The 57,442-nt window shown below is 42.0% G+C and carries 56 protein-coding genes and 1 pseudogene (1 of these 57 cut by a window edge); 37 read left to right on the forward strand and 20 right to left on the reverse strand.

The window, feature by feature from the left end; all coding sequences use genetic code 11:
• Positions 1-98: 98 nt before the first annotated feature.
• The 4 genes and pseudogenes from pilM to H6G40_RS07205 form a co-directional block, all read left to right on the forward strand.
• Positions 99-893, forward strand: a pseudogene (gene pilM / locus H6G40_RS07190) (type IV pilus assembly protein PilM); the annotation flags it as partial.
• Positions 894-1,343: 450 nt separating this feature from the next.
• Entirely contained in the window at positions 1,344-2,123 is a 780-nt protein-coding gene (locus H6G40_RS07195) for an ABC transporter permease (protein ID WP_002733502.1), read from the forward strand.
• Between the two features lie 52 nt (positions 2,124-2,175).
• Complete coding sequence (locus tag H6G40_RS07200; protein WP_002733632.1) at positions 2,176-2,640, forward strand: hypothetical protein; 465 nt, start codon at positions 2,176-2,178, stop codon at positions 2,638-2,640.
• A gap of 64 nt (positions 2,641-2,704) precedes the next feature.
• A complete protein-coding gene (locus tag H6G40_RS07205) occupies positions 2,705-3,199 on the forward strand; it encodes a hypothetical protein (protein ID WP_002731919.1) in 495 nt (164 codons plus the stop codon).
• A gap of 110 nt (positions 3,200-3,309) precedes the next feature.
• On the opposite strand, the gene cimA is transcribed toward H6G40_RS07205, so the two are convergent.
• A complete protein-coding gene (gene cimA, locus H6G40_RS07210) occupies positions 3,310-4,950 on the reverse strand; it encodes a citramalate synthase (protein WP_069474610.1) in 1,641 nt (546 codons plus the stop codon).
• Positions 4,951-5,012: 62 nt separating this feature from the next.
• Between cimA and H6G40_RS07215 the strand changes: the two genes are divergently transcribed.
• Together H6G40_RS07215 and H6G40_RS07220 are read left to right on the forward strand one after the other, a co-directional pair.
• Positions 5,013-5,345 (forward strand): 2Fe-2S iron-sulfur cluster-binding protein, encoded by a 333-nt coding sequence (locus H6G40_RS07215; RefSeq protein ID WP_002731735.1) that lies wholly within the window; start codon positions 5,013-5,015, stop codon positions 5,343-5,345.
• A gap of 118 nt (positions 5,346-5,463) precedes the next feature.
• Entirely contained in the window at positions 5,464-6,009 is a 546-nt protein-coding gene (locus H6G40_RS07220) for a hypothetical protein (RefSeq protein WP_002732796.1), read from the forward strand.
• Here H6G40_RS07220 and sds read toward each other — a convergent pair.
• The gene (sds, locus tag H6G40_RS07225) at positions 6,006-6,977 is read right to left on the reverse strand and encodes a solanesyl diphosphate synthase (RefSeq protein ID WP_002775476.1); all 972 of its coding nucleotides are present in this window, start codon (positions 6,975-6,977) and stop codon (positions 6,006-6,008) included. The genes H6G40_RS07220 and sds overlap by 4 nt on opposite strands.
• A gap of 427 nt (positions 6,978-7,404) precedes the next feature.
• Here sds and H6G40_RS07230 point away from each other — a divergent pair, with 427 nt between their 5' ends.
• Positions 7,405-8,100 carry an HAD family hydrolase gene (locus H6G40_RS07230; RefSeq protein ID WP_002775478.1) on the forward strand — a complete coding sequence of 232 codons (696 nt, stop codon included), beginning with the start codon at positions 7,405-7,407 and terminating at the stop codon, positions 8,098-8,100.
• On the opposite strand, the gene H6G40_RS07235 is transcribed toward H6G40_RS07230, so the two are convergent.
• On the reverse strand, positions 8,097-8,717 hold the full coding sequence (locus H6G40_RS07235; RefSeq protein WP_002732774.1) for a CPP1-like family protein: 621 nt from the start codon (positions 8,715-8,717) through the stop codon (positions 8,097-8,099). The genes H6G40_RS07230 and H6G40_RS07235 overlap by 4 nt on opposite strands.
• A gap of 86 nt (positions 8,718-8,803) precedes the next feature.
• Complete coding sequence (locus H6G40_RS07240) at positions 8,804-9,865, reverse strand: CIA30 family protein (RefSeq protein ID WP_002732100.1); 1,062 nt, start codon at positions 9,863-9,865, stop codon at positions 8,804-8,806.
• Positions 9,866-10,470: 605 nt separating this feature from the next.
• Here H6G40_RS07240 and H6G40_RS07245 point away from each other — a divergent pair.
• Complete coding sequence (locus H6G40_RS07245; RefSeq protein WP_190537470.1) at positions 10,471-12,798, forward strand: tetratricopeptide repeat protein; 2,328 nt, start codon at positions 10,471-10,473, stop codon at positions 12,796-12,798.
• A gap of 384 nt (positions 12,799-13,182) precedes the next feature.
• Positions 13,183-13,398: a hypothetical protein gene (locus H6G40_RS07250; protein WP_002733358.1), complete on the forward strand. Its 216-nt coding sequence runs from the start codon at positions 13,183-13,185 to the stop codon at positions 13,396-13,398.
• Positions 13,399-13,403: 5 nt separating this feature from the next.
• On the opposite strand, the gene H6G40_RS07255 is transcribed toward H6G40_RS07250, so the two are convergent.
• A complete protein-coding gene (locus H6G40_RS07255; protein ID WP_223211047.1) occupies positions 13,404-13,574 on the reverse strand; it encodes a hypothetical protein in 171 nt (56 codons plus the stop codon).
• Positions 13,575-13,900: 326 nt separating this feature from the next.
• Here H6G40_RS07255 and lepB point away from each other — a divergent pair, with 326 nt between their 5' ends.
• A complete protein-coding gene (lepB, locus tag H6G40_RS07260; protein WP_016517311.1) occupies positions 13,901-14,503 on the forward strand; it encodes a signal peptidase I in 603 nt (200 codons plus the stop codon).
• Positions 14,504-14,556: 53 nt separating this feature from the next.
• Here lepB and H6G40_RS07265 read toward each other — a convergent pair whose 3' ends face one another.
• The 3 genes from H6G40_RS07265 to H6G40_RS07275 form a co-directional block, all read right to left on the reverse strand.
• Positions 14,557-15,528 carry a ribose-phosphate pyrophosphokinase gene (locus H6G40_RS07265; protein ID WP_043998328.1) on the reverse strand — a complete coding sequence of 324 codons (972 nt, stop codon included), beginning with the start codon at positions 15,526-15,528 and terminating at the stop codon, positions 14,557-14,559.
• A 204-nt stretch (positions 15,529-15,732) separates the two neighbouring features.
• Positions 15,733-17,526, reverse strand: a complete 1,794-nt coding sequence (gene typA / locus H6G40_RS07270) for a translational GTPase TypA (protein ID WP_002740401.1) — start codon at positions 17,524-17,526, stop codon at positions 15,733-15,735.
• A 151-nt stretch (positions 17,527-17,677) separates the two neighbouring features.
• Positions 17,678-18,382 (reverse strand): DUF1997 domain-containing protein, encoded by a 705-nt coding sequence (locus H6G40_RS07275; RefSeq protein WP_069474612.1) that lies wholly within the window; start codon positions 18,380-18,382, stop codon positions 17,678-17,680.
• A gap of 124 nt (positions 18,383-18,506) precedes the next feature.
• On the opposite strand from H6G40_RS07275, the gene H6G40_RS07280 reads away from it, so the two are divergent.
• Positions 18,507-19,166: an SDR family oxidoreductase gene (locus H6G40_RS07280; RefSeq protein WP_069474613.1), complete on the forward strand. Its 660-nt coding sequence runs from the start codon at positions 18,507-18,509 to the stop codon at positions 19,164-19,166.
• Positions 19,167-19,311: 145 nt separating this feature from the next.
• Here the strand turns inward: H6G40_RS07280 and H6G40_RS07285 are convergent, their stop codons facing one another.
• A complete protein-coding gene (locus tag H6G40_RS07285) occupies positions 19,312-19,875 on the reverse strand; it encodes a Uma2 family endonuclease (RefSeq protein WP_002734743.1) in 564 nt (187 codons plus the stop codon).
• A 119-nt stretch (positions 19,876-19,994) separates the two neighbouring features.
• Here H6G40_RS07285 and H6G40_RS07290 point away from each other — a divergent pair, with 119 nt between their 5' ends.
• Positions 19,995-20,096, forward strand: coding sequence for a hypothetical protein (locus tag H6G40_RS07290; protein WP_230458588.1), 102 nt, complete (start codon positions 19,995-19,997; stop codon positions 20,094-20,096).
• A 59-nt stretch (positions 20,097-20,155) separates the two neighbouring features.
• Here H6G40_RS07290 and H6G40_RS07295 read toward each other — a convergent pair whose 3' ends face one another.
• From H6G40_RS07295 to H6G40_RS07305, 3 genes are all read right to left on the reverse strand, one after another.
• Complete coding sequence (locus H6G40_RS07295; protein ID WP_069474614.1) at positions 20,156-20,458, reverse strand: hypothetical protein; 303 nt, start codon at positions 20,456-20,458, stop codon at positions 20,156-20,158.
• 170 nt (positions 20,459-20,628) lie between these two features.
• Positions 20,629-21,321, reverse strand: coding sequence for a response regulator transcription factor (locus H6G40_RS07300; protein ID WP_190537472.1), 693 nt, complete (start codon positions 21,319-21,321; stop codon positions 20,629-20,631).
• Positions 21,322-21,345: 24 nt separating this feature from the next.
• Entirely contained in the window at positions 21,346-22,554 is a 1,209-nt protein-coding gene (locus H6G40_RS07305; RefSeq protein ID WP_190537474.1) for an RNA-guided endonuclease InsQ/TnpB family protein, read from the reverse strand.
• Between the two features lie 243 nt (positions 22,555-22,797).
• Between H6G40_RS07305 and H6G40_RS07310 the strand changes: the two genes are divergently transcribed.
• From H6G40_RS07310 to H6G40_RS07320, 3 genes are all read left to right on the forward strand, one after another.
• Positions 22,798-24,162 (forward strand): sensor histidine kinase, encoded by a 1,365-nt coding sequence (locus tag H6G40_RS07310; RefSeq protein WP_190537475.1) that lies wholly within the window; start codon positions 22,798-22,800, stop codon positions 24,160-24,162.
• 583 nt (positions 24,163-24,745) lie between these two features.
• Complete coding sequence (gene psb27, locus H6G40_RS07315; RefSeq protein WP_108935662.1) at positions 24,746-25,147, forward strand: photosystem II protein Psb27; 402 nt, start codon at positions 24,746-24,748, stop codon at positions 25,145-25,147.
• A gap of 281 nt (positions 25,148-25,428) precedes the next feature.
• On the forward strand, positions 25,429-27,798 hold the full coding sequence (locus H6G40_RS07320; protein WP_190537477.1) for an endonuclease MutS2: 2,370 nt from the start codon (positions 25,429-25,431) through the stop codon (positions 27,796-27,798).
• A 142-nt stretch (positions 27,799-27,940) separates the two neighbouring features.
• On the opposite strand, the gene pyrC is transcribed toward H6G40_RS07320, so the two are convergent.
• Complete coding sequence (gene pyrC, locus H6G40_RS07325) at positions 27,941-28,975, reverse strand: dihydroorotase (RefSeq protein ID WP_002792237.1); 1,035 nt, start codon at positions 28,973-28,975, stop codon at positions 27,941-27,943.
• A gap of 578 nt (positions 28,976-29,553) precedes the next feature.
• On the opposite strand from pyrC, the gene H6G40_RS07330 reads away from it, so the two are divergent.
• The 7 genes from H6G40_RS07330 to H6G40_RS07360 all read left to right on the forward strand — a co-directional run bounded on the left by H6G40_RS07330 (position 29,554) and on the right by H6G40_RS07360 (position 37,356).
• On the forward strand, positions 29,554-30,063 hold the full coding sequence (locus tag H6G40_RS07330) for a hypothetical protein (RefSeq protein ID WP_002732892.1): 510 nt from the start codon (positions 29,554-29,556) through the stop codon (positions 30,061-30,063).
• 71 nt (positions 30,064-30,134) lie between these two features.
• Complete coding sequence (locus H6G40_RS07335; protein WP_002775520.1) at positions 30,135-30,914, forward strand: photosystem II electron transport protein, Sll1252 family; 780 nt, start codon at positions 30,135-30,137, stop codon at positions 30,912-30,914.
• Positions 30,915-30,957: 43 nt separating this feature from the next.
• Positions 30,958-33,006 carry a DNA phosphorothioation-associated putative methyltransferase gene (locus H6G40_RS07340; RefSeq protein ID WP_069474617.1) on the forward strand — a complete coding sequence of 683 codons (2,049 nt, stop codon included), beginning with the start codon at positions 30,958-30,960 and terminating at the stop codon, positions 33,004-33,006.
• Positions 33,007-33,040: 34 nt separating this feature from the next.
• Positions 33,041-33,670 carry a Uma2 family endonuclease gene (locus H6G40_RS07345; protein ID WP_016517300.1) on the forward strand — a complete coding sequence of 210 codons (630 nt, stop codon included), beginning with the start codon at positions 33,041-33,043 and terminating at the stop codon, positions 33,668-33,670.
• 13 nt (positions 33,671-33,683) lie between these two features.
• Positions 33,684-34,997: a dolichyl-phosphate-mannose--protein mannosyltransferase gene (locus H6G40_RS07350; RefSeq protein WP_069474618.1), complete on the forward strand. Its 1,314-nt coding sequence runs from the start codon at positions 33,684-33,686 to the stop codon at positions 34,995-34,997.
• A gap of 61 nt (positions 34,998-35,058) precedes the next feature.
• Complete coding sequence (gene trpS, locus H6G40_RS07355; RefSeq protein WP_069474619.1) at positions 35,059-36,069, forward strand: tryptophan--tRNA ligase; 1,011 nt, start codon at positions 35,059-35,061, stop codon at positions 36,067-36,069.
• Between the two features lie 237 nt (positions 36,070-36,306).
• Positions 36,307-37,356: a DNA-methyltransferase gene (locus H6G40_RS07360; protein WP_069474620.1), complete on the forward strand. Its 1,050-nt coding sequence runs from the start codon at positions 36,307-36,309 to the stop codon at positions 37,354-37,356.
• On the opposite strand, the gene H6G40_RS07365 is transcribed toward H6G40_RS07360, so the two are convergent.
• A complete protein-coding gene (locus H6G40_RS07365) occupies positions 37,353-37,943 on the reverse strand; it encodes a ScaI family restriction endonuclease (protein ID WP_002733807.1) in 591 nt (196 codons plus the stop codon). The genes H6G40_RS07360 and H6G40_RS07365 overlap by 4 nt on opposite strands.
• A gap of 396 nt (positions 37,944-38,339) precedes the next feature.
• On the opposite strand from H6G40_RS07365, the gene psb34 reads away from it, so the two are divergent.
• On the forward strand, positions 38,340-38,519 hold the full coding sequence (gene psb34, locus H6G40_RS07370; protein ID WP_002732326.1) for a photosystem II assembly protein Psb34: 180 nt from the start codon (positions 38,340-38,342) through the stop codon (positions 38,517-38,519).
• 74 nt (positions 38,520-38,593) lie between these two features.
• Here the strand turns inward: psb34 and H6G40_RS07375 are convergent, their stop codons facing one another.
• A complete protein-coding gene (locus tag H6G40_RS07375) occupies positions 38,594-39,376 on the reverse strand; it encodes a tetratricopeptide repeat protein (RefSeq protein WP_069474621.1) in 783 nt (260 codons plus the stop codon).
• Positions 39,377-39,438: 62 nt separating this feature from the next.
• On the opposite strand from H6G40_RS07375, the gene psbP reads away from it, so the two are divergent.
• The 4 genes from psbP (at position 39,439) to ureG (ending at position 42,141) form a co-directional block, all read left to right on the forward strand.
• Positions 39,439-39,987, forward strand: a complete 549-nt coding sequence (psbP, locus tag H6G40_RS07380; protein ID WP_002731843.1) for a photosystem II reaction center PsbP — start codon at positions 39,439-39,441, stop codon at positions 39,985-39,987.
• Positions 39,988-40,240: 253 nt separating this feature from the next.
• Positions 40,241-40,651 (forward strand): hypothetical protein, encoded by a 411-nt coding sequence (locus H6G40_RS07385; protein ID WP_002731575.1) that lies wholly within the window; start codon positions 40,241-40,243, stop codon positions 40,649-40,651.
• A 133-nt stretch (positions 40,652-40,784) separates the two neighbouring features.
• Positions 40,785-41,372: a Maf family protein gene (locus tag H6G40_RS07390; RefSeq protein WP_002731779.1), complete on the forward strand. Its 588-nt coding sequence runs from the start codon at positions 40,785-40,787 to the stop codon at positions 41,370-41,372.
• Positions 41,373-41,547: 175 nt separating this feature from the next.
• Positions 41,548-42,141: an urease accessory protein UreG gene (ureG, locus tag H6G40_RS07395; protein WP_002792251.1), complete on the forward strand. Its 594-nt coding sequence runs from the start codon at positions 41,548-41,550 to the stop codon at positions 42,139-42,141.
• Positions 42,142-42,150: 9 nt separating this feature from the next.
• On the opposite strand, the gene H6G40_RS07400 is transcribed toward ureG, so the two are convergent.
• The 3 genes from H6G40_RS07400 to H6G40_RS07410 form a co-directional block, all read right to left on the reverse strand.
• On the reverse strand, positions 42,151-42,876 hold the full coding sequence (locus H6G40_RS07400) for a WecB/TagA/CpsF family glycosyltransferase (RefSeq protein WP_002733785.1): 726 nt from the start codon (positions 42,874-42,876) through the stop codon (positions 42,151-42,153).
• A gap of 121 nt (positions 42,877-42,997) precedes the next feature.
• Positions 42,998-44,413: an ABC transporter substrate-binding protein gene (locus H6G40_RS07405; RefSeq protein WP_004158172.1), complete on the reverse strand. Its 1,416-nt coding sequence runs from the start codon at positions 44,411-44,413 to the stop codon at positions 42,998-43,000.
• 169 nt (positions 44,414-44,582) lie between these two features.
• Positions 44,583-46,184 (reverse strand): B12-binding domain-containing radical SAM protein, encoded by a 1,602-nt coding sequence (locus tag H6G40_RS07410; protein ID WP_069474622.1) that lies wholly within the window; start codon positions 46,182-46,184, stop codon positions 44,583-44,585.
• Between the two features lie 522 nt (positions 46,185-46,706).
• Here H6G40_RS07410 and H6G40_RS07415 point away from each other — a divergent pair.
• The 10 genes from H6G40_RS07415 to H6G40_RS07460 all read left to right on the forward strand — a co-directional run bounded on the left by H6G40_RS07415 (position 46,707) and on the right by H6G40_RS07460 (position 56,371).
• The gene (locus H6G40_RS07415; RefSeq protein WP_069474623.1) at positions 46,707-46,883 is read left to right on the forward strand and encodes a DUF4089 domain-containing protein; all 177 of its coding nucleotides are present in this window, start codon (positions 46,707-46,709) and stop codon (positions 46,881-46,883) included.
• The gene (locus H6G40_RS07420; RefSeq protein ID WP_123231108.1) at positions 46,880-48,211 is read left to right on the forward strand and encodes an AtzE family amidohydrolase; all 1,332 of its coding nucleotides are present in this window, start codon (positions 46,880-46,882) and stop codon (positions 48,209-48,211) included. Before H6G40_RS07415 ends, H6G40_RS07420 begins: the two co-directional genes overlap by 4 nt.
• Before the next feature lie 271 nt (positions 48,212-48,482).
• Entirely contained in the window at positions 48,483-49,760 is a 1,278-nt protein-coding gene (locus tag H6G40_RS07425) for a glycosyltransferase (RefSeq protein ID WP_123231107.1), read from the forward strand.
• A complete protein-coding gene (locus tag H6G40_RS07430) occupies positions 49,747-50,538 on the forward strand; it encodes an MOSC domain-containing protein (protein WP_002740456.1) in 792 nt (263 codons plus the stop codon). Before H6G40_RS07425 ends, H6G40_RS07430 begins: the two co-directional genes overlap by 14 nt.
• Before the next feature lie 130 nt (positions 50,539-50,668).
• A complete protein-coding gene (locus H6G40_RS07435) occupies positions 50,669-51,730 on the forward strand; it encodes an Mrp/NBP35 family ATP-binding protein (RefSeq protein ID WP_002733003.1) in 1,062 nt (353 codons plus the stop codon).
• Positions 51,731-51,949: 219 nt separating this feature from the next.
• A complete protein-coding gene (rodA, locus tag H6G40_RS07440) occupies positions 51,950-53,230 on the forward strand; it encodes a rod shape-determining protein RodA (RefSeq protein WP_016517289.1) in 1,281 nt (426 codons plus the stop codon).
• A 385-nt stretch (positions 53,231-53,615) separates the two neighbouring features.
• A complete protein-coding gene (locus tag H6G40_RS07445; protein WP_002775566.1) occupies positions 53,616-53,942 on the forward strand; it encodes a mannose-binding lectin in 327 nt (108 codons plus the stop codon).
• Between the two features lie 107 nt (positions 53,943-54,049).
• A complete protein-coding gene (locus H6G40_RS07450) occupies positions 54,050-54,271 on the forward strand; it encodes a DUF2283 domain-containing protein (RefSeq protein ID WP_069474626.1) in 222 nt (73 codons plus the stop codon).
• Between the two features lie 42 nt (positions 54,272-54,313).
• Positions 54,314-55,291, forward strand: coding sequence for an MvdC family ATP-grasp ribosomal peptide maturase (locus H6G40_RS07455; RefSeq protein ID WP_069474627.1), 978 nt, complete (start codon positions 54,314-54,316; stop codon positions 55,289-55,291).
• A gap of 105 nt (positions 55,292-55,396) precedes the next feature.
• The gene (locus tag H6G40_RS07460) at positions 55,397-56,371 is read left to right on the forward strand and encodes an MvdD family ATP-grasp ribosomal peptide maturase (protein WP_069474628.1); all 975 of its coding nucleotides are present in this window, start codon (positions 55,397-55,399) and stop codon (positions 56,369-56,371) included.
• 209 nt (positions 56,372-56,580) lie between these two features.
• Here the strand turns inward: H6G40_RS07460 and H6G40_RS07465 are convergent, their stop codons facing one another.
• Together H6G40_RS07465 and H6G40_RS07470 are read right to left on the reverse strand one after the other, a co-directional pair.
• The gene (locus tag H6G40_RS07465) at positions 56,581-57,114 is read right to left on the reverse strand and encodes a GNAT family N-acetyltransferase (protein ID WP_016517284.1); all 534 of its coding nucleotides are present in this window, start codon (positions 57,112-57,114) and stop codon (positions 56,581-56,583) included.
• Positions 57,115-57,243: 129 nt separating this feature from the next.
• Positions 57,244-57,442, reverse strand: the 3' portion of a protein-coding gene (locus H6G40_RS07470; protein WP_069474629.1) for an ABC transporter ATP-binding protein/permease. The gene runs 1,865 nt beyond the window's last position; only the last 199 of its 2,064 coding nucleotides appear in the window; the start codon falls outside the window, past its right edge; it ends in the stop codon at positions 57,244-57,246.

Below are 57,442 nucleotides of genomic sequence, written 5' to 3' on the forward strand. Positions count from 1 at the left end.
TTTTGGGTCTGATTTGTTTTTGTTAATGATCAGACAGTACCTGATGAGCCTTTCTTTGTCAACTCTTGAGGTTGATGCGTTTCATTTTTGAATTGGCGAATCATGAAGCTAATTTATACCTTCCCTATCCGCGGGAGGAAGTGGATATCGACTACCAAAAACTGGGCTACTTTCAGGATGAAGACGGGATCGAAAAGGTGCAGGTTTTGCTGGTAGCTACTCGTCGGGAGATCACCGATACCTATCTGGAAACCCTGCAACGGGCAGGATTACAGGTAGATGTGCTAGAAATTAATAGTTTTTCCCTAATTCGGACGATTCGCGATCAGTTGCGACAGTTTAGTTCCAATGAAGCTACCGTTATTGTCGATATAGAATTTGATAACACGGAAATTGCCATCGTGGTGGACGGCGTTCCCCAATTTTCCCGCACTGTCCCCATCGGCACTTTCCAGCTACAAAACGCCATTTCCAGGGCGATGAATTTGCCCACCCCCCGCAGTCCTGAGATTCTTTTGGGGATGACAATCCCGATCACTGCCTTTGATAGTCTTGACACCAATACCGGTGCTTCCAGAACCTTTACTACCGCCGGGATTGCGGCACTGATGCGGGTTTTAGGGGAATTAACCGATGAATTGCGGCGATCGATTAATTTCTATCTTAACCAAAGTGATGAACTGGAAATGGAAATTGTCCAGTTACTTTTAGCCGGTCCCGGGGGCGGTTTAGCGCAACTAGACGAATATTTTACTCAACGTCTCAACGTCCCCACCACGGTAATCGATCCCATCACATCACTGAACTTAGATACAACTCAAGAGATTCCTAATGCCGAAAGACCTGGTTTAGGAACAGTCCTCGGTTTAGGATTGCGGGAGGTTGACAATTAGCTAACGTTTTGTTAACATACACTTACATACGCTACTAATTAGGGTTGGCTGAATAATAGTAAAACCCTTTTAAAATAAGACTTTTGACCTGTTAAAATCCAATGTTCATGCTGCGAAAATCGGATTGGGACATTCAAAAACCTGGCCTTATTCTTTTTTTAGTAGATAAACTGGTACAAAGAAGCAGGGCAACAAAGCCTGAAACTCCCGACTCCCGACTCCTGACAGCCGGCTACTCACTCCTAACCCCACCAACAAACTTTTTGCCGCAAACCCTAAATAAAGAGGTTTTGACAACCAAATTAAAGCATATCTAAAGAGTTTTGGGTTAAAAGTTAAACTTCAGGTTTTCATTCATAACAAATGAACTAACTAATTTTTTGGGGAAAATTAGTTAACCCACGACCATAACATATAATTAATTGGCAAGAGTTCTTTTGATGAAAGGCTATGGGTATCAGCATCCTGAGAATCTGGGCAATCGCAGCTAACAGTTTTCGCGAGGTTATTCGCGATCGCATTCTTTACTTTATCGGGTTTTTTGCCTTGTTGATGGCCTTCGCTTGGCGTTTATTACCAGAAATTGCGGTGGGAACCCATCAGAAAATCTTTCTTGACTTGGGATTAGCCGCTATCGGACTATTAGGGGTAATTGTCGCGGTTTTTGTGGGTACAGGGCTAATTAATCAGGAAATTGACAAGAGAACTATTTTAGTTTTGATTCCTAAACCCCTGAGTCGGGCCGAATTTATCCTTGGTAAACACTTGGGTTTGTCCGGGGTTTTAGCGGTGATGTTGGGGGTAATGTTGGTGATTTACTTGCTGATGTTGCTGGGGATGAAAGTATCTTTTCAAGCTTTACCCCTGATTGTCTCGGTTTTCTATCTCGGTTTGGAATTAATTCTGATCGCAGCCTTGGCGATCGCTTTTGGGGTATTTACCAGTTCGATTTTAGCCACGCTAATGACTTTTGGGGTCTATCTAATGGGTCACATCAGCAAAGATCTGATCCAATTGGGTATAATCAGCAAAAATCCCAATATTCTCGCTATCACCAAAAATATTTATCTAATTCTCCCAGATTTGGAGAGATTGAATTTTAGAAACGAGGCCGTTTATGGTTTGCTCCCTAGTGCTGATGTCTTAATCGCTAATGCCCTCTACAGTCTCGTTTATACTGGTCTATTATTGGGTATCTCCATCCTCATCTTTTCACGACGACAATTTTAAATGGCCTTGCCGAATGTCATCGCCATCGATTAGTTTATAGACATGATTAGCCATGAAATTAAAGGCACAACTGCATATTTTAAGTCGAGAAGCGGTCAATTACGGACTGGCAACCGTGGTCATGGAAGAAGCGGTTAATCCCGTCCTTGCAGCTTTTGCTAGACAGTTAAAACATTTACAATACTATGTAGTTCAGAATAGCCAAGGTGATTGGTTACTAACCACATTAGCTCATCGGCAGCAGCCGCAACAGGAAAAAAGGGTGATCTATGCCTTTGCTACGGAAAAAATGGCCCTATCTGCCCAAAATACTGCTAATTCGCCCCTATCAACGCTCCTGATTCCTGTAACCCATCTTTTATTCCAATTATTTGCCGTAGAAAAAGTAGATAGTATTATTTTTCTGGAAAATGCACACACCGCTCAAACAGGAAAAGAAATCTCCCGGATCCAATTAAAGGCTAATATTGAAAAACAACTGCAAAAACTAGCGGCAATTCCTCCCAATCTTGCTTAATTAGTTATCAATAGGGAAAAGTTAATTATCTGCAATTGCCTTTTTTACTCTCACTCACATTACCATGACCGAGCCAACCCGATTAAACTATCACGATACCTATTCTTGTCCCGTCTGTCGCCATGGTAAAATTGCCACTTTACCCCTAATGGAAGCCTATGCTTGTAACTTTTGTCAACACATTTTTACTGCTAATTTAGAAAGACAGCTTTTAAAAATGGCCGATAGTCAATTACCCTTAACTTGGTATTGGAATGGTAAGTATTGGCAGGGTTTACCGAGAGAAGGAATGGAGATGGCAGGTTTTTACTTAATTATCGGTTTAGGATTTGTGATTTTTCCCACAGCAATTGTGGCTACGGGAGCCTATCTTTTTCCTCCGGTCGAGGGGAGTTCTTTGTCATGGGTGCCTCTATTTTGGTCGATTTTAACCTTTATTTGCCATGCTATTTGTTTACTCTGGTTAATTATCGAATATTATCAGTTTCCCGTTAATATGTATCTACGGGCTTTGGCCCGTCGTTGGCAAAATTCTTTTGTTACCCGATTATTATCCTAGGGGTTATTTAATCCTAGAAAGGGGAGCAGGAAGTGGGGTGTGGGGTGTGGGGTGTGGGGTGTGGGGTGTGGGGATAAAAAATCTGATTACTGATTACTGATTACTGTTCCCTAAATTGTCCCTAAAGGACAAAATTGACCCGATAATTCTAGTTTATTGTTTTGCAGCAGATATAAACCGTACTCAATTCCTTCTACTACTGCTTGATAGGAAGCTTCTAAAATATTACTAGACACTCCCACAGTAGTCCATCTTTGTTGACCGTTACTGGACTCGATTAAAACCCTAGTTTTCGCTGCCGTCCCCGAACCACTATCGAGAATTCTCACTTTATAATCGGTCAGGTGAAAGTTAGCAATTTCGGGATAGAATTTGACTAAAGCCTTTCTCAAAGCCAGATCTAAAGCAGCCACGGGCCCGTTACCTTCGGCCACTTCTAATAAATCTTCCTCTTTTACCTGTACTTTAATTGTCGCAATCGCATTACCACTATCCAGGAGCATATCACAATAAACTTGGAATCCTTTTAATTCAAAAAGGTGACTTCTCTGTCCCAAAGCTTCCCGCATTAATAACTCAAAACTAGCTTCGGCTGCCTCAAATTGATAACCCTGACTTTCTAAGATTTTTAAACGTTCCAATATTTGCCGACAGGTGGGATCATCTTTATTTAAATCGATGCCAAAACTGCGCGCTTTCGCTAAGACATTACTTAATCCCGATTGGTCAGAAATGACGATGCGGCGCTGATTCCCGATCGCTTCTGGATTAATATGTTCGTAGGTGAGGGGATTTTTCGCCACCGCAGAAACGTGAATACCGCCTTTATGGGCAAAAGCGGAACGTCCGACGAAGGGAGCATGATCATCCGGGGCTAAATTGACCATTTCGCTGATTTTTCGGCTAGTTCCCGTCAATCGGCCTAATTGATTTTCTTCTAGGCAAGAAAAGCCCATTTTTAACTGAAGATTGGGAATTAAAGTACATAAATTGGCATTGCCGCAGCGTTCCCCATAACCGTTAATTGTGCCTTGAATCATGCGTGCGCCCTCGTTAACTGCCGCTAAAGAGTTAGCTACGGCGGTTCCTGCATCATTATGAGCATGAATGCCTAATTGAGGCGCATTTTCCTCATCAGGATCGATACCCAATTGCTCCCGCACTTTCTCCACAATAGGGGCGATTTCTTGGGGTAAAGTGCCACCGTTGGTATCACAGAAAACTAACCATTCGGCCCCGGCATCCCTGGCGGTTTTGAGGGTTAAAAGGGCGTATTCTGGGTTATTTTTGTAACCATCAAACCAATGTTCGGCATCATAAATGACTCGTCTTCCCTGACAGCGTAGATACTCGATCGTATCTCCTATCATGGCTAAATTCTCCTCCAAACTGGTTTTTAAGCCCTCTGTGACGTGCAGATCCCAAGATTTGCCGAAAATTGTCACCCAACGGGTTCTAGCTGCGAGAATGGCGGTTAACATCGGATCTTCTCGGGCTTCGACATGGGGGCGACGAGTGGAACAAAAAGCGACTAATTCCGCTTGTTTTAGGGGTTTTTCGTGCATTTTCCAGAAAAATTGACCGTCTCTAGGGTTTGCGCCCGGCCAACCGCCTTCGATAAAAGGAATACCCATCCGATCTAATTCCCTAGCGATTTTAATTTTGTCTTCTAGGGAGAGGGAAATACCTTCTCGCTGGGCCCCATCCCGGAGAGTAGTGTCATAGACCCAAATGCGCTTACCATTGTTCATAGAAATAGTCAATAGGTGTTAATATTAATTAATAACTGTAGCGACTTAAAATCACGCTCCTAATGCCTAGAATAACAGTTTACGGTCAAACAATCACCTGCGATCGAGGTGAAAATCTCCGTCGTATATTATTAAAACATGACATTTCTTTGTATAATGGCGGTTCCAAGTTCATCAATTGTCGCGGCATCGGCAGCTGTGGAACCTGTGCGGTGGCAATTGTGGGCGAAGTTTCTGCTATCAATTGGCAGGAAAAAGCTCGTTTTTCTTTACCTCCCCATAACCCCAATAATAACCGTCGTCTTGCTTGTCAAGTCAAAGTTTTTGGTGATATTGAAGTGACTAAATACGATGGTTTTTGGGGACAAGGAGACTCAGTGATCAGTGATCAGTGATCAGTGATCAGTTATCACTGATCACTGAGCAGTATTAAGTATTAAAGTGTTAAAGTATTAAGTGGCAAGTTCGGAGCCTTCTTTTCACTGTTTACTGTTTACTGATTAAGGTTATCAAATGAACGAGACAATAACTTTTCGGATATCACCAATAATTCGGGTAACTTTATTAAGTTTATATGTGGCGTTAACCATCCCTTTACCCTTTTTAGCAAAAGTCACTAATTCCCCCGTTAATCCCAATTTTCTTTGGTTAGGAATCAGCTTAGGATTAATCGCTTTATACGGAGCTTTAAGTGAAAGAGTCATTTTATCAGAAACAGGGATACAAGTTACCTATCCCCAATGGTTTCCTGCTTTTCTTCGCTCTGGTTGGTGGTTAAATTGGACAGATATAAAAGAACTTAAATGTCGCAGTACAGGACAGGGTGGTTTAGTTTATTATTTCCTTGATCGCTCCGCAGAAAAAGCCTATTTATTGCCGATGCGAGTGGTGGGATTTAATCGCATGGTCAAAATAATCGAGGAAAAAACTAACTTGGATATGACCGATATTCGCCCCCTTTCTCAGCCTTGGATGTATGGAATTCTTTTTACTCTCACCCTATTTTTATTATTAGTCGATGGGTGGACTATTGCTACGGCGAGAACTATTATTCCCTAATAAATTCGGCTCAAAACGTAATCCACTAGCTCGATTAGCACCTCTTTTGAGGGAGAAGAAGCTAAACAGTCAAGGTGTTTTAAGGCACTTTGTCCGTATTGATTGGCTAACTCTTTTGAGCGAAGAATACCTTGGCTAGAGTGAATAAAATCAAGAGCTTTTTCGATGTCTCCTTCCTGACTAAATTCCCGTTCGATTAACACTTCTATATAGGGATTTTCCTCCATAGCAAAGAGAGCGGGAGCAGTGATATTACCACTGATCAAATCGGAGCCAGAGGGTTTTCCTAATACTTCCGTGGGGGAGGTAAAATCGAGAATATCATCGACGATTTGAAAAGCTAATCCTAAATTGCGACCATAATTATATAAATGATGATTAACTTCAGCCGATTGCTCGCTTAATACCCCAGCGGCTTTGGCACTATTGGCAATTAAAGAAGCAGTTTTGTAGTAACTTTTTTCTAGATAAGCTTCCAGGGAGATACTGGTATCAAAGCGATTAATTCCCTGTTGAATTTCCCCTTCAGCAAAATCGCGAATCACTTCTGAGAGCAATTTTACCACTTCTAAATTATCTAAATTAGCTAGATACCAAGAGGATTGAGCGAAGAGAAAATCCCCCGCTAAAACCGCCACGCGATTGTCAAATAAACTGTTAACGGTGGGAACACTGCGCCGCAATTCTGCCTCATCTACCACATCATCATGGACAAGACTGGCAGTGTGAATCATCTCCGTGATTTCCGCTAATCGACGATGACGGGGAGTGATATCCCGGTCTAACATGGTAGCGCGAGATACCAGCAACACGATCGCCGGTCGAACGCGTTTACCACCGGCCTCGAACAAATGTTCTGCTGCCGCCGCTAAAATGGGATGACGAGCGCCGACGAGATTTTTTAAGTTATCGGTCAAAAGACGGAGATCATCGTCAACGGGTGCGAATAAAGAAGTTGTTGGGATCATTGGTTAGCCAATTGGCGAGATAGTTACGAAAGTTTACATATCCTTACATTTATTTTAAGCTAACCGTCCAGACTAGGGAAGGGGAAGCATCAGTGATCAGTGATCAGTGATCAGTAATCAGTGATCAGTGATCAGTAATCAGTGATCAGTGAGGGGTTGGGGTTTTAGGGTTTTAGGGTTTTAGTTGAAATTCCCCCACCTCCCCACACCCGACACCCCACACCCGACACCCCACACCCGACACCCGACACCCCACACCCTACACCCCACACCCCACACCCCACACCCGACACCCCACACCCCACACCCCACACCCCACACCCCACTTCCCTCATCCCTAATTTTTTTCCTGACAAAACCCTTGTCATTGTCAAGACTCTAGGGTAACTTGTATATAAAAATTAATAAAGCGAGAAGTATTAGAACGATGTTGAGACTAATTAGCGACTTTGACGGCCCGATAATGGACGTATCGGAGCGATATTACCAAGTTTATCAATACTGTTTACAGAAAACCGCCTATAAAGGTCAAATTATCGGGGAATTATCGAAAGCGGAGTTCTGGCAGTTAAAACGGGATCAGGTTTCTGAGAAGCGTATCGGGGAAATGTCAGGATTAGATGAAGATCAAGCGCGTAAATTTGCCCATCTTCGTCGTCAAACTGTCCATACTTTACCCTATCTTGTCCACGATCGCCCGGTGGTTGGTTCTTTGGAAACTCTCCAGAAAATCCAAGAGTTAAAGATCGATTTAGTCGTGATGACGATGCGGCGGGTATCTGAGCTAGATCATGCCTTTAATCGCCACGATATCGGTCGTTTTTTCGCCGCTAATCGTCGTTATTGTCTAAATAACAATTACACCAAAACCAACGACGTGCGCGACAAAACCCTGCTTATGGCTAAGGCCGCTAAAGAACTGCCGGCGGCTGCCGATACTTGGATGGTGGGGGATACGGAAGCGGATATTGCCGCCGCTAAGAGCCAAAATATCAAGGTTATTGGCGTATTATCGGGGATTCGCAGCCGTTCCCGTTTAGAGAGCTACGAGCCTGATTATATCGTCAATAACCTTGGGGAAGCAGTGGACGTGATCTTAGGATCCCTACGAGCGTTCGGTTAACGGAAAAAACTACTAATCACCCAAAAGATCAGAAAAGTGATGAGCGCATAAATTTGGCGATCACCGAAAATATTCAAATCAGCCTTGGCCGCTAAACTGGCTAATCCCGCTCCCAGAGCGACTCCTAGCACTAAACCAGCGAGAGTGAATAGTAAGGCGCGGCCAAAACGTTTTTCTTTGCGGTTGAAAAAATAGATATTAACGAAAACGCCAAAAGCTAAGAGCAGCGGTAAAAGGGAGCCACTGGGATCGGGAACTAACAGCGTTATTGCTCCTAAACAAGCGTAAATCACTGCTGGTACACCGATATCCTGTGCAGAAGGTGTATCGATTGAGCTTCGCCACCAGTTAGGAGATTTACTGCTAGTAACTGGTTTACTTTCCACCGGAATCGTCAGACGTTCGGGAAAACGAATGCGATCGGGTACTTTAATCCTACCTTCCTGTCGCATCCGCAGTCGATCCATGAGGACAGAATCGTAGGCCGCCTCGATCGATTCGACAATTTTGCTATCATTCTGATACTGTTGCACCAGTCTTTGTTTGGCCTCTTGAATTTCTTCAAAAGAGGATTCTTCAGTAACCCCAAGTTGTTCGTAGGGATTCTGTTCACTCATGAACATACCTCCTTAATTATGCTCCCGATAGTCATGATCTTAACCCGATGTTCTGTAGTTTAACTTGAGATGCAAGCTTATTTAAATTAATTAAGTTTAGCGAAAATCTGGCTAGAATCGATCGCTTCGTAGGGATAACCACTGGCATCTAAAAGGCTTTTTTCGGCGATTTCTCCTTCCTTAACGATAATTAAGCGGTTTTTACCCCCGTAGGCCTTAATTGTGACAATTTCTAAAGCAAATAATCCTGGGGAGAAACAGGGATTTAAGGCCCCATCGTACTCGAATTTACTCTGCATTAACTGCAAAGCATAGACGCTACTGCTATCAAAGGGTGCTGCCTCCCGCAGGGTTTTGGCCCGCAGCACTGGGATTAAATCGCCAAAAGGAATAGAAATCGTTTGCCAAGTGCGATCAAGTGTATCAAAAGAATAACAGTAACCGATGCCGTCCCAACGTCCTTCACAACGCAGAATTAATTTATAGCGTTTTCCGTCCCCTTGTACCTGTAATTCTATTCCCTCGTAGTTAGATAAATTTAGGGGAGGATTCAGGTTTCTGGTACGAACTGAGGCAAAACCGCCGTTATTTTCAGTTCTAACGATACCAGAAAAGAGAGCGCGTCCTCCGGTTAGGGTTATCTGACTCTCGCTCACTCCTCCCATTACCACATCATCCACCGCACCCCAGATTTCTTTTATATCACTGCTGGGATTGCTAAAGTCAAAGAGGGTTTTTTCGGCGGTTATACCGGCATTTTTCAGTAAATCAAGTAAATTAGCTAAACTATGGCGGTTATTCTCCCCTTGACAGTAGATAATCTCATCAATCCCCATGAACAATTGCGGGGTTTCCAGAGTGAATAAATCGACATTTTCAGCAAATAATTGACGTGCAGACTCGATATTATCGACTAAAGCGCGAATTTGATAGTTTTGCTGCTGTAGTTGAGCGATTACCTTTCTACCGATCGCGTTTTCACCACCAATGACTAAAATAGTCTTCATGCCTTGCTCATTTGTTAGCTGAATTTTTTTATCTTCCCCGAAACCGAGCAGTTTTTGCAGACAACTCCAGAGGGGAATACTATCAAAATAGTCCAGAGTTTGCCAAAATCTCTGAAAATCCCAGGTTTTTGACTCAGCCATAAATTTTATCTCCTTACTGCCATTAATTTTTATTTTATCGAGTTAATTTGGCTGTTTGAGATCAAAAGCTCTCCTGTAAAAATCAAAAATCTTCCGTTAGGTGAGGAAACTCCGAGACAGGAGGAGAAAAAAGACAAGAGACAACTATCCTACCCATAAAACCGAAGATGATGTCAAATTTATCTGTGCTTTTAGATATTTTAACCCGATAGCGGCTCGAGAACTTACTTTTGCGGGAGGTCTATTAATTTTGGCTCTCTTATTCTTCGTCTGATCAGTTTAACTTAATATAGGAGCGATCGATCTTTGTGTCCTTTGTGTCTTTGTGGTTCGTTCTATTCGCTCGTACCCAGCAAACCCAAGAGGGCCTATTTTTGCTTTGTTCGATTCCATACTATCTAAGTTTCTAAGCTGATTCAAACTACTAATTTGCCATAACCAGTCTAGGATAGCCAACGGAAGGATGCTGCAAAAGTTGTGGAGTTAATTAACAATCATCCCCGAAAATGTCTTGACTATCGAACCCCCTTTGAGGTATTTTATCAAATATGATCGAATAGTGATGCAATTCAGATTTGAGTTTACTACAAATTTTTTTAATCATCATGCCACAACAATCCTTAATCCCTAAAACCCCGACAGAGCAAGCCATCCCCACTCCTGCGGCACAAAATAGTTTAAATGTCAAGCTTTTAAAAAAAATATTTCTATTTTCTCCCCTGTTATTTTGGGGATTATTTGGTTTAGCAGTTAGCTCGGTGAGAGCAGTGGAAAACCTACAATGTCCTGTCATTTCTAAGGAAGAAGTTGATACTAATGCTCTCAAAAGAGAAATTGCTAATTATTCGGCCACTCTGCGAGTCTATCCTAGCGATCTGGGTACGATTAAACTTTATCTTCAACGGGGAATAGCGCGAGAAAAAATCAATGATCAAAACGGTGCGATCGATGATTTTAGTCAATACATTTGGTATAGTAATTATCATGCTCCCGCCTTCAAAGATAGACAGTTACTAGCCCAAGCCTATTACCAAAGAGGTGTGTTAAAGTTAGCCATGGCCAAGGATCAGCGTCAGCTAAAATTATTAGAAGCTGCTCGCTCAGATTTTCAGCAAGCCTTTAAATATAATCCCAATAAAAGTGAAGTTTACTTTAACCTAGCAATTATTGCCTCTTTGCTCAATCATCAATCCTTAGCTTTAGATTATTACCAGCGTTTCATCGGTTATGAAACTGAGAATTATCGCGGCTATTATCATCGAGGAAACCTTTACTCTCACTTAGGCAATTATGCGGCGGCTATCAAAGATTATAATCTGGCCATTTCATACCAACCCGATCTAATTGAAGGCTATTATAATCGGGCCATAGCTTTAGAAAAAATAGGCGGCAAAAGAGAGGCTTTTAAGGATTATAAAATCGTTTTAAAATGCTCACCTAACTTATTTTTAGCCAAGAATGCTCCTAGCAGTTATCAAAACCGTGCCAGAGTACAAATTGAAATGGCTGACGAAGAAGTAGAATTAGCCAATTTATCAAATAATTCCCCCGAAGGATATCAAACAGCGATCGAGTATTATAATGGAGCAATTGAAGACTTAGCACTTGTTATCCGTTTTAATCCTAACTACGATAAAGTTCCCCATGCTAGAGCATTTCTTAAACGGGGTTATGCTCACCTACGACTCAACAATAATCAAGGGGCAATTCAAGATTATAACGAAGCAATTTATCTGCAACCTCAAGACGCAAAAGCCTATGTATATCGCGGGTTAATGCGAGCCAATAAATATCAAGAATACGCAGGAGCTTTAGAGGATTTTACTGCGGCAGTGGCACGAGATCGTCATGATGCAGCCGCTTACTATCATCGGGGATTAGTGCTGTATAAATTGGGGCGTTATCAGGAAGCTTTAGATAATTATAATATTGCCTTAGCCCAAGATGATCGGATTAATACACCTAGTTTTACTTCTCGCTCTGTCTGTAGCGAAAATATCCAAGAATCTGCCGACAAAAATTATTTTTATAACTCCAGAGAAACCGATTTTCGTCCTAATTATAACGTCTCTTGTCATGCTCAAGCCCGGGGAGATGCTTATTTTGCTCTGAAAAATTTTGCCGCGGCCGAAAGAGATTATACTACTTATATAGTTGCCCATCCTAACGATCCAGAAGGGTATCATAAACGGGCCAATGCGCGTTTTGAAAAAGGGGATAAACAGGGAGCGATCGAGGATTATAATGTATTTCTACAAAAAGTCCGCGATGCGAGAATTTTCTATAGTCGTGGTAATAGTAGCGCTGACGTGGGAGATGATCAAGGAGCGATTACAGATTATCTGCAATCTTTGAGCATTAGTCCTATCGATGTGACAGTGTATAGTAATCGGGGAAATGCACGCACGGATACCGCTACTATTCCCGATAATGTACAAGTAACACCGAGAATATCGGAGAATCCGATCGCCTATAATAATCGTGGTATTATTCGACGACAAACTGGTGATAAAGAGGGTGCTTTAGAGGATTTAGATAGGGCAATCAGCTTGAATTCCAATAACCCAATCGCCTATAATAACCGGGGAGTTATTCGCTTTGATTTGGGAGATAATGCCGGTGCTTTGGAGGATTTAAATATGGCTATTGCTCTCCAGTCTAACTATGCTGAAGCTTACTATAATCGAGGTTTAGTTAAGGAAAAAATGGGCGATAAGAAGGGAGCGATTGCGGATTATCAATTAGCAATTACTTATCGTCCCAATTATGGCGAAGCTTATTATAACTTGGCTCTTGCCACCTACGATGATAAAAATCCTAGTAGTCGAGTAGGGAGTCTTAACTATTTGCAAAAAGCCGCTAATGCTTTGATAAAAACTGGTAATTTAGAACTGTATGAACGCGCGGTAGAATGGATGTTAAAAATGCAGTAATTTGTCTAAAAAATAAGCTCATTTTTGACAAAGGCTTCAAGATTTTATCATTGATTAGCTTTCTTGCATAATTAATTTTTGGGGGGTCAAAAGGCTCCCAGAAAAAATCTGGCAATTCTCCCCCCGAAAAAGAAGGCTATAAACTAAGTACATGAAAGCTTTTAGCTGAACAAATTAGGTTTTATAGCAATTCCATTTGATACGTAAATAGAGCTTGCTATGGTAAAATAAAAACGGTTCTTCGGTTTGTGTTATGCAATGGACGGGGGTTATAATAGATGTAACCCTTATATAGAAAGACATTTGGCAATTTTTGTCAATTGTTTTTGATCTAGAGCGAACTAATCAATTAAGTCTCTTGCCAGATAAGGATTTAGTCGATTTATGTCCCCCTATCGAACCATACCAAGTAACGAAGAACCTTTCTATCCAGCCGTGATTAATTACAAGAATACGCAAGAGGCTAATCAGCAAATACCGCAAGTACCGCAAGAGATGAAGAATAAAGCTAAGGCAGTCAATATTAATCAGTGGTGTCCTCGTCGAGAGTTAAAACCAGTGGAAGACCCGAAAATTTACGATTACATAGAATGTAAGTGAGTGAATTACTGAATATTAACTTCGAGATATTGAGGTCGATAAGTACGAACGTAATTCAACACCTGGTCGAGATCCGCTCGGTTGGTCAGGGCGATACACCATGAGGTTCCGTCTTCGCCATTGGGTTTTTCAAAGGACGGATCGTAGTGACCCACATTCCGCACCCTAAGTGTCACAACGTCTTAAAAGAGGAAGGGGCGTGAGCCAAAATACTTATCTAGAGGAGTTATACCATTTTTCTTTATTCGCGTCACAACGAATGCAGGCTTGGCAAGCATTCGAGCGTGGATGTCTGTCATGGATTTAGAAATTTGGTATAATCTTACCGTTTTCTACCCCCGAGGAAATTCCCCTTCCGGCAGCAGAATGCGGCCTTGACAAATTAACCGTGATCCGGTATGTGTGGGAAAATTGTCTTAAAATATTATCTACGCTGCTACTATCACTAAACTAGAAAATTAAAGAGCGCATTAGCTTAATCCTTCTCAAAAGTTAAAATTCTATGGCTGAAAGCTTGAACCATAAATCCGAAAAACCTTCTCCCCCTCCCGTACCCCAAGAAAATCCTTGGCTAGAAGCAGTTAAAACCATTGTCACGGCTGGAATTTTGGCCTTTGGCATCCGCACTTTTGTGGCTGAGGCCCGTTATATTCCCTCTTCTTCCATGGAACCCACTCTCCAGATTAATGATCGCCTAATTATCGAGAAAGTTAGCTATCATTTTCAGAAGCCAGAACGGGGTGATATAGTGGTTTTTAGTCCGACAGCCGCTCTAAAAGCTCAAAATTTTCAGGATGCTTTTATTAAACGGGTGATTGGACTGCCGGGGGATAAGGTGCAAGTCAAAAACGGTTTAGTTTACGTCAACGGTAAAGTTTTAGCGGAAAAGTATATCGCCGAAGAACCTAATTATACTTACGGACCGGTGACAGTTCCCCCCGATCAATATCTGGTTTTGGGCGATAATCGCAATAATAGTTATGATTCCCACGCTTGGGGCTTCGTTCCCCGGGAAAACTTAATCGGTCGCGCCGTGGTGCGTTTTTGGCCCTTCAATCGTCTGGGAGGATTTGATAACCCCGACGCTGCCACAAATCAGAATTAATGTCAACAAAATAAATATAAAAATTCCCCCTAAAACTAGGGGGATTCGGCCATCTATTTGAACATATTACTCACGGAATTGTCCTCATGGATGCGCCATATTGCCTCACCCAGAATCGGGGCAACCGGCAAGACTTTCAGTTGCGGGAAAAAATGGTCTTGTGGGACGGGAATCGTGTTAGTAACGATCACTTCCTCGACTATGCCACTGGATAAACGCTCGATCGCAGGACCGGAAAAAACCGGATGGGTGGCACAAGCATAAACCTGCCGCGCCCCTTTGGCTTTCAGTAACTGCGCCCCTTGAGCGATCGTACCAGCCGTATCGATCATATCATCGACTAAAACCGCCGTTTTATCCTTAACATCGCCGATCAAGTTCATCACTTCCGCCACATTATGGGTTTGCCGGCGTTTATCAATAATTGCTAGGGGCGCATCACTGAGTTTTTTGGCAAAAGCCCGCGCCCTAGCCACCCCACCCACATCGGGAGAAACCACCACGATATCGGGTAATTTTTTACTGAGAAGATAGTCCACCACCACTGGGGAACCGTAAACGTGATCGAAGGGAATATCGAAATAACCTTGAATTTGGGACGAATGCAAATCCATGGCCAACACGCGACTTGCCCCCGCTTCCGTGATCAGATTAGCCACCAGTTTAGCGGCGATCGATTCCCGGCCGGCGGTTTTGCGATCGGCGCGAGCATAACCATAATAGGGAATTACGGCGGTAATTTGTCGGGCAGAAGCACGACGACAGGCATCAATCATGATTAACAATTCCATCAAGTGATCGTTGACGGGATTGCAACAGGGTTGAATTAAATAGACATCACAGCCCCGGATCGATTCCTGAATCTGGATGTACAATTCACCATCGGCGAAACGTTTACGAATCATCGGACCCACATCCATACCCAGATAACGGGCCACCTCTTGGGCGAGAGATACATTAGCGGATCCCGAAAAGAGACGCAGACGATTGCTGTCCGACGCGGCGGGAAACATCGGATGTCGCATCAAAGTAGCAGAATAGCTCACAGCAGATTCTTTACCCTCAAACTCAAGGCACTTTTTTCTATCATCTCAGTTTTGTTGAAAATCTGAGTGGATTTCTTTGTTAGATCTCAATCATAAACAATTACCGATCATTTTCGAGCCGTTGCAGCCCCTTTTAGCAGCAACGGCCATGGCAAAATTGCCGCCGGATTTTGTCAAAACCGATTAACGTTTGGCTAACTTTTTCACCGGTAATTTACGCAGACGGATCGATTTCGGGGTAATTTCCACCAACTCATCTGGTCCAATGTATTCGAGGGCGCGTTCGAGACTCATATCCACGGGGGATTGTAACTGAACCAATTCATCCCCGGTGGCGGAACGATGGTTAGTTAACTGTTTAGTTTTACAGATATTGATCTCCACGTCTTGAGGCCGGTTACTTTCGCCGATAATCATGTTTTTATACACTTTTGTCCCCGGAGTAATAAAGAATACCCCCCGGTCTTCGGCGTTTTTGAGGGAGTAGAAAGTGGCCACTCCTTCCTCAAAGGCAGTAATCACACCATTGTAACGGGTGGCTAATTCCCCGGAGAAAGGACGATATTCGAGAAAACTATGGTTCATAATCCCCTCACCGCGACTCAGACGGATAAATTCGCCCCGGAAACCGATTAAACCCCGGGCCGGAATCACGAATTCCAATTGAGTACGGCCATTGCTGCCCGTCTGCATATCCTGCATTTCCCCTTTCCGTTGGCCGAGACGTTCGATACTGGAACCCACCGCTTCTTCGGGTACATCTAAAACGAGGTATTCGTAGGGTTCGCAGGGTTGACCGTTAATTTCGCGATAGATAACCTGCGGCTGCGATACTTGGAATTCGTAGCCTTCCCGACGCATGGTTTCGATGAGAATGCCTAAATGTAGTTCTCCCCGGCCCGAAACCAGGAATTTCTCGGCAGAATCACTTTCTTCCACCCGTAGGGCGACGTTAGTTTCTAATTCTCGCATGAGACGATCGCGAATTTGCCGCGAGGTGACGAAAGTGCCTTCCTGACCGGCAAAGGGAGAATCGTTCACCGAGAAGGTCATTTGTAGGGTCGGTTCATCGACTTTAATTAGGGGTAAAGCTTGCGGGTCATCGGCTAAAGTTACGGTTTCCCCGATGTTAGCGTCGGCAAAACCAGCCACAGCGACGATATTACCGGCGCTGGACTCGTTTAATTCCACCCGTTTGAGGCCTTCAAAACCAAGAAGTTTTGTTATTTTACCCTTGACAATTGCGCCCGTATCCTTTACTAAAGCAGCCTGTTGACCAGCTTTAATTACGCCGTTATGGATGCGGCCGATAACGATGCGTCCTAAGTATTCCGAATAATCGAGGGTGGTTACTTGCAGCTGTAGGGGTTTGTTAACGTCCCCGGCCGGCGGTGGAACGTGGTGTAAAATCGCCTCAAACAGGGGCTGCATATCTTTGTCTTCATCTTCGAGGCTTTCTTTGGCGAATCCTTGCATCCCGGAAGCGAACAGAGTAGTAAAATCACATTGGTCGTCATCAGCACCCAGTTCCACAAACAGATCGAAAACTTTGTCCACGGCTAGGTTAGGATCCACGTTAGGGCGATCGATTTTATTAACCACGACAATTGGTCTTAATCCCTTTTCTAGGGCTTTTTTCAGCACAAAACGCGTCTGGGGCATCGGCCCCTCGTTAGCATCGACAATCAGGATACAACCGTCCACCATACCTAAAACCCGTTCCACTTCGCCACCAAAGTCGGCGTGACCGGGAGTATCGACGATGTTAATCAGGGTGTCTTGGTAACGAACGGCGGTGTTTTTGGCCAGAATGGTGATACCGCGCTCTCTTTCCAGGTCATTGGAATCCATGACGCAGGTGGGTACATCTTCCCCTTCTCGAAAGATTCCCGACTGTTTGAGGAGTGCATCGACGAGGGTGGTTTTCCCGTGGTCAACGTGAGCAATGATAGCAACGTTACGGATAGGCAGAGACATAAAATATTGAAGTAGTCTTAGGTTTATTTTTACGAGTAAACATTTCTTAAAATTCTAGCTTAGACTGACCAGCACCGTTAGCAAATCTTTATTTTTCCTTGGTTTCCCATCAGCAAGCTCTACTGATTACTGTTGACAGACTCCCCAAACCCTAGGCAAGCAACCCACCCTCGGATGAGTCGAGACGATAGAAAAGACGACTGGAGGCAGGGGGTAGGGGTAAATTGAAGCTAGAGTGAAAATCCTCTTGAACTTTATAGGTTAACCGGGGGGAAACTTGGCGAACAATTTGCGTCAACAGTTTATCACCAGTTTTTTGGAGAATGGGACGGGGAATCTTATAAATAAACTTGGGAAACTTAACCATAACATCCATACGCAGTTCCCAGGTGACTTGGGTGATAACCGCCGGAATATCCCGTCCCTGTTGCCGAAAAATTGCCTCAATTTCCTGACTAGGAGAAGATAGGGGCATTTCCTCTAGTTTCATAATTGCCTGATAATCCACTAGATAGCCCAAAAACGGTTGATCGGGAATGGGAACACTACGAGTATGATAGACTCCATTGACGGGCAGCTCTAGAACCACAGCGATTTTCGGCTCCAGTTCATAGCCAAAAGCACCATATTTACCGATGGTGATGATATAACCATTGTCACCGAAGGGCAGAGTTTTCATCGGTTCGGCACAACGACAAAACCAACCCTCGTGAGCGCGGAGATAATCGGCAACCTTGTCCTGATTGCTATACATATCCATAGAGCCGGCAAAATGGGTTTGAAAACCGAGAAATTGATTGTCTTCTTTGACTTCTACAGATTCGCGAGCTAGGGAGTTAATGGGGGGACACTGCATGACTTATAAACCTGGCAAATGATAGTGTTAGAAACATTTGGGGATTAACCGCCAAAGGATCAGGGAAATTTGTAGAATCGAGATTAGTGTAACGTATTGTTAAAAACTATTAGGTCAAGAAGCGATGAAAGCATTTGTAGCAGGAGCCACGGGGGAAACAGGACGGAGAATAGTTGCCCAATTAGTCGAACGTCAGATTCCCGTCCGCGCTTTGGTGAGAAACCGAGAGAAAGCGGCGGAAATTTTGCCGGCAGGGGTGGAAATCGTCGTCGGAGATGTTCAACAGGCCGATAAGTTAGAGGCACTAATCGCTGATTGTAGCGTTTTGCTATGCGCCACGGGGGCCAGACCGAGTTTTAATCCTACGGAACCTTTGTTAGTGGACTACTTGGGAACTAAAAATCTCATCGATGCCGCAAAAAAGAAAGGAATCGAACATTTTGTTCTCGTTACTTCCCTCTGTGTATCGAACTTTTTCCACCCCCTCAATCTCTTTTGGTTAATTTTATTCTGGAAAAAACAAGCGGAAGACTATTTAATCAATAGTGGACTAACCTACACGATTGTGCGCCCCGGAGGCCTTAAAAACGATGATAATCTTAATGCCATTAAAATGTCATCCGCCGATACCCTTTCTGAGGGCAGTATTCCCCGCACGAAAGTGGCCTCGGTTTGCGTAGAATCCCTATTTTATCCCGCCGCTAACAATAAAATTATCGAAATTGTTGCTCCCTCAGATGCTCCCAATCTCGATTGGACTCAATTGTTTCAAAGTGTCGGCTAAACAGTAATCAGTAATCAGTTATCAGTTATCAGTAATCAGTAATCAGTAATCAGTAATCAGCAAACAGTAATCAGTGAAATGATAACCCAAATGTGGAAACTAAAAACTCATATCTGATAACTGGTAACTGATAACTGATAATCCGTTAACCTCTTAACCAGTCAAATAATTGACCGAGGGTGATTTGAAAATTCGTAGCAAAAGCGGGGACGGGTAAAAGAGCATTTTCTGATTCAAAAATAGCGATAGTTCGATCACTAAAATAAACAAAGATAATTTCTTCTTCAGGGTCGATTAACCAACCCATTTGAGTGCCGTGATCCAGACAATAAAGGATATTTTTAACAACTTTAGTCTGATTTTGATCTGGAGAGAGAATTTCAATTAGCCAGTCAGGAGCGATCGCAAAAGTATTTAATACTTTTCCCTCGCTATCGCGAGGAATATTTTCCCAGAGAAAAACTGAAACATCAGGAACTAGAGAACGACTGCCAAAAGTACAACGCAATTCAGGATAGGCACGGGCAATTCGTTGGGGTTTTAGACTAGCGTTAATAGCTGGAACTAAATCACCTTGAATAGTGCTATGTTTACCCTGGGGCATCGGTTTAGGAATAATTTGACCGTCAATAAATTCCTTGGCGGGTTTAGTTTCTGGTAATTGCAGAAATTCCCTTATTGTCAGGGAATTATTAACAGTTACAACCATAAAATTTTTTTATTGATCGCTATGATCGTTAATTTTATCGCAATTTCTCCAAGCAGAGAAGATCAAAACAGTTATATAAAAATGTCCGTCACATCGCTGGGACAGGGTTGGGTTTGGTGGTGGTGCAGAAATGCGTGGAACTACACGGTAGCTCGATCGAAATTACTATTATCCCCAGTAATGGAACCACTGTCACGATTCTATTACCGAAACTGGCCTGAAAATCAATAAATCGGAGCGAGAATCATTCTCAATCAGGGGAAAACTTCCGGGGAAGAAATTAGGAAACACCACCCAGACGGGCATATTCTAAAATTGACCGGCTGAGAGCATCGCGATCATCGCGGGTGAGATAATAATTCCGGCCACCGATATCATTGAGAAATCGCAGTAGGGCAAGACAAGCGGACTCTAGATCCGCTCTGCGTCGGGCAGCCGCTAAAGCTTGTTCAGAGGTGGCATAAACTAGGCAATCGCTAATTCCTTCCCTGCCATCCACTCGCCAACATTGAAAAGAATAACCCTGCATTTCTAGGATCAATTCAATCTGCCAACCGTGATAGTCAAATCGCGTGTAAATCATGTCAAGCAGCCCCGTTTAGGAGAGGAGAGTCACAGGTTTGACCGCTCTGATTGTTTAGAAGCCCTGCACCTGTCTAACTTTCTAATTTAACGGGTGATTATGGAAACCCTCTGCAAACTTGGTGCAGATTTCGTGCAGAAATGATTTTGTCCACTGTCTAAAGGCAGATATTACTTTAAACGATAACCAAGACCGTGAACGGTTTCAATAAAGTCTTCCGGCGCGCCGAGGGATTTTAGCTTGTGACGAAGACCGCGAATATGGGAAGTAACGGTTTCCTCGGCCGGAGAATCGTCCAAAGACCAAACTCGCTCAATAATACCCGATCGACTTAAGACCCGGTGTCCATGGGTAACAAGTAATTCTAAGAGAGCGAATTCCTTGGGGGTGAGGGAAAGAAATTGACCGTTATAACTGGCCTCGTGGGTACTGGGATTTAACTGCAAACCCCCCCAAGATAATAAAATACTGCTGGTGCTGCTGCCGCGTCGGATCAAGGCCCGAATCCGCGCCATTAATTCGCCCAAATCGAAGGGTTTAGTGACATAATCATCGGCCCCTGCGTCTAATCCGTCGATTTTATCGATTACCGTATCCCTTGCGGTTAATAATAGGACGGGAACGGTGGCATTAGCAGAGACGGGATGATGGGATTCCGCTCGTCGCAGACGTTGACAGAGTAAAGTTCCGCTTAATTTGGGCAGGGTGACATCAAGAACTAAAAGGTCATATTTGCCTAATTCTAGCCAATTCCAGCCTTCTTCTCCGTCTCTAGCCACATCGACAACGTATTGTCGCTCGCTCAATGCCTCTCGCAAAATCTCGGCTAGTTGCATATCATCTTCTACTACTAAAATTCGCATGGTCTAGAGTTGACACTCCCGCCGTTAAGCTGACGCTGTGACAGGGGATTCTTGATTCACAGAAACCCGCTTTTCGGTACAAGTACCAACGAGTCTTACAGTTTCTCCCCAAGCTTGAAATTCCGACTGTCCATCGGTATTTGTTGACAGTATTCTCATACCTTCTTCCCTTAAATTCTTGGCGGCGTTTTCATCTCTATCGTGCTGCGTCTTACATTCTGGACAAATCCATTCACGAATACTGAGAGTCAACAAATCATTTTTAAATCCACAGCAAGAACAGAGCTTTGTACTCGGATAAAACCTGTCAACTTCTACAAGTTTTCCTCCCTCTCTTTTTAGCTTGTAATCCAAGAAATTAAGCAACATACCAAAACCAGCGTCATGTATTGATTTAGCTAATTTAGTCCTTGCTAACCCTTTAATATTCAGATTCTCGGCTACAACGATTTGGTTTTCATCGCATAACTTTCTGGAGAGTTTATGAAGAAAATCCTGTCTAGTATTTGCTATCTTTTCGTGAACCTTGGCTACCTCCTTAATGGCTTTTTGGCGATTATTAGACCCCTTGGCTTTACGAGACAATGCTTGTTGTCTCCGCTTTAAACGTTTAGCATATTTTCTGGTAGGTTTGATTGGGTCAATCTTGTAGGTTGTTTCACCATCAAAAACCGTAACTAAAGAAGATAAACCTAGGTCTATCCCTGATATTTTTAGTTTTTCAATGGTTGTTGAGTCATCCATCTCAAACAAGATGGCAGCAAAATATTTATCTGTACTGGTTTTAGAAACAGTTACGGATTTAATCTTACCATTTATTAATTGAGAAATCTTAGCTTTTACACCCCCTAATTTAGGTAGCTTAATTCCCTTATTTCTAATTGAACAACTTTCAGGATAACGGATTGATTGTTTTTTGTGCTTACTTTTAAATTTAGGGAATTTTGTTCTTTTTGAGAAGAAGTTCTTAAAAGCAGATTCTAAGTTTTTCAATGATTGCTGCAAGGTAGCGGCAGTAGCCTCAGCTAACCATTCAAAATCCAGTTGTTTCTTGAGTTGGGTAAGGTCTTTTGCCATGTCACAGTAGGTAATTCCTTTACCAGTCTCTAGGTACTGATTGTTAGTTTTATTTAAGTAGTAATTCCAAACAAAACGGACGCAACCAAAGTTTTTAGCTAAGGCTAGTTCCTGTTTTTTGTTTGGGTATATTCTCACTTTTAAAACATTTAACATCAGCCTGACCCCATCTGTGCTATCTTTTCAGTATAACACTTACCGCTTAAATATGTCAAGCTCATACATACCTTGAGAATCAAGCCTTTCCTTATTAGGAAACGCTGTCGCGTTAGTTTAGATTCTGGGGGCAATTCATCTCCCGTTAATTTCTGGTATATTTTTAATTAAGGAGAAATTTAACGGGAGTCCTCTTGCTCCATTTAGATAGAGTAAGCTGGAAATAGCGTCGGTTAACTTCTGATGAATTGGCTCAAACAAGGAAAATGGATCGCGGGAGGTTTCGGGCTAACTGTCTTATTGATGGGAACTATTAGCCTAGTTTCCTATCGCAATACCCTCGCCCTGCGTCAGCGCGCTGCCCAGGTGGAAGTTACCTACGAGATCATCGATAATCTCGCTAATCTTTACGCTAACATGGCGGTGGCCGAATCGGGAAGACGGGGTTATATCAAAACTGGCAGCTCTAGTGAATTGGGCCGTCATCGTCGGGCGATCGCTTTGATGCAATCTAACTGGCAACTCCTGGCCAAACAATTAGAAAACGGCACGGATTTCGAGCGGGAAATGGTGACTCAGATCGGGGATTTAATGTATCGGCGAATTGCTCTATTTAATCAATCGATCGCCACCTATAAATCCGATCAATCCGATGATCTTTTGCAAGATGCAATCACGGTTAAAAGTGTCGATATCCGGGATAAGTTTCAAAATCTTCTTACCTATTTACAAGCTAGTCAGAAAAGGAATTTAAGAAGTAGCATCGCTAGTTCTAGGGATAGTATTAGCGAAAATTCTCTGTTGGGTTTACTGGGAACTTTTACTAGCTTTGGGATTATTTGCGGAGTTTATTTTTTAGTTTTTTGGCAAGAGAAACGGCGACAAAAAAGTGATGAAATTCACCGGTTATTACTACAGGAAAAAGAACTTTCCGATCTAAAAATTCAGCTTTTTTCTATGATATCCCATGAGTTCCGAACTCCTTTAACCGTGATTCTTTCCGCCTCGCAGTTATTAGAAAATGGCTTAAAAGATGCAGATCAGTCGAGCAGAAAAAACCTATATAGAATCCAGTCTTCTGTCAAACTAATGAATCAATTTTTAACAGATATTTTGATTTTAACTAGGGCAGAATCTGGCAATATCAGTTGTCAACTAGAGCCGCTCGATATTGAAGCTTTCTGTTTAAATTTAGTCGAGGATTTTCAATTTATCAATAAAAATAATACGCCGATTAAATTTGTCAGTCAGGGATTGATGATTCGTCCCTATCTAGATGAGAAACTGCTCTACTCGATTTTAAGTAATTTACTCTTAAATGCGATTAAATATTCCCCCACAGGAGCAGGGATTAGTTTGATTTTGTGGAAAGATAGCGATCGCATTGTTTTTCAAGTCCGGGATCACGGTATCGGCATTGCCGAGGAAGATAGAGGTAAGATATATGAACCCTTTTATCGGGGTCAGAATGTGGAAAATATTATCGGCACGGGATTGGGGTTAGCAGTGGTTAAAAAATGCGTCGAACTCCACCGCGGCGAAATCGCCCTAGATAGCCAAGTGGATAAGGGAACAAGCTTTACCGTCAAACTGCCCATTTCACCCTAGTTCCAGCTTGAGCGGCCCTAAAGATTACAAAATTTAACTTTCTTTCTTCCGAAATGGGACGAAAGCAATGGAGAATTTTTATCTTCTAGATTGATCGATCGCAAAGTCCAATCTCGATCGACCCTGAAACCGTCACCAGTGCCTGATCGCGGCCCGAATTAGTCCAGAATCAACTCACTCCGGGTTGATGGCATCGCAACTTTTAGGCAAAAATAGGGCTTTTACCGCCCAAAAAGCCTATATTTTCGCTATTTAAGGTTGACTGAATAAATCTAAAAACCTTATCCAACAAGGTTTTTAGACTTTTCTTCCCTCAAAAAGTGCCGACCTTTGGAGTGATTGGGGGGAAAATTCAGGGACTTTTTCCCTGAAAATTAGGTAATTGACCCCCTGAAAATGGGTAAACCCCCACACCCCACACCCCACACCCCACACCCTGCCACCAGGAAAAACTTTTTGCCGCAAACCCTATTTTCCCCCCTGTTGACCCCTGATTTTTGCAGCCGGTTGACTCCCATGAAGAACTGGTCACGGTTTCCTGATAGGATAAGGTGACTTGGGATTAACTTATGGTGTTGAAAATATGTCTCTAAAACCTTACATTTCTCGCTTATTAGCTTTGGTTCTCGTCCTGGTCATCGGATTGATGGGTTGTTCTAGTAGTTCGGGGTTAACCGGCAATTATGGACAGGATACCCTAACAGTGATTGAAACTTTAACCACAGCCCTTGATTTAGTCAAAGATGACCCGAATAAAGCGGCAGTTGAGTCGCAAGCAAAGGAACAAATCAACGATTACATCTCCCTCTACCGACGAGATAAAAAATCCGGGGGTTTGCGTTCTTTCACTACTATGCAAACAGCCTTAAACTCTCTAGCTGGTTATTATACCGCCTACGGTTCCCGTCCTATCCCCGACAAACTCAAACAACGTTTAAAACAAGAATTTAAACAGGTGCAATTCTCTCTCCAGAAAGGAATTTAGATACAGTTATCAGTTATCAGGGGTGAATCTCACGTTTGTGACTTTCTCTCACATATTGGTGAGCAGCAGAAGTCATTCAAAGAGGGCGAATGCAATTCGCCCCTACAATAAATAATATCATCGGGCCAATGGTAGGGGCGCACCGCGTGCGCCCCAAATATCATCTAGATATTTCGACCAAATTGAGATGCACCCGTTATCAGTTATCAGTAGAACTCGACCTAATCAGACCAAATCCGGTTAGACTAGAAATACAAAGCGTATTATAAAAAACTACAAAATTGATTCAAGACGAAACCCTAGAATTATTGGAATGGCCGCGGCTATGTCAACACCTAGCTACTTTTGCAGCGACTAAACTAGGTGCGATCGCGATTCGTCAATTGCCCTTACCGGAAAGCAAAGAGGAAAGTTTAAACCTACTTTGCCAAACCAAAGAAGTTTATAGCTTAGAACAAAAATTAGATAGTCGTCTTTCCTTTGATGGGATTACCGACATCGGTGATGCCCTAGAAAGGGCGCATCTGGGGGGGTTATTATCGGGACAGGAACTTTTAAATATTGCCACGACTTTGGCCGGAGTGCGACGTTTACGGCGTTTAATTGACGAACAGGAAGATATACCAGTTTTAAAAGAGTTAGTAGCGGAAATTCGCACCTATCCAGAGATAGAACAGGAAATACACCGTTGTATCGATGAAGATGGCCGGATATCCGATCGCGCTAGTCCCCAATTACGCGAAATTCGGGGACAAATGAAGGTGATTAAAGAGCGAATTTACCGAAAATTACAGGATATCATGCAAAAGCAGGGCGGGGCTATCCAAGAAGCAGTCATTACCCAAAGAAGCGAGCGCTGGGTGATTCCCGTCAAAGCATCGCAAAAAGAGCAAATACCGGGGATAATTCACGATACTTCCAGCACAGGGGCGACTTTTTACATTGAACCTCACTCTATCGTTGACCAAGGCAATCAACTGCGGCAATATCGTCGTCTGGAACAAATCGAAGAAGAAAAAATCCTGCGACAGTTAAGTAATCTGATCGCCGAAGCTTTTGAAGACTTAGAATATTTACTAGCGATCGCTACTAGGCTCGATCTGGCCACCGCCAGGGCCCGTTACAGTTTATGGTTAGAGGGTAATCCCCCCCACTTTATCGATGGTTCGGAAACGATTACTTTACGGAATTTGCGTCATCCTTTGCTCTGGTGGCAAAAACACCATGAACAGGGGGGGGAGGTCATACCAATAAATGTGCAGATTAGCCCAGAAATTCGCGTTGTTGCCATCACCGGACCAAATACCGGCGGAAAAACCGTTACTTTAAAAACCCTCGGATTAGCGGCTTTAATGGCGAAAGCGGGCTTGTTTATTCCAGCGCGGGAACCGGTAGAGATACCCTGGTTCGATCAGGTTTTAGCCGATATCGGCGATGAACAGTCTTTGCAACAGAGTTTATCAACTTTTTCGGGTCACATTCGCCGGATTGTCCGCATTTTAGCGGCTTTAAATTCTCGTTCCTTGGTTTTACTCGATGAGGTGGGAGCCGGTACGGATCCGGCCGAGGGAAGTCCTTTAGCGATCGCTATTTTACAATACCTTGCCGATCATAGTTTACTGACGGTGGCTACCACTCACTACGGGGAATTAAAAGCGTTAAAGTATCGAGATTCTCGCTTTGAAAATGCCTCGGTAGAGTTTGACGATCGCACTCTTTCCCCCACTTATCGACTATTATGGGGCATTCCGGGGCGTTCTAATGCTTTAACTATTGCCCAGCGTTTGGGATTAAGTGCCGAAATTGTGGCCGAAGCGAGAAATCATCTGGGGGGGTTATCGGAGGAGATAAATCAAGTAATTGCTGGTTTGGAAGCGCAAAGACGGGAACAGGAGTCAAAAGCTAAAGAAGCTAGTCAATTACTCCAACAAACGGAGAAATTTTATACAGAAGTGTCCACACGGGCTAATTCTCTACAGGAGAGAGAGCGAGAATTAAAGCGTTATCAGGAGCAGGAGATACAAAAGGCTTTATTATCAGCAAAAGCAGAGATTAATGACGTTATTCGCCGATTGCAAGCAGGAACAAAAACCGGTAGAGATGCCCAAAAAGCCACAGAGGAATTAACTGCGATCGCAGAAAGGGTATTACCAAAAACGGAAAAAACTAAGGTTAATTATCGTCCGCAAGTGGGGGAAAGAGTCCGCTTGCCCAATTTGGGACAAACTGCCGAAGTTTTAGCAATTTCACCGGAATCAGACGAGATTTCCCTGCGTTTCGGTATGATGAAGATGACCCTACCCTTAGATCAGATTGAGTCTTTGGATGGTCAAAAAGTGGAAACTGCGCCAAAACCTGCCAAAAATTTGCCCCAAACTCCCACAAAACCCCAGGAGACTCCTTTAATTCGTACTGCTAATAATACCGTCGATATTCGCGGTTCTAGGGTGGCAGAGTCAGAAACGGATATCGAACAGGCGATCATCAGGGCTACCCAATCGGGTATATTATGGATTATTCACGGTAAAGGTACGGGGAAATTGCGTCAAGGTGTTCACGATTTCCTATCCCGTCATCCCCAGGTAAAACGCTTTCAATTAGCACCCCAAAATGAGGGGGGTTCGGGGGTAACTATCGCTTATTTAACTTAGGGTTTTCAGATGTGATACTAAATCCCTTGAGTATAGGCTACATATCAGGGCAGGCACTCATGCAAGGGGCAAGAGGGGGAATAAATAATCAGTCTTTAATAAATCGTGAATTCTTGACCGCAACTATCAAGACTGGCGGTTTTTATTGCCCTAATTGCCAGCTTATCTCTTCACCTGCTCGTAACGGCACCAGTCCAGATTCGGGAAAGGGCAATTCATCGGGAATGCGCCAAGGGGTTTTGTTTAATGTGATTTGTTCCGTATTCCGGGGGAGTTGATAAAAATCTGGCCCGTGAAAGCTGGCGAACCCTTCCAGTTGCTCAAGCGCATCGACGCTCTCAAATGCTTCTGCGTACAACTCTAGGGCGTGCAGAGCCGAATAACAACCCGCGCAGCCACAGGAACTTTCTTTGCTGTAGCGAGAATGGGGCGCACTATCAGTCCCTAGAAAAAACTTGGGGTTGCCCGATGTTGCCGCTTGCAAAAGTGCCAAACGATGATCCTCTCGTTTCAAAATCGGCAGGCAATAAAAATGGGGACGAATGCCACCGGTAAAGAGAATGTTTCGGCTAAACAATAAATGTTGGGGCGTAATTGTGGCGGCGACGTTGTTGTTAGCAGATAGAACAAACTTGACCGCATCGGCAGTGGTAATGTGTTCAAAGACGACCCGCAGTTTCGGAAATCTGGTTATCAGTGGGATTAATTGCTTCTCAATGAACACTTTCTCGCGATCGAACACATCAATATCACCATCGGTAACTTCTCCGTGCAGTAGTAGCGGCAGATCCAGCTGCTCCATCGCTGCCAAAACGCGATCGCACCTACGAAGGTCCGTCACCCCCAAGTCGGAATTAGTTGTGGCACCGGCCGGGTAGTATTTCACCGCTTTGACAAACTGGGAGGCTTTTGCCGCCATAATTTCTTCGGGACTGGTATTATCGGTGAGATAGAGGGTCATCAATGGCTCGAACTGTTGACCCTCTGGAACTGCTGCCAGAATGCGATCGCGGTAGGCGGCGGCATCGGCCACGGAGCGCACTGGGGGCTTTAAATTCGGCATGATAATGGCACGGGCAAACTGACGCACCGTATGGGGTAGAACCGCTTTCAGTGCCGCACCGTCGCGGAGATGAAGGTGCCAGTCGTCGGGTCGAGTGATTGTGAGTCTTCGCATTGTTCCATCATACAACGGTTAGGAATCCCAGCGCCACAATTAAACGCAAGAGAGAAGTCAATCTTCGGTCAGGGAATCAATTCCCTATTTCAGCAGTCAAGTCGGTTTTAACTAATAAGCTGCCGCGCATCTAAATGGGTCTAGGTCGATAAGAGAAGGCTGGATCTGCGCTATTTATTTCTCTTTTTTTCATAAATTCAATTGGCGTACAAGTGAATTACTTAAGACTAGATATTATTACCAAAAATCTAATCTCTCTTTTAGTTTTTACCTCAGATGTAGCCGATGAAAACATTCAAATAATGACAGGAGTGAGTCAAACTTTACAGTCTAATCCCAATGGTAATAGTCCTAAAAAACTTCCTGTTAATAATAATTAAACTATCTTTCTTTATAGTAAATTAGTGCCAAAAATAACCAAGATAGAGCAATTTCTTGAATTGCTAATAATTCCACATTAATCAATCCTATCTAAGATTGACTAACGCATCCCCTTGAATATTTTCTTGATCGAGCGGCTTTTCAGTCCCCAAAATCCTTACAATAGGAGATGAAGATAACCTGAAAAGTTGGAGAATATGAATTATCTCATTGCCGTGTTAGCTGATCGCATACAAGCAGAAGAAGCTTCCGTTGCCCTGGAAAAGGCGGGAATTCCCCAATCTCAAGTGACCATTCTCGGTCGCGGCTATAAAAGTGCTGATGAGTTCGGTTTGATCGATCCCTTCCAACAGGCCAAAAAACGGGCTACTCTCATGGCTTTTTGGTTAATTCCCTTCGGTTTTGCCGGCGGCTACCTTTTTAACCTGATTACGGGATTGCATACCTTTGATTGGGCCGGAGAACCGGGCAATCATATCGTCGGCGGCATTGCTGGGGCGATGGGGGGGGCGATGGGCAGTATTTTTGTCGGTGGTGGCGTGGGTTTATCGTCCGGCAGTGGCGATGCACTTCCTTATCGCAATCGTCTCGGTGCGGGAAAATATATTATTATCGTGCAGGGTTCGGAAAACCTGAAAAATCAAGCGACTCTTATCCTGCGTCAATTTAACCCCGAAAATCTGCAAGGATACGCCCTAGAACGGTGAACGGTTATCGGGAATAAGTTATCGGTCATTTGATTTTTTCCTAAGAATTTTTGATTAATTACCAGAAAACAATGTTACCAAGAGAAGAATTACTAAAGGGTGTTGAAAACCGCGAGGAGATAGCGAAAGTTATTGATAAAGCCGAACAAGCGATTAAGACTTGGGAAGTGACGACTACAGACTTTCTTTCTCCTGCGGTTTTAGCGGAAGTGGAACGAGTTTTTCAGCGTTTAACTGATGTGTCAATGCAAAAATGGGGCGGTTATCCCCAAGCAGAAAGACAGCGCCTCGGTATTGCTAGAGTTGATCTACCTTTGACAGTAACAGATATTCCCCTATCTGCCCTTGATATTGCTGGTAATTTTCTTTTTGATACCGCTAACCATCGGGATTTTTTAGGGGCAATGTTGGGGACGGGTATCGTTCGGGAAAAAGTCGGTGATATAATCGTTTTAGGTGAGCGAGGAGCGCAGGCGATTGTAGTGCCTGAATTGGCAGATTTTTTATCTGCTAATTTGCGACAAGTGCGTTCGGTTCCCGTGAAAACTAGCCCGATTCCTTTGACGGAATTAAAAGTTAGACCACCGCAAAAAAAAGAAATTAATACCGTGGAAGCTTCCTTACGTTTGGATGCGATCGCATCGGCGGGTTTTGGCATTTCTCGCAGTAAAATGGCCGAGGCAATTAGCGCTGGGGATGTGCGAGTTAACTGGAAAGATATCAGTCAATCTAGTTATAACGTTAAAACCGGTGATTTGATTTCTTTTCGGGGAAAAGGTCGTTTAGAAGTGGGTGAGGTTACTGTGACCAAAAAAGAGCGCTATCGGGTTCATTTAACCAGATTTATTTAGTTTTTTCTGTCTCTAGAATTTGTTATTAGACAGATTAATTGCCATGGCTGAGAATTTCGCCTTAATCGTGCAACTGTGTCAAGTGAGTCCCATCGGTAAACTATTACCGGGGGCGCTTTATGTTCATCGAGAAGCATTACATCAACTGGATCCTATCCTCCAGAGTTACGAACAACAAGCAAGAATTAATCAGCATTTATCTGAGGCAACAATAATTAAATTTAGCACCGATAAACCGAAAATATCCTATCTTTTTTATCCCGATTTTGATCGGGAACCTCACCCAGTTTTAACTAAAAGTTTAGTGGTAGATCTGGGGACATTAATCTTAAGTGAATGGAATTATCAAAATGCTGATAATCCGCCTATTTTACACCGAAAAGAAACTTTTGTTACTAGGGACTATCCTTTTTATGAACAATTCGAGCATCTCACAAAAATCGAGAGTGCTTTAGGACTTTTAAACAGTTCTTATCCCATCGGTACTAAACAGGAATGGCAACGACTTTTAAGAAAGCATCACCTTGATTTTGCAGGAGATTATTTAGTTTGTAATCTAGAGGGACAAAAGGAAAAATCGATAATAATTGATCGCCACAAGGCTGCTCTTGTTCGCAAAACCCTTTCTCGTCCAGCAAGATTAGCATTAGCGGCGGGATTATTCCTTCCTGAAACCACTTTTTTTGATTACGGTTGTGGTTATGGAGGTGATATAGAACGCATAGCTGAACAGGGTTATCAAAGTGAAGGTTGGGATCCTTATTATCGTCCCGATAGTCCTTTAATTGAATCTGATATTGTTAATTTAGGCTATGTAATTAATGTTATTGAATCCGCCGAAGAAAGGCAAGAAGCTTTATTAAAAGCTTGGCAATTAACCCGTCAAGTTTTAATTGTTTCAGCACAGATTCTAATTGATGATAGTGAACGGGGTTTAATGGCCTATGAAGATGGAATTATAACCCGTCGCAATACTTTTCAAAAATACTATCAACAGGAAGAACTAAAACAGTATATTGATAGCACTTTGGGGGTTGATTCTATTCCAATAACTTTGGGAATTTATCTGGTTTTTCGAGAGGAGGAAAAAGCCGAAACTTTTCGTTTATCCAGATGTCGTTCCCGCGCTACCACACCTAAAATTAAAACCCATCTCAAACGCTTTGAAGATTACGAAGATTTATTAACTCCACTGATGGAATTTTATACCCAGCAGGGACGTTTACCCGTCGCAGGAGAATTATTACAAGAGGAAGAAATTAAGGCAGAATTTGGCACTTTTAGACGCGCTTTTCAAGTGATTCTACAAGTAACAGAAGGGGAAGAATGGGAGATAATTGCCGACAAAAGACGCGCCGATCTTTTACTTTATTTAGCTTTAAGTCAATTTAGCCACTGTCCGAAAGTAAGGGAATTATCCCCCGCTACCCGTGCCGATTTTAAAGCTTTATTTGGCAGTTATCGCAATGCTTGCGCTTTAGCAGAAGAAGTGTTAATAAGTGCGGGAAATCTACCAGCAATCGCTCGTGCTTGTGAAAATAGTTCCCTAGGCAAACTTTCCCGTTATTCCCTAACTATTCATATTAGCATTCTGGAAAAATTACCGATGTTATTACGCTTATATGAAGGTTGTGCTAGTCAAACTATCGGACGGTTAGAAAATGCTAATGTTATTCGTTTATCCTTTCGTCAACCCAAAATTTCCTATCTCTATTACCCCAATTTTGATACAGAAATTCATCCGATTTTAGCTACTAGCATGGATGTATATTTAGGTTCGGCTGATTTTAGTTTTCGCGATTACCGGGATAGTCCTAATCCGCCAATTTTACACGAAAAAGAGCTTTTAGTAACGGCTGATTATCCCAACTATGATAAATTGGTTCGCTTAACTCAATTAGAAAAGGATTGGGGATTGTTAGAAGATCGAAAAGCGATCGAACGTTTACAGGGTTGGCAAAAATGTTTAGAGGAGCATTGTGCTACAATCAAAGGCCATCAAATTCTGTGGCGAAAAGATGCCGATCCCTATAAAGTTAGGATTTTACGCGCTAAAATTAACGCCAGAAGAAATCAAAATAAGTCTTCCTGAGTAATTAAGTAAAATAGATGAGGTAATTAATTGTATGATGACTACGATTCGGTTACAAGGATTAGAAGATTTCGAGTTAAAAGCTAATGATCCTGAACAAAGAATGTTAATTTCTGGGGTTAATTGGCAACAGTACGAAACCCTCTTAAAACATTTAGAAGATAGTTCCAGTTATCGCATTACTTACTTAGATGGAATGGTAGAAATTATGGCTCCTAGTCGTCGTCATGAAGTTAGCAAAGAAGATATTGGTAGATTAGTGGAAGCTTATTTAGAATATGCTGAAATTGATTTCTGGGGATTAGGTTCCACCACGTTGCGAAAACAGGAAAAAGAAGCGGGTAAAGAACCTGACAAATGTTTTTGTTTATTTACAGAAAAAGAGTTTCCTGATTTGGCGATTGAAATCATCTTAACCAGTGGCAGCCTGAAAATTTTAGAAGTTTATCAAAGATTAGGAACTCAAGAGGTTTGGTTTTGGCAAGATAATCAGTTAAAAATTTATTCTTTGCAAGAGAATGGCGAATATATTTTAATCCCTAAAAGTGCTTTATTACCGGATTTAAATTTAGAATTATTAGCCGAATACGTCAACCATCCTAATCCCCGTCTTGCTGTCAAAGAATTTCGCTTGTGTTTAACAGAAAATTCCCAGTTATCATAACTATTATCTTTCCATGAATTCTCAAGTAAAATTTAACCTACCTATCCTAGGGATATTTGTATTTTCCCTAGGAATAAGATTCTGGAATCTCAGTCAGTTTAATACTCTTGTTTTCGATGAAGTTTATTATGCTAAATACGGCAATGAATATCTAATCGGTAAAGAATTTTTTCAGTCTCATCCACCGTTAAGTCAATATTTAATTGCTATTAGTATCTGGATTGGCTCCCATTTTCCTGCCGATCCTGAAACCATTAATAATTTAACGGGTTCCCTGCGCTCAACTTTTAGTTATCGCTGGTTAAATGCTTTGACTGGTTCTTTTATTCCCCTCATTATTGGCGCAATTGCTTATCAATTAACCCAGAGAAAAACTGTATTTTTAATCACAACTTTTCTCGCCAGTTTAGACGGATTATTTTTGGTGGAATCCCGCTATGCTCTCAATAATATTTACTTAATTTTATTCGGTTTGTCTGGACAATTATTTTTTTTATTAGCACTCCAGAAAAATCAGAAACTTAATTGGCTATTATTATCGGGAGTTTCTTTCGGTTTAGCGGCAAATATTAAATGGAATGGCTTAGGATTTTTACTGGGAATATTTATTTTTATCGGTATTGCTTGGTTAATAAAATTATTTAATCAAGAGCAGTCAAAAGATCATCTTTGGACAAAGGCAACTAACCTGAGATTAGAGGACATTTTTATCGCCTTAATTGTCTTTCCTCTTATTACCTATAGTTTGCTGTGGATACCTCATCTTCTCGTCAACCATCAATATAATTTTTGGCAAGTACATCAAGAAATTTGGTCATTTCATCAGAGAATCAAGGGTAATCAATCTGATGTTCATCCCTATTGTTCTCCTTGGTATAGTTGGTTAGTAATGGGGCGACCTGTGGCTTATTATTTTAAGAGAGTAGGTGATAAAATTTATGATGTTCACGCGATGGGAAATCCGTTGTTATGGTGGTTTTCTACGATAGCGATTCTAGTGGTTTTTAGTCGATTATTTAACCGAAAAGAGCGAGTAATTTCTGCCTATCTTATCTGTAACTATATTGCTAATCTGCTGCCCTGGTTAAAAATTAGTCGCTGTACCTTTCTCTATCATTATATGGCTGCCTATAGTTTCACTTGGATTGCTCTAGCTTGGCTCTTAGCCGATGGTTTAGAAAGTTCCAGTCCTATTTATAAAAATGGCTCGCGCTCGCTGATAATTTTGATAACTTTTGCTTTTATTCATTGGCTACCAATTTATTTAGGCATTCCCCTGTCAGTGCAGGATTATTATCTGAGAATGATTTTTCCCAATTGGATTTAGGATGAAATTAGCACCAAAAACTGATACAATAAAATCATGATAAAAAGCGATCGCATGAGTTATGGGTAAACAAAGAATCTTATCTGGTGTGCAACCAACTGGCAATTTACATTTAGGCAATTATCTAGGTGCGATCCGCAATTGGGTGGAGGGACAACAAGACTACGATAATTTCTTTTGTGTGGTCGATTTACACGCGATCACCGTTCCCCATAATCCCGCCACTCTTGCGGAGGATACTTTAGCAATTGCCGCTTTATATTTAGCCTGCGGAATTGATTTAGAATACGCGACTATCTTTGTCCAATCCCACGTTAAAGCTCATACAGAATTAACTTGGTTATTGAATTGTATCACCCCTTTAAATTGGTTAACCGATATGATTCAATTTAAAGAAAAAGCAATTAAACAGGGGGAAAATGTTGGCACGGGGTTACTCGATTATCCCGTACTAATGGCTGCCGATATTCTACTCTACGATGCCGATAAAGTACCTGTGGGAGAAGATCAAAAACAACATTTAGAATTAACCCGCGATATAGCTGTTAGAATTAATCATCTTTTTGGGCAACCGAAACAACCAATTTTAAAACTTCCTGATCCGATGATCCGCAAGGAAGGAGCGCGGGTGATGAGTTTAACCGATGGCCGGAATAAAATGTCTAAATCCGATCCTTCCGAGATGAGTCGGATTAATATTCTCGATAGTCCCGATGTCATTGCCAAGAAAATTAAACGCTGTAAAACCGATCTAGTTAAGGGTTTAACTTTCGATGATCCAGAACGTCCCGAATGCTATAATTTATTAACTCTCTATAGCATTTTATCGGGAAAAAGTCAAGAGGTGGTCGCAGCAGAATGTGCAGATTTAGGTTGGGGACAATTTAAACCGATGTTAACAGAAGTCACCATAGAATCTCTGCAACCTATTCAGGAAAAATACACCGAAATTAGAGAGGATAAAGATTATTTAGCTACAGTTTTACGGCAAGGTCGTCTCAAAGCAGAAGCGGTAGCCAATCAAACTCTCGATCGAGTCAAAAATGCCATGGGTTATTTACCACCATTTTAGGGATAATTTTCGGGTGCATCTGATAATTATCCAATCTACTCAGTTGAGATTTTTCAAGGAAAACTCGCTGCTTTATCAGTCAATCTTTAACTCTTGGTGGGGTTTTATCCCCCCCATCCAGGGTAAGGGAAGGAGAATGATTACAAAAGTTATTAAATTAAGCACAACTCCAGTGATATTTTGGTAAAATAAGGGCATAATTAAAACTATCAAAATACTTACCTGTCCTTTGAGATTATGGTTGTAGAGTCCCAGCGGAAACAAAAAAAACTATCGTCTAGGGAAGATGAGTCTCGTCCAATTGCCAGCAAGGAACAAAACTCTTATCTAGCAGAGGGAATTGTTGATCATCAATCAACTCAGATTGCTCCTTCCTCCTTACTACAGCCATTTTCTCCAGAGTTAGAAAAAGATAGAGCCAACAAATTTAATTTTCTTAAAGAAATTCTGGTTAGTCATCTTGGTCAACCTTTTTACTCGGACAACGGCTTTATTCTTTATCAAGGAGATGCCACAAACTTTTTGTCTAAACTATCTCATAGTGACATAAAAATTGACCTCACTGTTACATCACCACCTTATAATATTGGCAAAGAATATGAACGAGTTCTTTCAATCAATGACTATGTTGATTGGTGTGCTAATTGGCTGCGGCAAATTTATCAGATTACTCAAGATAACGGCGCTTTGTGGCTAAATGTTGGTTATTTAGAAGTACCAGAAAAGGGATTATGTGTTCCGATTCCCTATCTTCTTTGGGATAAGTCTCCCTTTTATCTTTTACAAGAAATTGTCTGGAAATATGGGGCAGGTGTTTCTACAAAAAATCGTCTTAGTCCTCGCAATGAAAAATGGCTTTTTTATCTCAAAAATTGCCAAGAATATACTTTTAACTTAGACAATATTCGTGACCCTAACGTTAAGTATCCCAATCAAAAGAAAAATGGTAAATATCGTTGTAATCCCCTCGGTAAAAATCCTTCTGATGTGTGGGAAGTTTCTAAAGTCACTACAGGAGAAAAGCGCAGTTCTAAGGAAAGAACCGGACATCCCGCACAATTTCCTTTAGCAATTGTCGAGAGAATTATACAAGCTTCATCTAATCCGGTAGAAATAATTCTTGATCCCTTTGCCGGTTCTTGTTCTACAGGAATAGCGGCCTTGGGATTAGGAAGAATTTTTGTGGGTTTTGAAATTCGACCAGACTATTGCGAGATAGCTGCAGAGAGATTTAAAAGATTTAAAAAAGAAAGAAGCAATACTTATATCCAAGGCTCATTATTCTAGATTTTTCGATACAATTGGAGCAATTTATAGTTTTCTACGTCAGAGGAAAGACGCGATTGTTGACCTGTAGCTGCCTTTTGCCCAATCCAATCCCCAGAATCAATCCAACCGAAACGAATTAGTTTAATCTGAGGATTAGTAGTATTAGAAAACTTCTCAAAGTTAACTGCTAAATAGTATCCAGACTTACCTTTTTTGCTGTTATTAGAATTTTGAGCATAGCTTCTATTGCCATATATATGTCTAGGATCAGAGGAGGTTTTGACTTCAATTGAAAAAAAGTCATCAGGTATATAGACAATATCTTTATCAGATATACTGATATCTCCTCTCCAGAAATCGGGATATTTTGCTTTTAGTTCTAAAGGAATTAATTCATGAAGTAGAAAACCCATAATTTGAGGTTTAGGGAAGATATCCCTACCAATTCTAAAACCTTTTGTACCTAACTGAGAATTAAAAATTGATTGCCAAGATGTTAAAACAACATCAACAATTGCATCGGTAGATAGGGGATGTCTTTCCACAAGTCGTTGGGTGATAGATAACCAATTACTAGGAGAGAAATCTGCATAGGGAGAATTCATCTATAGTTTTTTTACGGCGTTATTAGATACAGTAACTAATATTAACGCAACCACCTCCCCCTATCCCAACACCTAATACTAAATTCTGTTTAAAAGGCATAGGAGAGTGGGGAATGCTGGATCAGGGAGCAGGGAAAAACAATCCATAACTTGGGAGTTAATCATAGTATTAAAAACGGATTTAGTATGATTAGCCTTTTTAAACTTGTTTTCGCAGTTTCAATCCTTGAAAATGCGATCGCTAATAAAAATAGCAGAGTCCGGCAGTTACCCCAAGACTAAGAATTGTTATCCCCGTGGGAATTTCCAACATACCCGACTCGGTTGCTGATATGTTGTAGGATTGTAATAAGAGGATTTTTTTCCTGAAAAATTGTCATATTTGAGGTTTTGATTATGCCTTATACAAATGAAGAAGGTGGACGCTTAAATAATTTCGCCGCCGAACCGAAAGTTTATCAAGCGGATCCCCCCACTAAATCGCAACAACGTAATTATCTTTTCTGGGGTGTTGCTGCGATCACACTTGTCGGTGGACTGTTAGCCGTCGCTTTTTACGCATCTCAAGCTGGCTAAAATTTAGTCCCTCGTAGTTGCGATTTAGCCCCTTTCACTCCTCTTTACCGCTAATATCACAACTACTCCCTATTTTAAGGCTTTTGACCCTGAATTAATGCCACTGCTGACTGAGACTTAGCCGCAGTCCCCTGTTTACCCTGAGATAACGCTAGACGGGCCGCCTCCTCTAAATCAGCGATCGCTTTTTCCCTGTTTCCCAATTTATAATAGGTCAAACCCCGATTGTGGTACGCTTCGGCAAAATTAGCATTAATTTTCAGACTCTCATTATAGTCCCTTAAAGCCATTTCCTGCTGTCCGGCTCGGTTATAGGACAGGGCGCGATTATAGAAAATGCGATCCTGTCCTCTAGTTCCCTGTAAACTCAAAGCTTTTGTGTAATCCTCGATCGCTTCTAGGTGTCTTCCCAAGTCATCCTTAGCATTACCGCGATAAATAAAGAAATCAGCAAAATTTCCGTTTAAAGCGATCGCTTTTGTGCAATCTTCCACCGCTGCCTCGTATTTTTTCGTCAGATAATGCACATAACAACGATTACCGAGAGCACTAACATAATTGGGGTTGATTGTCAAGGCCTGGGTATAATCTGCGATCGCTCGCTCGTACTGGCCGAGAACTAATTCCGCATAGCCGCGATTATAGTAAGCATCGGCATCCTTCGGTTCTAATTGTAGAGCTTGAGTAAAATCGGCGATCGCCCCTGAGTAATCCCCTGCGGTTAAACGATCCACCCCCCGATTATAAAATTCTACAGCTTTCACGGGGTTAGCGGTAGTTTGAGCGCTTAGGGGAGAGACAGTCAGTAAAAAAGTCGCTATAGCTATAATAATTGTCAATTTTTTCTTAATTTTCATAATCCGTTCACCTAAACAATTCAAGGTAAAATTAAACAGCCCTACTTACAGGTCAAAATATCATGATTAAATCTCTTTTGGCGACTTTCCTCCTAATTACCACCCTCCTCTTCACCGGTTGTGCAACTCCCATCGCTGGACTGCAAGGATACACCAGTGGCAGCCAAGGCTATCAATTTTTATATCCTAAGGGTTGGACGCAGGTGGAAGTGAAAAAAGTTGCAGGAGTAGATGTGGTTTTTCATGACCTGATCGAAACGAGCGAAAATTTAAGCGTTATTATCAATCCCGTCCCCGACAATAAAACTTTAACAGATTTAGGGACCCCCTCGGAAGTTGGCTATCGTCTCCTAAAAAATAACAGTCTTAACCCCAATCTTGATAAGGAAGTAGAATTAATTCGCTCAGAATCCCATCAAATTGACGGCCAAGATTATTATATCCTCGAATATCAAGTTAAATTAGTCAACGGCCAAGAACGTCATAATCTGGCCAGCGTCACGGTTAATAATCATAAACTCTATTCTTTTAATCTTTCCACTTCCCAAAAACGTTGGACGCAAATTCAAGAACTCTTTGAAACTATCGTTGATTCTTTCTCGGTTAGTTAGGGAAATAGGCAACAGGTAATAGTAAAACGTAGGGTGCGTTAGACGGCAAAAATTCCTGTTTTGACTTAAAGGTAACAATCCGTCGTAACGCACCACCTATCATCAACTAGGTAGCCGGTTATAATTAAAGATAACATATAAAGAACCAGAAGCCTGTCCCACTATCTAACAATTAATTGAGATTACTTACTGAATCAGTAAATAGTAATCAGTAAGAAAGTGGTAACTGATAACTGATAACTGATAACTGAATATGAGTAACTCGGAAGAAAATAGACTAGATAGACTCGAATCTCTTGCTGAAAATACCCTAACAGAACTACGGGAGATTAAATCAGGACTACAGGAGATTAGATTAGGATTACAGGAGATTAAATTAGGACTACAGGAAACCAATCAGGGATTAAAAGAAACTAGAGTGATTGCTAATTCTAACGCCAAATCGATCGAAGCGTTAACTAATAGTCTTGCTGAGTCTAAAAAAGAATGGGAAAAAGACAGACGGGGACTTTATCAACTGCTAGGACAATTAACTCGATCGATGTCGGATTTTTATGAGGTTCAGTCAGATTTTTACAATCGATTTGACAATGAAGGAAGACAATCCCGCATGGTTGAGATTTTAGATCGTTATTTTCCCCCCGAAAATCCTGCCAATTCTTAGCATAAATAGCTAAAAAACTGATAACTGATGGTGGGTTACGGCCAATAGATCAATTAATAATTAATTCTAATAATTTGTCATTGCCTAACCCACCCTACCTAACTATCTCCTATCTCTTTTGACTGAAAAAACTATGTCTATTCCCTTGATTCTTGCTTCCGCTTCTCCTGCGCGTAAAAAACTATTACAAATGGTGGGAATCGATCCGATTGTGCGAGTGAGTAACTTTGATGAATCGACAATTAATGCCGATGATACTCTCCATCTTGTCCAAACTTTAGCCCAATGTAAAGCGCAAACGATCGCCCCCCAATTTGATACAGGATTAATTCTTGGTTGTGATTCCGTCTTAGAAGTAGCGGGGGAAGTCTATGGCAAACCCAAGGATAAATTAGAAGCGATCAATCGTTGGCAAAAAATGCGCGGTCTGGTGGGTACACTCTATACAGGTCATGCTTTAATTGATCGAGTTAATAATCAAACTTTGACTCGTTGTGGGATTACTAAAGTTCACTTTGCCAATATCAGCGATGAAACAATTATTGCCTACGTTGACACCGAAGAACCCCTAAAATGTGCCGGCTGTTTTGCCTTAGAAGGAAAGGGGGGTCTATTCGTGGAAAGATTAGAGGGATGTCACAGTAATGTTATCGGTTTAAGCTTGCCCCTGTTTAGGCAGATGTTAACGGATTTTGGCTACCAAATCACTGACTTTTGGTGATCTTTTTGCCGATAATTTCCCCAAATTTATTGGCAAAAGGGCTTGACAAATTCTCAGATTTATGTTAACCTTTTATTATAGTGGGAATCCGTGTCGCCCTGCGAACCCCTCTTTTTTCTATCCGATAGCCCCAAAATTTTTAACCCTTTCCTTTTCACTTTTTCCCGAAAAAACTATGTCTTGCTTGCGCGTGGGAATTGCCGGTCCGGTGGGTTCAGGAAAAACAGCCCTGCTCGATGCCCTGTGTAAAAATTTGCGGGATCAATATCCGATCGCCGTAGTCACCAATGACATTTATACTCAAGAAGATGCCCAATTTTTAGTGCGATCGCAAGCTTTAGCTCCAGAAAGAATTTTAGGAGTAGAAACGGGAGGATGTCCCCATACAGCTATTCGCGAGGATGCCTCAATTAACTTAGTTGCCATTGAACAGTTAGAGAGAAAATTTGCTAACTTAAAGCTAATTTTTCTGGAAAGTGGTGGTGACAATTTAGCGGCAACCTTTAGCCCCGAATTAGTAGATTTAACCATCTATGTGATTGACGTGGCAGCCGGAGATAAAATCCCTCGCAAGGGGGGACCGGGTATCACCAAATCGGATTTATTGGTAATCAATAAAATAGATTTAGCCCCGATGGTGGGGGCAGATTTAGGGGTGATGGATAGAGATGCCAAAAAGATGCGCGGGGATAAACCCTTTATCTTCACCAACTTGAAAACACGGGAAGGATTAGAGCGAGTGATTGCCTTTATCGAAAAGAATTTATAATAACTCTTGCTAGGAATAAAAAAGAGAGCGCCAGAAAAATTTAGGTAAAGCTAACATTCTTTTCCAGCGCCAAGGTTCCTGATAGAGTCGATACAACCACTCTAAATTATTGTCACAGAAAAAGCGAGGGGCGCGGATTTTTGTCCCGGACCAGATATCAAAACTGCCCCCCACACCTACCCAGATAGCTTGGGGACAGAGATATCGATGTTCCCTAATCCAATATTCTTGTCGGGGTACTCCCAAACCAACTAAAATTAACCGCGGTTGTTGATCTTTTAATACCTCGATCCAATCGGACATTTCCTGGGAGGATAGATAACCGTGGTTAGTCAGAATACGGATATTAGGTATCTTTTTTTGCCAATTACTTGCCGCTTGTTCAGTAATCCCCGGTTTACCACCAAAAAAAGCAATAGGAAAACTTTCTCCCTGCATTCCTAACTCAGTAATTAAGGATTCTGATAATTCAATACCGGGGCAGCGGGTTTGTTTTTTACCCCTTAATTTTAAGTAAATAACAATCCCCGCGCCGTCGGGAATAACTAAATCTGCTTCTCGAATAACTTGGGCTACTTTAGCATCATTTTCCCCTAACATTGCCATTTCTGCATTAAGAGTGACAACGTGGGAACCAAAACCTTGATAGAGGCGATCGATTAACCAACGACTGTAGTTATCGAGAAGATGAACCGGTAAACCAAGAACAGAATATTTGGGGGGAGTTTCTAACATAAGTAGGTAGGTGCTAATAGTTGTCAGACACCCCCCTTATTAAGGGGGGATCAGAGGCAAAATCTATCTTCAATTTAATTATAAATACTTACTTACAATTCATCTTGATTTAGTTGTTATTTTATCGAGAAATTGGCACAAAATCCATCCCAAAACTAGAACGAGAACCTGGTTCAACTACCACTAATTGCACGGATTGATTGCGATCGCCAGAGGGTAAAAATCGCACGGGATTAGTCGCCCCGGGTACAGAAAAATCACTGCTTCTTAACGCCTGTTGAACTCCCTCTCGGCTAGATTCTGCCTTAATTCCGGCGATTAAAGCCTGGGTAGCGTCATAGGCGGTGGCAGTGCGCCAATTTACGTCTCCTTGCCACAATTGGCGGGAATTATTCACAAAAGGACTGTTCGGATTAGCCGCCAAATGCCAAGCGACAGCGACAATCATGCCCAGGGCATTTTTTCCGCCTACATCCAGAGTTTTGGGGCTATAAACGTCATCACCCGCCACAATCGGTAATTTTTGGCCATTGATTTGAACCACCTGTAAAGCCTTATCTAGGGTACCACTATCCCCAAGAAGGGCGATGAGATTTGCTCCCTCCTGTTGAGCTTGTTGGAGGCTTTTAGAAGGGGTAAAAGTGAGGGAAGATAGATCAAATTCACTCACCACTTGACCTCCTCCTAATCCTAAAGCGGTGGTAAATTCAGATTTTAGGGATTGACTATAACCACTTTGGGAGTTAAAAAATACCACTGCCTTGACGTTAGGAATTTTTTGCAAACTAGATTCGGCTAATGCCCGTGCCGCCACAAAATCACTGGGAACAGAACGAAAGATATAGTCACCAAAATTGGAGAGTTTAACTGAGGTACTGATGGGGGAAATCATTACTAATCCCGCTTTTTGATAGATAGCAGCCGCCGCTAAAGAGGTATCACTGCTAGTGTGTCCTACTACTCCTAAAATGCTGTTATCAGCCGCTAATTTTTGGGCAATTTGAGCGGCAATTTCGGGATTATCAGCATCATCAGCAATGAGAACTTTTAAAGGAATGCCATTAATTCCTCCGCTTTGATTGATTTGATTTTGAGATTGGGCAACTCCTCGTAAAACTTCTAGGGCGGTGTTGACATTGCTCCCAATTGGCACGGAAACGGCGATAGTATAGGACTTAGCTTCACCAATACGGGCGTTATTTAAGTAGATGAGAGCTTCGGGATCATTTTGATTAGCTCGCAGGGATTTTTCTAGGAGGTAAACTGCTTGCTGAAAGTCCCCTTTTCCGAGTGCCTGTATAGCAGCTTGTTTGTCAGAAGCAGCCCCTTCAACTATTAATAAGTTTTCACCTTGACTAAATCTTGCTTGTGGCGATACCGATTTTTGCTCTGGTGATATTTTCTCGATTTCAGAAAGATTGGTTGGGTTATTTGATCCTTGAAAACGATTGTATAACCACCAACTACCAGCCCCAAAAAATATTAGGGTAATCAGCAGGGATAAAAGCAGGGTAACTGTATCATTTTTCTGGCTCATGGGCTGATAACTAAGATTAAATTAATGGTTTAATCGAGATTGATAGTTAATAAAAGCACCAATTCAATTCTGAATTGCACCAATATCCGATCTACCTTGATAGAATACCTCATTTGGGGTCTGATAGTCAAGACATTGTTTAAATGTGTCTTAGCTTATTAGCAATATTTTACCTTTTTGTTTGGGAATCTTCTAAATGTTTTATTAAAACATTTGAGGATAAAGTACCGTGTAAATGACTCCAGGGTAAAACCTGTTCTAAACGCCATTGTTGATGAACATAATAATCTAGCGGGGGAATTTGTCCTTTTAGTTCCTTAAAAGCGCGTTTATAACTGCCTAAAGAATCACCGTAGCCACGAGTTAATTCTAACAGGGAAGTTAAGCGGCGATCGCCTCTAGATAATAGGGCTTGAATCACTGACCAATTATAACTCTCTGGTCGAAATTCTATGCCCTGTTTACCTAATTGTTTCTCTAGATATTTTAATCTTTTTTCGGCCATTTTATTAACTCCAAACCACTGAAAAGGAGTATGGGATTTAGGCACAAAGGTGCTGCAACCGAAAGAGATTCGCAGTCCAGAGGCGGCTTTTTTTAAGGCTATTAACATTTCCACAGTTGCCGCAATATCTTCGATTTCTTCTCCCGGTATTCCCACCATACCATAGAGTTTTATCCCTTTTAAACCGCCCGCTTTAGCATTAATGGCAGCTTGGATAATTTCATCATTGGCTAACTTTTTGTTGATAATTTCCCGCAAGCGATCGGAACCACTTTCTACGGCAATAGTAATTGATTTGCTGTCTCTTAGGGATAAAATTCTGGCTAATTTTTCCGTGACAGTATTAGTTCTAACTGAAGCGATCGAGAGTCTAACCCCCTCAAATTTTGGTTGAAAAAGATAATCGAGTAAGGTTTCAAATTCAGGATGTTGGCTGACGGAAGCACCTAATAAACCCAAGCGATCGGTCACTTTTAAACCTTTTTCAATGGCGGGAATTAAAGATTCTAAACTAGCGGTACGAAAGGGTAAAGTTAAATAACTAGCTAAACAAAAACGGCACATTTCTGGACAACTTCGCACCACCTCTACCATATAAATATTCTCCCATGCCGCTTGTTTTGTTACCACCGTAGAAGCTGAAAGGGTATTACTGCGATAGGTTTGTTTACTAACAAAGGCGGGAACATTATTATCTATGGGTAGAATTGCCGTAATTTCACCTTCTGGACTGTCATAATTAACGGTATATAAACTAGGAACATAAACCCCCGAAACCTGGGCTAAATGACGGAGTTTTGTCGGTCGATCGGCGTTTCTAACCTCTTGATAGGCATTAATAAAATCAGCAATTAAATTTTCACCATCTCCCAATAAAATTACATCAAAATAAGCGGCAAAAGGTTCGGGATTAGCGGTTAAAACTGGTCCACCCCCAAAAATTATCGCCTGCTGATCTTGCCGTTGATGACTGTGACAAGGAATTTCTAAAGATTCTAACAGCGAGAGGATATTAACATAGTCCAATTCCCAGGAAAAGGAAAAGCCAACTAATTCGGGATAACGGGGTAAAGATTCTTGAAAATCCGTAAATAAACGACTAACTTGTATATCCGATCGCAGGGCTAAAGTTGCCCAAACAATTTGATAACCTAAACTGGTTATACCCACAGAATACTGATTAGGAAAGGCAAAAATAGTTCTAAGGGCATCACTGTGGGGTATTGCGGGAGTAAAGAGGAGTTTTTCGTCTTGTAAGATGGTCATTTCAGTTATCAGTTATCAGTTGTCAGTGACTACCAGTAGTCTTCAGTAGCTTTTAATTTTCATTCTCTTGAAAGGGGAGACTTGTTACCTCTTGTTTTTGGTCATATATAAGTTTAATTTAATCGGGGGGTGAAGGAGGGGAAAATATCTCAATATACAGTTCTAGGATCATATCTCAGGTTATGATGCTGGGGAGTCGGTGGTCAAGAACAAATTCAAGTTATACTTCCTCCCTAGGGATAGCTATTGTATTTACAGGAGATTTTCTCTTATATCCTAGCAATTTTCACAGCTTAACTAGGTGTCGATTTTATTCCTGAGCGCCGCTTTCAAGCAAATTTTGATCTCCTTTACCCCAACCAGAACGAAATCTATGAAGGCTGCATCTCAATTTGGTCGAAATGTCTAGATGACATTTTGGGCGCACGCGGTGCGCCCCTACTATTGGCGCAATAATATTATTTATTGTAGGGGCGAATTGCATTCGCCCTCTTTGAATCACAAATATGGAATGCAACCTCTATGAATAATTCCGAAGAATACGTTATAATCATGGCGAAAATCCTAGATTTAACCATTCCTGATCGCTATTTAAATTCTGTGGTTGAAAACTGGCAACGCTTGCAAGAAATCGCCAGTTTAGTGACAGAATTTCCCTTAGAGGATGACGGGGAAAGCGCCCTCAGCTTTGAACCATGACTATTTCTGCGATCAATTTAGCTCGATCGATCCAAAATCGTCAAACTAGAGCCTTAGAAGTTATTAGCCAGACTCTCGCGGAGATAGAGGCAAAAAATCCCCATTTAAATTGCTTTACCGACATTTTACAGCCTAGAGCGCTCGCTCAAGCCCAAAAAATCGATCTAGCGATCGCCAATGGGGAACCCGTCGGTGTCTTAGCAGGAGTCCCCTTCGCCGTCAAAAATCTCTTTGATATCAAGGGTATTGTCACCCTTGCCGGTTCCAAAATCAATCGAGATCACCCTGCCGCCGGACAAGATGCGATCGCTATTCAAACCCTAGAAGCAGCCGGGGCAGTTTTGGTGGGGGCGACCAATATGGATGAGTACGCCTACGGTTTTGTCACCGAAAATGCCCATTATCGAGCCACTCCCAACCCCCGCGATCCTAGTCGCGTCTCGGGGGGATCCTCCGGCGGTTCCGCTGCTGCCGTTGCCGCTAATTTAGTGCCTCTCGCCCTCGGTTCCGATACTAATGGTTCCGTGAGGGTTCCCGCCGCTTGCTGTGGCGTGGTGGGGCTAAAACCCACCTTTGGGCGCGTATCCCGTCAGGGCCTATTTTTGTTCGTCAGTAGTTTGGATCATCTGGGATTTTTTAGCGGCAATGTGGCGGATATGGCGGCTATTTGGAGTCTTTTTGCCAAAAATAACCTTAAAGCCCCTTTAAATGGCTTAGAGGGGGTAAAAATAGCCCTTGCCGACGATTATTTTCAGCAGGGAGCCGAACCGGAAGTAATCGAGGCGGTGACAGCGATCGCTGAACGTTTAGGAGTGAGCCAAAAAATCACCATTCCCGAAACCGCCCGCGCCAGGGCAGCCGCCTATATAATTACCGCTTCCGAGGGCGCAAATTGGCATTTACCGCGTTTACAGACCAGATTAGAGGATTTTGACCCCGCAACCCGGGATCGCTTCTTGGCAGGGGCATTAATTCCCTCTAGCTGGTATTTACAGGCTCAACGTTTTCGCCGTTGGTATCGCGATCGTCTGCGAGAGATTTTCGCCGAAGTCGATATTATTCTCACCCCGACGATTCCCTGTATTGCGCCACCATTAGGAGTAGAAAAAATGATTATTGACGGGCAAGAGCTATTAATTAGACCCAATTTAGGCAGATTCACCCAACCTTTTTCTTTTATCGGTTTACCTGCCCTTTCTTTGCCGATTAAACGTCCATCCCAGCTACCTTTAGGTTTGCAAATCATCGCCGCACCCGATCGCGAAGACTTAATCCTAAGGGTAGCCAGGGTTTTAGAGGAAATGCTCATAGATATCCCGCATAAGTGAGATATTAAGGGCACACTTAATCCTAAAATCCCTAATTTAAGGACATATAGGCAAAAAGGTCATTTTTCTAGTCTAAGTAAACAATCTATTCGTTTTTTCTTCTCTGAATGCTGACTACTGGCTCGGAGACTACTTTTCAATGGTTGATAGGGTCTTATTTTTTTGAATTTAACTCGATTTCTCGACTCATTAGAACAATTCGAGCCTATAATATAATTAGGTTCAAATCGAGAATCAATTTTTTTATTGCCATCTATCTGCAAGGAAATCTATGAAAATTGTCATCCCGATCCTATTTTATAGCAAAGGAGGAGTAGAAAGAGTCATTATCTCTTTGATACCTAGCTTATTAGAATATGTCGAACAGATTATTATCGTCCTCCCTCGTAAGGAAATTGAATATTTTAGATATTTAATGCCCGATTCCGATAAACTTATCTACGAAAATTTTGATTTTTATCCCCATAGTTTTGAAACAAAATTAATCTATGTTTATGGTCTTCTAGCGAATTTTTATAAAACCCTAAGACTAACTTCTATTCATCATATTTTCTCTCGTAGAATTGGACTTTTACGCATCGAAGCAAGAATTAATCAGATTATCAAGCGTTACCAAGCTGATCACTGTTTGTATGGAATGACTAATCGGATTTCTCCTCCTAATGTCAAGGTTACTTTAAGTGGCATTATTTATGATGTTTTTTGGCAATTTGCTCCCTTAACTTACTCAGAATCTTATCAAGAACCCTACAATGAAGCGTTAAAAGAATGGTTAGATCGGGCTGATCTACTGTTCACAATTTCCCAAAAAACTAAAGAAGATGTTTTAAAAATTTTTCCTAATGTTACCTATGCTAGTAAATTAAAAGCTGTACTTTTAGCAGGATTTGTCGAGCAGTCTAATCCCAAGAGTGATTTAGTCAAAAGTGAGCTAGTTACTTTTTATTTTCCCTCCTCCTTTGGTATCTACAAAGATCATCTGACTTTGCTCAAAGCAACTATACAACTAGCCAAAAAAGGCTTAAACTTCAAGGTTGTTTTTATTGGCAAGGAAACCGATAATCTAGTTAATGGAAATCTGCAATTATCTCAACAGTCCCAAACTCAAGAATACCAAGATTATCTCAAAGAATGTACCCGACTTTATCGGGAAAATCAAGAAATTTTTCAGAGTCATTTCAAGGGATTAGGTTATCAAGACTATGAAACATTGCAGTTTTATTATCAAATCTGTTCCTGTGTGGTATTTCCCTCAAAATACGAAGGTTTTGGATTAGCAATAGCAGAAGCAATTTTACAAGGTATTCCCGTTATTGCTTCCGATTTAGAAGTGTTTCAAGAACAGGTAGAATTATATAATTGTCCCGAAAGAGTGCAATTCTATCCTAGGGGAGATGCGGACAGTTTAGCCAATTGTTTAGAACAATTTATCCTCAATCCAATTCCTCGCTTGTTACCCGAAGATATCCCCAATAAAATTAATTTCTGGACGTGGGAAGATGTGGCTAAAAAATATGTAGAACTACTGAAAGAAAATGCAGGTTACTGATCTCTATATCTACCCGATTAAATCCTGTCGAGGTATTCAATTATCCCAAGCTGAAGTGACTCCTAAAGGTTTACTCTGGGATCGAGAAATGATGTTAGTGGATGGTAAGGGTAAATTTATCACCCAAAGGGAATATCCGCAATTAGCCACCGTTTCTGTCACCATAACAGAGGATAACTTTTCTCTGAAAACATCTCAAGATTCCCTGACTTTTCAGCCTAATTTCACAGGAGAAAAAAGAGCGGTTCAAATCTGGGAATCCCAAACCATAGCCATGGATCAAGGAGATGAAATCGCCGAATGGTTTGAGAAAATTCTCGACATTCCTTGTCGTTTAGTGCGACAATCTCCCGATTATCCACGTCCTGCGAATCCTCGCTATGCAGGGAACGATCATACTCCCGTCAGTTTTGCCGATGGTTATCCAATTCTATTAACTAATACTGCTTCTTTAGCGGACTTAAATCGGCGTTTAGTCACACCAGTGCCGATGAATCGTTTTCGGCCTAATATTGTTATTAGTAGCGATCGAGCTTTTAGCGAAAGTAGTTGGCAAAAGATCACAATTGGAGAGATAAATTATGCCCTAGTTAAACCCTGTAGTCGCTGTATTATCACCACCACCGATCAAGAAACAGGTAGGAGAAATCCCCAGCAAGAACCTTTAAAAACCTTAAGCACTTTTCGCCGTTTCCCCGGGGGCATTATGTTCGGAGAAAATGTCATCCCCGAAAAGACAGGTACAATTAAAGTCGGCGATCCTATTACCGTAATCTAGAGATCTAGATATCTAGGGGGATAGGGGAATGGGGGAATTTCAACTAAAACCCTAAAACCCCAACACCCAACCCCCACAAGGTTAAGATAAATAACCATAAGAACAATACTTGACTAGAGACACTGAAACCATGCCCCTTGATACCGCATCGATTTTAGAAGTATTACGTCCCGTTCAAGATCCAGAACTGCAAAAAAGCCTAGTGGAATTGAACATGATCCGCAATGTGGCGATCGATGGCGGAAAAGTTAGCTTTACCCTAGTTTTGACCACTCCCGCCTGTCCTTTGCGCGAATTTATCGTGGAAGACTGCCAAAAAGCCGTTAAACAGCTGCCCGGGGTGGAAAGTGTCGCCGTGGAGGTAACTGCCGAAACCCCGCAACAAAAAGCTTTACCCGATCGCCAAGGCGTGGAGGGGGTTAAAAATATTATCGCCGTTTCCAGTGGTAAGGGCGGTGTGGGAAAAAGTACCGTGGCTGTCAATATCGCCGTCGCCTTGGCTCATTTAGGGGCAAAAGTGGGGCTATTAGACGCGGACATCTACGGCCCCAACGCCCCGACAATGTTGGGCTTAAATGACGCACAAGTGACCGTACAGGGCGCAAATGGCGAGATATTGGAACCCGCTTTCAACCATGGCATCAAAATGGTTTCCATGGGCTTTTTGATCAACCCCGATCAACCGGTAATCTGGCGCGGTCCGATGTTAAACGGCATTATCCGTCAGTTTCTCTATCAAGTCAACTGGGGCGATTTAGACTATTTAATCGTCGATATGCCTCCCGGTACCGGGGATGCACAATTAACTTTAATTCAATCGGTCCCCCTAGCCGGTGCGGTGATTGTCACCACTCCCCAGACGGTTTCTTTAATTGATGCGCGTCGGGGTTTAAAAATGTTCCAACAGCTAGGGGCGCGGGTTTTGGGTATCGTGGAAAATATGAGTTATTTTATCCCTCCCGATCAGCCCGATCGCTCCTATGATCTATTTGGGTCCGGTGGTGGGGAAAAAACCTCGCAAGAATTGGGCATTCCTTTACTGGGATGTGTACCTCTGGAGATAGCCCTACGGGAGGGCGGTGATACTGGTGTACCAGTAGTTTTAGGGCAACCAGAATCGGCCTCAGCTAAAGCCCTGATAGCGATCGCTCGTCAGGTGGCGGCGAAAGTATCCGTGGCAGCCTATAGTTAGGGTTTGCGGCAAAAAGTTTTTCGGTGGGGGCAGGGTGTGGGGTGTAGGGTGTAGGGTGTAGGATTTTACCCATTTTCAGGGAAAAAGTCCCTAAATTTTCCCCCCGATCACTCCAAGGGCCGGTGCTTTTGGATTTCAAAAAGGTCTAAAAGTATTATCGAACAATGTTTTTAGATTTATTGAGCAAACCCTAGTTAGTTAGTAAATTTGGGGAGAGAAATGGTGAGAAGACAGTCCCTTATTAGTAGGAAACTACGCGGTTTTAGTGAGCAGTTTAGCTTCATTTTCCGGGATATAGCCCAAATGGATCGGCTTTTGTTCGTTTTGGTGACGGGTTTAACCGTTTTCGGTGGTTTAATGATTCGTAGTGCCGAAAGACATACCACTGCTCTCGATTGGTGGCAACACTGGTTATTCGGATGCGTGGGAGTGGCGATCGCTTTATTTCTGGCCCGTTGTCGTTACGAAAGTCTGCTCAAATGGCACTGGTTAACCTATCTTCTCACCAATCTCTCCCTAATCGCGGTAATTATCCTAGGCGTGACGGCGAATGGGGCGCAAAGTTGGATTAATATCGGCAGTTTTAACGTGCAACCGTCGGAATTTGCCAAGGTAGGTTTAATTATCACCCTAGCAGCCCTCCTACATCATCGTCCCGCCGATAATCTTTTTGCGATCGCTCGTGTTTTTGCCGTCACTGCCATCCCTTGGGTGTTAATTATGGCGCAGCCGGACCTGGGGACAGGATTAGTCTTTGGGGCAATTACCCTAGGCATGATTTACTGGGCTAATGCGAAACTACCTTGGATGATTATCCTGTTATCTCCCATCGCATCGGTTTTTCTGTTTAATTTACTTTTTCCTGCTTGGATTGTTTTAGCAATTATCATCGCTGTGCTTGCTTGGTTTACCCTTCCCTACCGTTTTTTATCTACTTTCATCGTGGTGGCAACTAATCTGGCAGTGGGTAAATTAGGCGAGGTTTTTTGGGGTTTATTAAAAGAATATCAAAAAGATCGTTTAACCCTATTTCTTCACCCAGAAAAGAATCCTTTGGGGGGAGGTTATCAATTAATTCAATCTCGCATTGCCATCGGATCAGGAGAATTATTGGGACGGGGATTACACCAAGGCACCCAAACCCAATTAAATTTTATTCCCGAACAACACACCGATTTTATCTTCTCGGTAGTCGGGGAAGAACTCGGTTTTGTTGGCAGTATTCTAGTTTTAATAGCTTTCTGGTTAGTTTGTTGGCGTTTGTTAGTCATTGCTAATACTGCTAAAGAAAACTTTGGTTCTTTAATAGCGATCGGTGTTCTCTCGATGATCGCTTTTCAGGCAATTCTTAATATTAGCATGACCGTGGGATTAGCCCCGATTACAGGGATTCCTTTACCTTGGTTAAGTTATGGACGTTCATCTTTATTAACCAATTTTATCGCCTTGGGTTTAGTGGAATCCGTGGCTAATTATCGCCCCCGTAAGCGTTTGTACTAAGTAGTTGTACAGATATCAGTTATCAGATATCAGTTATCAGTTATCAGTTATCAGATTTGAGTTTTAAGTGTGGAGTATTAAATCCCACTTTCCGCACTTCTTAACATTGAATTAATAATTTTTACCAATATATTGCTTACAATCCTTGTCCAGTAAGGATTATAGCTACAATGATGGATTTTGATCAAGGTGAAGAATTGTAAATTTTTTTCTCAGAAAAAATCAATTATTGAAAATGTTCTCAATAGTAGTTTCTACAATCAAGGTTTTTCGTTAAAAAATCTTGGGGAATGTAAAAATATATAAAAGTATATGAAGATGTGCGGAATGTCGGCTGTTAAGGCACTATGCTGAATCATATTGTTTTTTAACACACAGAGTTGTCATGCCCAATTTTTCGCACACTTGCAGCAGTATTAACTACGACCCTAACAGCACAATCCTGAGTGCTGAGTGCCAAGCTCGCGATGGAGAATGGATGCCCACCGAACTGAGGCTTAGTGACCATATCGGTAATATAGATGGGGAATTGCAGTTCGGGGATCAAAACTTCCAAGAAACCTGCCAAGATTGTCACCTTGAGTTCGGGGATGGAGACCAATCCGTATGGTTGGTATGCACTTGTCAAACAATGGATGGGGAATGGAAACCTACGCAAATACTGTTAGACAGTCAGATCGATAATAACGACAGCCAACTGGAAATCGGATAGGGTAGAAGAGGACGCAAGAAATCCACGATTCCGCTATCTGTTGGGTAGAAAACCTACACTTACCCGCAAGAAAAGTGTAGGTAGTTCAGCAAATATTGGAGAACGCCATGAAAGTGACCTATGATCCGGTCGTTGATGCTCTCAAAATCACCTTAAGTAATGTGCCAATTACAGAAAGCGACGAGCAGAGTCCGGGGGTGATTCTCGACTATGACCAGTGGGGGAACGTGGTGGGGTTAGAAATCCTCAATGCTCAGGAGCGGATGGACAATCCCCAGTCTTGCGAATATTCGATTCTGACAACTAAACCAGAATTTGTCGCCAGTTAAGAGAGACAAAAAGAAATTTAAATATAGGAATTTCCCACTGATATGAAAGAATCGCCTAAAGTTGTTTTATTGTTGACCCATAGCGGCGATTTTTTCACGATTGACCGCGTGGCTGAGGCGATAGAAAAAAAAGGAGCCACACCTTTTCGCTTAGATACCGATAAATTTCCCTTAGAGGTTCAATTAGCAGCCCAATTTAATGGTAAAAAAAGTTTTTATCAATTAACCTATAACCATCAATCTATTGATAGTCAACAGGTGCAATCTGTTTGGACAAGACGTATTTGGCAACCTGAACTAACAGGGGATTTAGATCCTCAGTTTCGGGAGGCTTGTGTGCGAGAATCCCAGACGACTTTGGCCGGTTTTTGGGATAGTTTAAGGTCAGCGCGTTGGTTAGATAATTTAGCGCAAATTGAGAGGGCTAAAAATAAGTTATTACAACTTCGTTTGGCCTCAGAAGTTGGCTTGATTATTCCCCCCACTTTAGTGACCAATAATCCTGATGCTGCCCGGGAGTTTTTTTCCCAGGTTCAGGGAAGAATGGTGAGTAAATTGTTAACTGCGATCGCCCACAGCATGGAATCGCCGGAATTTTTTCTTTATACCAGTAGGGTGAAAGCAGAAGACCTTGAGGAAGCGGAATCTTTACGCTATTGTCCTATGGTTTTTCAAGCGGAAATTCCCAAACAATTAGAATTGAGAATTGTCGTGGTTAATGGACAAACATTTGTGGGTGCTTTAGAATCTTCTCAGTATAATAATTCTGCCGTAGATTGGCGAAGACCGGGTATTGATCCTGGTGCTTGGCAACATCATACTTTACCCGATTCACTATTGCAGCAACTTCAGATTTTTATGGCTAATTTAGGGTTGAATTTTGGGGCGTTTGATTTTATCTTAACTCCTGGGGGAGAATACGTTTTTTTAGAAGTTAATCCGGGTGGTGAGTGGGGAATGTTAGAACGGGATTTAGATTTACCTATTTCTAATGCGATCGCTGATTTTTTAGTATGCTAAAAATCAAACCAAAACCTAATCAGGATTTTGAGGATTTTAGGATTATCAAGATTCTCAATCCAAAATCTAATCAGGATTCTCAATCCCAAATCATCAAGGAAATCTATGACCGTTTTAATTGTTACTTTTAGCCACGATAATGAAAGTATTCCTCTGGTAATCAAAGCCATAGAAACGATGGGGAAAAAAGCCTTCCGTTTTGATACCGATCGCTTCCCTACAGAGGTGAAAGTTGATCTTTACTCAGGCGGTCAAAAAGGCGGAATTATTACCGATGGAGACCAAAAATTAGAGCTAAAAGAAGTTTCTGCTGTCTGGTATCGACGCATGAGATACGGACTAAAATTACCCGATGGGATGGATAGTCAATTTCGCGAAGCTTCTCTTAAGGAATGTCGGTTAAGTATTCGAGGAATGATTGCTAGTTTATCTGGCTTTCATCTTGATCCAATTGCTAAGGTAGATCATGCCAATCATAAACAATTGCAGTTACAAGTAGCGCAACAATTAGGTTTATTAATTCCGGGGACTTTAACTTCTAATAATCCTGAAGCTGTCAAGCAATTTGCTCAGGAGTTTGAAGCAACAGGAATTGTGACTAAAATGCTTTCTCAATTTGCTATTTATGGAGACAAGCAAGAGGAAATGGTTGTTTTTACCAGTCCTGTTACTAAGGAGGACCTAGATAATTTGGAAGGTTTGCAATTTTGTCCCATGACTTTTCAGGAAAACATTCCTAAAGCTTTGGAATTACGCATCACTATTGTCGGTGAACAAATATTTACGGCGGCGATTAATTCCCAACAATTAGACGGCGCTATCTACGATTGGCGAAAAGAGGGAAGAGCGCTCCATCAACAATGGCAACCCTACGATTTACCGAAAACTATTGAAAAACAACTACTAGAATTAGTGAAATATTTCGGTCTTAATTATGGCGCAATTGATATGATTGTCACACCAGATGAACGTTATATCTTTTTAGAAATTAATCCCGTTGGCGAGTTTTTCTGGCTAGAACTTTATCCTCCTTATTTTCCCATCTCCCAGGCGATCGCTGAAGTCCTCGTCAACTCATAAACCAACAAATACAGAGCCAGAGTATTTTATCGCATCGACGAGGCTCTGACTCCAGATTTCCCCCCCGACTACTGACTTGAAAGAGGGTGTAGGGTGTGGGGTGTGGGGTGTAGGGTGTGGGAAGTGGGGAAGTGGGGAGTTTTCTCAGTGAACTGATAACTGATAACTGATAACTGATAACTGACTCCTAACCCCACCAACAAACTTTTTCAGCAAACCCTACTTAATTTCCAGACCAAGACTTTCTCTCGTGCTTCTATCAGATCCATGCCTATTTTTTCTAAAACTCGCTTTGAAGCTATATTATCGGGAGCGCAGCCAGCGGTCACTGTTTGCATACCAGGTTGAGAAAGTGTCCAGTCCATCATTGCTTTTGTCGCCTCGGATGCGTAGCCTTGTCGTCGATATAACGGCGCTACTTGATAGCCAATTTCTACAGCATCTGTGGGTAAACCTGTGACATCAGGAATAATTTTGATCATCACATGACCAATAAGAGTATTTTCTGTTTGATGAATAATTAAACTTCCCCATCCCCATTCATTTTGTAAGGGGAATTGCAGCAAAATATTCGCAATATCAGGGAAAGCTTGAATCAATTCTTGTTCGGCCCAGTCAGCTGCAACTTTTATCCCCAAAATTGTTGCTAATTCATCGATACCTATAATTGCGGCCTTGAGAAGTTCAAGCTTTAAGGGGACTAAATATAATCGTTCCGTCACCAGTTTTTCCAGTGCTTTCATTTGATAAAATTCCTATACCAGTTATCAGTTATCAGTTATCAGTTATCAGTTCACTGAGAAAACTCCCCACACCCCACACCCTACACCCCACACCCTACCCCCACGAAAAACTTTTTCAGCAGCCCCTAGCTATATTCTCACCCATTTTAAGGTTTTTGGGTCTTTATCGTAACGATAATTAAAACCATCTTTGGCAGTAATAATTTTACCTAAACTGGCACGACTCCGGACGTTACTTAAAGAATAATCAGTTAGGGACTGCATTTGTTGATGGGACAAACCTTCGGCTATTTCAGAAACTCCGGCAATTTCCGCATCATGCTCAGTT

The organism is Microcystis viridis FACHB-1342, assembly GCF_014698335.1.
GTDB classification, from domain to species: domain Bacteria; phylum Cyanobacteriota; class Cyanobacteriia; order Cyanobacteriales; family Microcystaceae; genus Microcystis; species Microcystis ichthyoblabe_A.

What these genes read in the sequence shown, in the direction of transcription:
- H6G40_RS07195 (WP_002733502.1), top strand. Translation starts at nt 1,344, where the DNA reads ATGGGTATCAGCATCCTGAGAATCTGGGCAATCGCAGCTAACAGTTTT.
- H6G40_RS07200 (WP_002733632.1), top strand. Translation starts at nt 2,176, where the DNA reads ATGAAATTAAAGGCACAACTGCATATTTTAAGTCGAGAAGCGGTCAAT.
- H6G40_RS07205 (WP_002731919.1), top strand. Translation starts at nt 2,705, where the DNA reads ATGACCGAGCCAACCCGATTAAACTATCACGATACCTATTCTTGTCCC.
- cimA (WP_069474610.1), bottom strand. Translation starts at nt 4,950, where the DNA reads ATGAACAATGGTAAGCGCATTTGGGTCTATGACACTACTCTCCGGGAT.
- H6G40_RS07215 (WP_002731735.1), top strand. Translation starts at nt 5,013, where the DNA reads ATGCCTAGAATAACAGTTTACGGTCAAACAATCACCTGCGATCGAGGT.
- H6G40_RS07220 (WP_002732796.1), top strand. Translation starts at nt 5,464, where the DNA reads ATGAACGAGACAATAACTTTTCGGATATCACCAATAATTCGGGTAACT.
- sds (WP_002775476.1), bottom strand. Translation starts at nt 6,977, where the DNA reads ATGATCCCAACAACTTCTTTATTCGCACCCGTTGACGATGATCTCCGT.
- H6G40_RS07230 (WP_002775478.1), top strand. Translation starts at nt 7,405, where the DNA reads ATGTTGAGACTAATTAGCGACTTTGACGGCCCGATAATGGACGTATCG.
- H6G40_RS07235 (WP_002732774.1), bottom strand. Translation starts at nt 8,717, where the DNA reads ATGAGTGAACAGAATCCCTACGAACAACTTGGGGTTACTGAAGAATCC.
- H6G40_RS07240 (WP_002732100.1), bottom strand. Translation starts at nt 9,865, where the DNA reads ATGGCTGAGTCAAAAACCTGGGATTTTCAGAGATTTTGGCAAACTCTG.
- H6G40_RS07245 (WP_190537470.1), top strand. Translation starts at nt 10,471, where the DNA reads ATGCCACAACAATCCTTAATCCCTAAAACCCCGACAGAGCAAGCCATC.
- H6G40_RS07250 (WP_002733358.1), top strand. Translation starts at nt 13,183, where the DNA reads ATGTCCCCCTATCGAACCATACCAAGTAACGAAGAACCTTTCTATCCA.
- lepB (WP_016517311.1), top strand. Translation starts at nt 13,901, where the DNA reads ATGGCTGAAAGCTTGAACCATAAATCCGAAAAACCTTCTCCCCCTCCC.
- H6G40_RS07265 (WP_043998328.1), bottom strand. Translation starts at nt 15,528, where the DNA reads ATGCGACATCCGATGTTTCCCGCCGCGTCGGACAGCAATCGTCTGCGT.
- typA (WP_002740401.1), bottom strand. Translation starts at nt 17,526, where the DNA reads ATGTCTCTGCCTATCCGTAACGTTGCTATCATTGCTCACGTTGACCAC.
- H6G40_RS07275 (WP_069474612.1), bottom strand. Translation starts at nt 18,382, where the DNA reads ATGCAGTGTCCCCCCATTAACTCCCTAGCTCGCGAATCTGTAGAAGTC.
- H6G40_RS07280 (WP_069474613.1), top strand. Translation starts at nt 18,507, where the DNA reads ATGAAAGCATTTGTAGCAGGAGCCACGGGGGAAACAGGACGGAGAATA.
- H6G40_RS07285 (WP_002734743.1), bottom strand. Translation starts at nt 19,875, where the DNA reads ATGGTTGTAACTGTTAATAATTCCCTGACAATAAGGGAATTTCTGCAA.
- H6G40_RS07295 (WP_069474614.1), bottom strand. Translation starts at nt 20,458, where the DNA reads ATGATTTACACGCGATTTGACTATCACGGTTGGCAGATTGAATTGATC.
- H6G40_RS07300 (WP_190537472.1), bottom strand. Translation starts at nt 21,321, where the DNA reads ATGCGAATTTTAGTAGTAGAAGATGATATGCAACTAGCCGAGATTTTG.
- H6G40_RS07305 (WP_190537474.1), bottom strand. Translation starts at nt 22,554, where the DNA reads ATGTTAAATGTTTTAAAAGTGAGAATATACCCAAACAAAAAACAGGAA.
- H6G40_RS07310 (WP_190537475.1), top strand. Translation starts at nt 22,798, where the DNA reads ATGAATTGGCTCAAACAAGGAAAATGGATCGCGGGAGGTTTCGGGCTA.
- psb27 (WP_108935662.1), top strand. Translation starts at nt 24,746, where the DNA reads ATGTCTCTAAAACCTTACATTTCTCGCTTATTAGCTTTGGTTCTCGTC.
- pyrC (WP_002792237.1), bottom strand. Translation starts at nt 28,975, where the DNA reads ATGCGAAGACTCACAATCACTCGACCCGACGACTGGCACCTTCATCTC.
- H6G40_RS07330 (WP_002732892.1), top strand. Translation starts at nt 29,554, where the DNA reads ATGAATTATCTCATTGCCGTGTTAGCTGATCGCATACAAGCAGAAGAA.
- H6G40_RS07335 (WP_002775520.1), top strand. Translation starts at nt 30,135, where the DNA reads ATGTTACCAAGAGAAGAATTACTAAAGGGTGTTGAAAACCGCGAGGAG.
- H6G40_RS07340 (WP_069474617.1), top strand. Translation starts at nt 30,958, where the DNA reads ATGGCTGAGAATTTCGCCTTAATCGTGCAACTGTGTCAAGTGAGTCCC.
- H6G40_RS07345 (WP_016517300.1), top strand. Translation starts at nt 33,041, where the DNA reads ATGATGACTACGATTCGGTTACAAGGATTAGAAGATTTCGAGTTAAAA.
- H6G40_RS07350 (WP_069474618.1), top strand. Translation starts at nt 33,684, where the DNA reads ATGAATTCTCAAGTAAAATTTAACCTACCTATCCTAGGGATATTTGTA.
- trpS (WP_069474619.1), top strand. Translation starts at nt 35,059, where the DNA reads ATGGGTAAACAAAGAATCTTATCTGGTGTGCAACCAACTGGCAATTTA.
- H6G40_RS07360 (WP_069474620.1), top strand. Translation starts at nt 36,307, where the DNA reads ATGGTTGTAGAGTCCCAGCGGAAACAAAAAAAACTATCGTCTAGGGAA.
- H6G40_RS07365 (WP_002733807.1), bottom strand. Translation starts at nt 37,943, where the DNA reads ATGAATTCTCCCTATGCAGATTTCTCTCCTAGTAATTGGTTATCTATC.
- psb34 (WP_002732326.1), top strand. Translation starts at nt 38,340, where the DNA reads ATGCCTTATACAAATGAAGAAGGTGGACGCTTAAATAATTTCGCCGCC.
- H6G40_RS07375 (WP_069474621.1), bottom strand. Translation starts at nt 39,376, where the DNA reads ATGAAAATTAAGAAAAAATTGACAATTATTATAGCTATAGCGACTTTT.
- psbP (WP_002731843.1), top strand. Translation starts at nt 39,439, where the DNA reads ATGATTAAATCTCTTTTGGCGACTTTCCTCCTAATTACCACCCTCCTC.
- H6G40_RS07385 (WP_002731575.1), top strand. Translation starts at nt 40,241, where the DNA reads ATGAGTAACTCGGAAGAAAATAGACTAGATAGACTCGAATCTCTTGCT.
- H6G40_RS07390 (WP_002731779.1), top strand. Translation starts at nt 40,785, where the DNA reads ATGTCTATTCCCTTGATTCTTGCTTCCGCTTCTCCTGCGCGTAAAAAA.
- ureG (WP_002792251.1), top strand. Translation starts at nt 41,548, where the DNA reads ATGTCTTGCTTGCGCGTGGGAATTGCCGGTCCGGTGGGTTCAGGAAAA.
- H6G40_RS07400 (WP_002733785.1), bottom strand. Translation starts at nt 42,876, where the DNA reads ATGTTAGAAACTCCCCCCAAATATTCTGTTCTTGGTTTACCGGTTCAT.
- H6G40_RS07405 (WP_004158172.1), bottom strand. Translation starts at nt 44,413, where the DNA reads ATGAGCCAGAAAAATGATACAGTTACCCTGCTTTTATCCCTGCTGATT.
- H6G40_RS07410 (WP_069474622.1), bottom strand. Translation starts at nt 46,184, where the DNA reads ATGACCATCTTACAAGACGAAAAACTCCTCTTTACTCCCGCAATACCC.
- H6G40_RS07415 (WP_069474623.1), top strand. Translation starts at nt 46,707, where the DNA reads ATGAATAATTCCGAAGAATACGTTATAATCATGGCGAAAATCCTAGAT.
- H6G40_RS07420 (WP_123231108.1), top strand. Translation starts at nt 46,880, where the DNA reads ATGACTATTTCTGCGATCAATTTAGCTCGATCGATCCAAAATCGTCAA.
- H6G40_RS07425 (WP_123231107.1), top strand. Translation starts at nt 48,483, where the DNA reads ATGAAAATTGTCATCCCGATCCTATTTTATAGCAAAGGAGGAGTAGAA.
- H6G40_RS07430 (WP_002740456.1), top strand. Translation starts at nt 49,747, where the DNA reads ATGCAGGTTACTGATCTCTATATCTACCCGATTAAATCCTGTCGAGGT.
- H6G40_RS07435 (WP_002733003.1), top strand. Translation starts at nt 50,669, where the DNA reads ATGCCCCTTGATACCGCATCGATTTTAGAAGTATTACGTCCCGTTCAA.
- rodA (WP_016517289.1), top strand. Translation starts at nt 51,950, where the DNA reads ATGGTGAGAAGACAGTCCCTTATTAGTAGGAAACTACGCGGTTTTAGT.
- H6G40_RS07445 (WP_002775566.1), top strand. Translation starts at nt 53,616, where the DNA reads ATGCCCAATTTTTCGCACACTTGCAGCAGTATTAACTACGACCCTAAC.
- H6G40_RS07450 (WP_069474626.1), top strand. Translation starts at nt 54,050, where the DNA reads ATGAAAGTGACCTATGATCCGGTCGTTGATGCTCTCAAAATCACCTTA.
- H6G40_RS07455 (WP_069474627.1), top strand. Translation starts at nt 54,314, where the DNA reads ATGAAAGAATCGCCTAAAGTTGTTTTATTGTTGACCCATAGCGGCGAT.
- H6G40_RS07460 (WP_069474628.1), top strand. Translation starts at nt 55,397, where the DNA reads ATGACCGTTTTAATTGTTACTTTTAGCCACGATAATGAAAGTATTCCT.
- H6G40_RS07465 (WP_016517284.1), bottom strand. Translation starts at nt 57,114, where the DNA reads ATGAAAGCACTGGAAAAACTGGTGACGGAACGATTATATTTAGTCCCC.